Here is a 52,108-nt window from a genome sequence, read left to right as displayed (position 1 = left end):
CAACAATTTGTATCCGGTTTCATAACGATGCATCTCCACACTTCCTGCACGGCACTGCGTTATATTTACAATAACAAGTCCCCTGTCTACCCCTTCTTTCAATAGATTTAAAAACCATTCGTCACAAAGTAATGCAAATGTAATAAAAATGGTTCATCCGACAAATGTGTAATTCTTATCATAAAAAACTGCGCAGCCTCCTTTCGGAAACTGCGCAATACCTAATAGAATAAGAAACTCTTTTTCCCTTCTTCAGATTGTTTATACGATGTTCTATATATTCTTTAATCGTAACATACTTGTTACTTTTAAAATTGCCCTCTAATTTTTCTTTTAATTGGGGACACGTATAAATATTTATATCAGGAATATTCCTTAATTATTCTTGATACTCAGAAAGAACAAATGCTAATCGTTGATTTAAAATCTTGGCATCATTTCTACAAACAACCTTTCCATTATCAAATTGAAATAAGCCATCAATTTCATACTCAGTTCTAATATACCTTACTACTCTTTCATGAGTGATAGCTAAATAAATCGCATAATTTTTCTAACAGTCTGTCTTATTTTCAAGACCGCAAAATGAAGTGTTGCCATAATCTTTAAATTTTTGCAACAAACAAAACGACAAACAATATTGCTTGTACATAAGTAATTTGTCAGTTTTTTAAAGATTAAAAAAAGAAGTGAAGAGTAAAAGTCTGCAAACCATTTATTTACGACCTATTATGATTAGTGATTCCGGAGCGATTCGAACGCTCGACCCACGCCTTAGAAGGGCGTTGCTCTATCCAGCTGAGCTACGGAACCATCCTTATTTGCGGTGCAAAGGTATTATTATTATTTTAATATGCAAAATCTTCACATAGTTTTTTATTAGAAAGGATAGCCGACTGCGAAATGCCAAGCGAAATTATTTTTAAAATTAGGATTCGTTATTGCCCAACGTTTCGATCCTCTCTCCTGAGGATTATATGCTTTCATCCCCGTATCTAAACGAAGCAAAAAGAAATCGAAGTCCAATCGAAGTCCTAACCCATAAGAGACCGCAATTTCTTTATAAAAACGAGAGAAATCAAAATTACCATCCTTCTGATCTTTATAAGGACGAATTGTCCATATATTTCCCGCATCTACATAAGCTGCCATCTCGAATTTCCAAAACAGCTTAGTTCTATATTCCAAATTCAAGTCCAAACGAATGTCTCCAGCTTGTAATGCAAATGAAGTAGTATCTGTTAGCGCCATACTCCCTGGTCCCAACTCACGAACAGACCATCCACGGACACTATTTGCCCCGCCCGAAAAATAACGCCGTTCAAAAGGTAGCATTTTTGCATTCCCATATGGAAAAGCAATTCCTATTCCCACATGGAAGGCCAATTTATTTCTACTATCCAATGCAATCCCTTTACTAAAGTCTATATCTCCTTTCACAAACTGGGCATAATTAATACCAAATAGTTTATAACGTCCTTCCGAATCTTTATGTTCTCCGGTTATATGAGAAAGTGCATTCAACAGATTGCCGGCTAACTCAACAGACACGCGCAACGAATGTGTATTACGTTGACGGTTCTGAGGAGTAAAATTACTAAAGGAATAAGTATAGCCAGATCCTACAATAAATTGATCCGAATAATTATACAATGCCGTAGAAGCAGGAAGACTACTCTTAAAGTCTGCATCAATTTTCGGCAAATAGACATAATCTACATCCAACAACTTGAATGTATGACGGGCCTGGGAATTTGATCTGTCTTGCCAGATATAACTCCATCCTCCGGAAAGAATAGCCCGTTCGTACTCAGGACGTGTCTGCCTGTTATAACTTACTTTCAATTCTGTTGAAGCATGCAGTTTACGTCTGAAATTTTCTGAAAGGAAAGGAAAGACAAAACGGGGAAACAAAATAGAAGCTTCACCTCCTAACTCCCAATAATTAGCAAGTCCACTGCCTTTCTTTCCCGACAATGATTCATAGGCTCCACGAATTTTAGCAGAAAATGTTTCTGACCCCTTAAACAAATTCCTGTGCAGATAATTCAAACTCGAAGCAAAACCAAAATCTCCGGCAGAATTAGTACCTTCCAAATCCACTCCGAACCCTTGTGATTTTGTAGGAGACGTCAAAATAATACAATTCAATTTCATTGTATCCTGTTCCTCCAATTCGGTAAAACGTATGCTAACATTCTTCAATGCGCGTAATGCTGCAAACGAAGAATAAGTCTGGTCGACATTACGTTCACTGAATAATTGCCCCGGTGCTAAATAAACACTTTTACGTAAAACCGATGGACGGATTGAATGACCATTCTTCCCGTACAAAACATTAATTTCTCCAACTTTAACAGAGTCTGTCCGGGTAAATATAGATTCATTTTCCGATATCCCTATTGGATTATAATCTGTTACAACTGTTACATCTTTAATATAATATTGTTTATGGGGACTTTCTATCACAGAACCATCCGCCAGAACACGACGATATGGTTTTAACAGCATCTCCAGATCAACAGCATTCCGATTAAAAGTACTGTCCGCCACATAGGCCAGGTTATCCCGGTTAAAAGCATAATAACCACGACGTCTCAATAATGAAGTGATGCGTTGACGTTCCTTATCCAATTCGTCACGATCAAACAAAGCACTATCTTTTATTAATGACGTGTAACCTTCAGGAGCCGGACGAAATGCAGAAGCCAACTTTGGCCTGCGTGGTGCTTTCATATGAGCAATACTGTCTATTTTGGGGTCATCTAAGCGAGATGTATAATTCCGTATACGATAAGGTTCATTTGATTTAATATGATAAGTAACCTCTGCTTTTTTTCTTCTTGACGTATCAATTGTTGCAGCTACTTCCACATTAATGTATCCTTTGTTGACAAAAAACCGTTCTAACTGGGCAACAGATTGGTATACTAACGTAGTATCCATAATAACAGGAGCCTCTCCGATACGACGCAATTGCTTATTTATCCATTTCTTTTCATTACGGCCAGACCAATCGTATACATAAAGCTGCCATTTCATAAGGCCAAACACCTTAAAATTGGGTTGTTGCCTTAGATAAGCTTTCAAATCAACAGGCTTATAATTCTTATTATCCGACTCTATTCTGACTTTATCCAACAGATACTCACCATCATTCACATATTTCGTGGAGCTGCAAGACACTAGCAACATCACAAAACCAAGGAGAAATAATATATGTTGGGGTTTATTCATCATTCGACCATTTACGCCGCAAATGTACTTGAATTTAAATAATTTCGCGTACTTTTGCTTTGTAAAAAGAGTAAAGATGCTGAGCAAGAATAAAGTAAAATACATACATTCGTTAGAATTAAAGAAATTCAGGAATGAATACAACACATTCGTAACCGAAGGCAATAAACTCGTTGCAGACATGATGCCTTTTTTTGAATGTGAGTTACTGTTAGCTAAACCTTCATGGATGGCAACACAAGGAGATTTGCCAGCCGGAGAAATAATAGTTGCTGATGACGAAGATATACGAAAAGCCAGTTTCTTAAAAAGCCCACAGGATGTAATCGCCATATTTAAACGTCCGGTTTGGAATATTGAAGAAACGAATCCTGAAAAACAACTAATTCTCGCTTTAGATAACATACAAGATCCCGGAAATTTAGGCACAATCATTCGATTGGCCGATTGGTTCGGAATTGAACATATCGTATGTAGTACCGATACTGTTGATGTTTTCAGTCCTAAGGCAGTACAGGCAACTATGGGAGCACTTGCTCATGTAAAAATTCATTATACAGATTTAAAAAACTATTTAGCCAAACAACGAACTAAGTCTACATTCATATATGGGACCTTCCTTAATGGGACAAATATGTATTCAAAACAATTGTCCGAAACAGGAATTATTATCATGGGAAATGAAGGAAATGGCATTCGTCCTTCCATAGAAGCATTCATTAATGAAAAGTTATACATACCTAATTATCCGGAAGGCAGAGAAACTACCGAATCATTAAATGTAGCAATCGCTACCGCTGTTGTTTGTGCTGAGTTCCGTCGCCGTCAGGGGAGAACCGTTCAATAGCACTAATCGTACCGGCCTTTCTTTTTCCACTTGTAAAGAAACTTTGATCAAGTCTAAATAAGAGAAAATAGATTCCTTTCGGGAGAAATTTGAATTTTTCCCGAAAGGAATTGAAATTAGATCCGAATATATCTGTTTTTCTTGACTAGAGACCGGAACTAAAATACCATCATAAAATTCTGTTCCGGCAATTTCTTCCGTCAATGGATAAAGCCCCATATAAAGACCTTCATCCGTTAGTTCCAGATAATGCATCTTATAAACCTGATGACAATAAATATAGTGCGAAGCGATTCTACGCATACTATCTATTGGATTTACTTAACCAAATTGTTTTTCATCTCCGGCGCAATCATGACATAATTATATTTCATCAATGAAATGCTGTCCAGATAAACTTTATAATAACAAGAGTCTGTATTATTCATTCGGATATAGCCATAAACACGCTTTATCTTACTGGTAGGCAATGTTTTCAACACAGTTTCCGAATAGCCGTCATGGATTATTTTATTATTAACTGTTAATATGGTATCTCCCTGAACGGCACTTAAACGCACTTCCGGATAATTCTTTATGTTTTTGCCTAATCCCCATACATTCATTCCTAAAACAAACGTACTTCCTGAAAAATATCTTTCTTTCGGCTCCAAATCAAAGATAACCCCATTAAAGACAGCCTTCGGTTGCAATGTTAAGAAAGGACGACGTGGCCAGATATTAACAGAATCCTGGTTTGTTACAGGTGCAACATCCGACTGAATATCTCCCAAATCTGCAATCCTTTTATCCAGATTTCTTATTACACGGTCATAAACATCCATGTAAATATCCAGATTTTTCCCGTACCACACCAAAGAACTATCATATGTTGCCTGCGAAATATTATGTTTACGAAAAACGGATTGATATAATGCTTCCTTCTTTGCATCATCCTGATAGGTTGTATAATCAATGCCTATCATTGCTTCTGCCAGTTGCATATCAATCATGACCTTCTCCATCTCCTTTTCAGAAAGAATGCCATCGGGTACTTTACTACAAGCAATTAATAAAGTTGTAGTCAGCAACACAACACTATATCTATACAATAGATTCCGCATTTATTTTTTTTCGTCTTTTGACAAACTGGCAGACAATGTATGTCGGTAAAAAATTAATAACAAAAAGACCCCTACACATATCGCAGAGTCGGCAAGATTGAAAATAGGACGGAAAAATATAAATTCTTCACCGCCCCAAACAGGTACCCATTCCGGAAGAATTGTATTAATCAATGGGAAATAAAACATGTCGACCACCTTGCCGTGCAGCCATGAAGCATAACCTCCTCCTTCTGGCATAAACGAAGCAATCTGGCCAAAACTATGGTCAAATATAACGCCATAAAAAACAGAATCGATAATATTACCTACTGCTCCGGCAAATATCAAAGAGATACAGGCTATGTAACCAAATTTATACTTTTCTTTCACCAGCTTATACAAGTAATAGCCGATAAAACCAACAGCAATAATACGGAAAACCGACAAGAATAATTTGCCTATCACTTCAATTCCAAATGCCATTCCGGGATTCTCGGTAAAGTACAGATAAAACCAAGGGGTAATCTCTATACTTTCATGCAACTGCATATGTGTCTTAATCCAGATTTTCAGGGCTTGGTCAAGCAGAAGGAGCAGTATTATAATTAACACTGCTCCCCAACCTTTAGAATATTTCATCTACTTAGCACCTCCTTGTTTAGCTTCGATACTTAAAGTTGCATGGGGTACAGCACGAAGTCTTTCTTTAGGAATCAGTTTTCCTGTTTCACGACATATGCCATATGTCTTATTCTCTATACGAATCAAAGCAGCCTGTAAATTCTGTATGAATTTCATTTGGCGTTGTGCCAAACGGCCAGCCTCTTCTTTCGATAACGTCGCGGCTCCCTCTTCCAGCACTTTAAATGTAGGAGATGTATCAGCGACATCATTTCCGTCAGAATTCGTGACACCTGCTCTCAACAATTCGTAATCCCTTTTAGCAACATCCAGTTTGTCTAATATAATAGAACGGAACTCTTCCAGTTCTGCGTCCGAATATCTAGTTTTTTCTGCCATGGTTCAAAATTTTTAGGTTCGACAATAACTCTTTATATATATCAGGGGTAATTCAACCGTTACAGTCCAAATATACATACTTTATTAAATATATATGGTATCCGACTTCTCTTTTTCATTAAAAAATCACACCTTTTCTACTTTCACCGACAATTTAAAATCTTCAAAATCCAGTTCTGTAGCATCGCTAATCACATCTACGATTTCAACCGATACAGCAAGAACTTGATTTGCAATATATGTATTGTATTCTTCAACCGCAGCATCTATTTCATCGGTAGAAAGTATAGTTACATTCACTTTATCCGTAATATCAAAACCGTTGCTTTTACGAAGATTTTGAATACGGTTTACCAGTTCGCGAGCCAAACCTTCCTTCCGCAGACTTTCAGTAATCGTAATATCCAAAGCAACAGTCAGACGACCTTCATTTGCAACCAACCAACCAGGAATATCTTCTGAAATAATTTCCACGTCATCACGTTCAATCAAAGCTTCCTGCCCGTCTACCTTCAAAGTATATGTACCGGTATTTTCAAAAGCACTGATCTCCTCCTGGCTCATTGCTTGAATTGCAGCAGCCAGGCTCTTCATTATTTTACCATAACGCGGACCTAATTTTTTGAAATCCGGTTTGATCTTCTTTACCAGAATACCTGCAGCATTACCAACAAACTTCAGTTCTTTTACATTCACTTCGTTTAATATCAAATCTTTTACAGCTTCGATACTTTCCTGTTGATGCGCATCAATAACCGGAATCATAATTGTCTGCAGCGGCTGGCGTACTTTGATATTCACCTTACGACGCAAAGCCAACACCATTGATGATACACTTTGTGCCATCTGCATACGTTCTTCCAGATTCTTGTCAATCATTGCTTCGTTTGCAACCGGGAAAATAGACAAATGAACAGATTCTACACTTTCGCGTCCTGTTACAGCTATCAAATCATGGAACAACTGATCCGCATAGAACGGAGCTATTGGCGCCATCAACTTAGCTACAGTTTCCAGACAAGTATATAGTGTCTGATAAGCGGATAACTTATCGGCAGTCATTCCCCCACCCCAGAAACGGCGGCGGTTCAAACGTACATACCAGTTACTCAAATTATCATTAACAAAATCGGATATAGCACGTCCGGCACGCGTAGGTTCGTATGCTTCCAGATAATTGTCTACATCCTTTATTAGTGTATTCAATAATGAAAGAATCCAACGATCAATTTCGGGACGTTGGTTTATTGCAATATCCGGTTCCGAATAATCAAACCCATCCACATTTGCATACAAAGCAAAGAATGAATATGTATTATATAGCGTACCGAAAAACTTACGGCGAACTTCTTCTATGCCATCTATATCAAACTTAATATTATCCCAAGGAGAAGCATTGGTAATCATATACCAACGTAACGGATCAGAACCATATTGCTCTATAGTGGAGAATGGGTCTACCGCATTGCCTAATCGCTTAGACATTTTATTTCCGTTCTTATCCAAAACAAGACCGTTGGAAACAACAGCTTTATAAGCAACACTATCAAAAATCATTGTTGCCAATGCATGCAGGGTAAAGAACCATCCACGTGTTTGATCTACTCCCTCAGCGATAAAATCGGCAGGATAAATTGTCCGGCTGTCAAATGCGTCTTTATTTTCAAACGGATAATGAATCTGGGCATAAGGCATTGCACCCGAGTCAAACCAAACATCAATAAGGTCTGTCTCGCGCTTCATCGGTTTTCCACTATCCGAAACCAATATTATATCGTCTACATACGGACGGTGTAAGTCAATTTTATCATAATTATCCTTTGTATATACTTTAGCTTTAAAGTCTTTATATGGATTACTTTCCATCAAGCCGGCCTTTACCGCTTTTTCTATTTCGTTATACAATTCTTCAACCGAACCGATACACTTCTCTTCGCTTCCGTCTTCCGTACGCCAGATTGGCAAGGGAGTACCCCAGTAACGGCTACGGCTCAAATTCCAATCCTGTAAATTTTCCAACCATTTACCAAAACGGCCGGCACCAGTACTTTGAGGTTTCCAGTTGATTGTATTATTCAATTCAATCATTCTTTCACGGCAAGCAGTTGTCTTGATAAACCAGCTATCCAATGGGTAATATAACACAGGTTTATCCGTACGCCAGCAGTGCGGATAATTATGTACTTGCTTTTCAATACGGAACACACGATTCTGCACTTTCAGCATCATACATATTTCTATATCCAGCGTTTCATCTTTATCTGTCTTTGCCGGATCATAAGCGTTTTTCACGAACTTGCCCTGGAAAGGATCATAATCGGAAGCATTCATCTGATTCTGAACAAATACTGAGTCCAAATCTTCAAGTTTGTAATACTTACCGGTCATATCCACCATCGGACGTTTGTTGCCATCCTTGTCTACCATCATTAACGGAGGAACGCCATTCGCTTTAGCTACACGATCATCATCCGCACCAAATGTCGGAGCAATATGTACGATGCCCGTACCATCTTCTACTGTTACATAATCGCCGGTAATTACGCGAAAAGCACCTTCACCCGGATTTACCCACGGGATTAGCTGTTCATAATGCATACCTTCCAGTTCTGGTCCTTTCCATTCACCAACTACACTGAAAGGAACAAGCTTATCTCCAATTTTATAATCTGTCAATGCTATATCTGCAGCTTTCGGATTAAAATAAGCTGACAACAAATCCTTAGCCAAAACGGCCGTCATTGGCATTCCTGTATACGGATTAAAGGTCTGGACAGCTACATAAGTAATATTAGGGCCAACACAAAGAGCCGTGTTTGATGGCAATGTCCATGGAGTAGTTGTCCAAGCCAAAAAGAATGGATCACCAAACTGAGACATTTCCGGCTTCGGGTCCAGAATGCGGAACTGAGCAGTACAGGTAGTATCTTTCACATCACGATAACAACCGGGTTGATTCAATTCGTGTGTACTCAAACCTGTCCCTGCAGCCGGAGAGTAAGGCTGAATCGTATATCCTTTATATAATAAACCTTTCTTATATAATTCTTTCAACAGATACCACAATGTCTCAATATAACGATTATCGTAAGTAATATATGGATCATCCATATCAACCCAATACCCCATTTTTTGCGTCAGATCTTCCCACTCTTTGGTGAATTTCATCACATCCTTACGACATGCTGCATTATAATCTGCAACAGAAATCTTTTTGCCGATATCCTCTTTCGTTATACCCAAAGCTTTTTCGACGCCCAGTTCAACAGGCAAACCATGTGTATCCCATCCGGCTTTACGTTTTACCTGAAAGCCTTTCATCGTTTTATACCGGCAGAATATATCCTTAATCGAACGAGCAATCACATGATGAATACCGGGCATACCGTTTGCAGAAGGAGGACCTTCATAAAATACAAACGAAGGATGTCCTTCACGTGTTTCAAGACTCTTATGGAAAACATCTCCGTCTTTCCATTTCTTCAGCACCTCTTTATTTACGTTTGACAAGTCAAACTTCGAATATTCGGTAAATTTCTTACTCATATCGCGATATATTTATCTTGCTTCTAAAAAATTGCCGCAAAGTTAGTTATTTAATTCGATATTGACAACACAGAATGGCAGACGGTCATTTATCTTTCTACGGCCATAAGCAAAGCTATAACTTCCGAATAATTCTGATAACCGGAAGGTATATTATTACCCTTCAGAAACCAGTCGTAAAGAACATCCTGTGCATCGCCAATCAAAGGATTATAACGGGACCGCCAATAATCAAGTTTTTGATTATACAGATTCCGGACTTCAGGAGAAATTGTATCTTTCCATTGATTAAATTCCTCTTCGTTAAGTAAAAGATATGCATTATTCAAGACATACGTAAGCAAGGCAAAATAAGCGGAAAAACGGATTTCCGGCACCAAAGAGCGAGAGCAAACCATAAATCCGTACAAATTTGCTTCTGCTTCATTGGCTATTCCCAATACGTGAGCCATCTCATGTGCATACGTAAAAGGATATTGTACAGGCAATAAATCGGGATTCAAATTATACTCATTGAAAAACGGGCCCATATATCCTAATACACCGACACCGCTCATCAATGGGGGAATTAACATAGGTTTCGGACGAAGGCAGCCTGATGGTTTTATCATACCAAATCTGTCAGACAAAGTGTCGTATCCTTTTTTCACTTCGGCAGATACAAGCGCCGTATCAATCTTATCGTAAAAAAGAAAAGATGTATTTAAAGAATCCGTATAATCAGAAAGAAACGATTTAAAATCTTCGGCAACATAAGGTACATACTGAACTTGTGCACGCGTATAAAAATCCACACGAAAATAATTCAATCCCCAAGCCAGATAGAACCAAACGTACACCCATAACAAATACTCTATCATTCGGCCGATAGTAGACTTCCACGAATATTTCTTCTTATATGCGTAAACAGGAAACAAGAGAAGCCCAACTATACTTCCATAGATAAAACAATCTCCTACAGAGAAAGGAAACAAAGAAGAAAAGTGAGATAAGCCCCATGCTATCACAGGATAAACCTGTCGTGCGTATACTTCAGCCACTCCTGGAAAAATCATTGCACACCACACACCAATCAATCCTGTTGCCAGCAAAGAGCAACGAATGTATTTCCTAACGTTTTGTATAATCACCGAATGTTTACTTTGTTCAATTTAGCTGCCTATCTGAATCTGTTTAGTTGCCTATCCAAATCAAACAAGATAGGCAACTAAATTAATTCTTACGAGATATTTTTATTTAATAACTTCCTTACTTCTTTTTCAGAAAGGTTACGACGCCTTGCGTAATCTTTCATTTGTTCTTCACCAATAGAACCGATCATAAAATATTGAGAATCGGGATGTGCAAAATACAATCCGCTTACCGAGGCTGTCGGATACATAGCCCCATTTTCTGTCAGATGTACACAAATACGAGACATGTCCAACATTCCATCCAATGTATAATTAAGCAACTGATCAGGTAAAGAAGGATAGCCTATTGCCGGACGAATACCCTGGTATTTCACTCTAAACAAATCCGGTATTGAAAGTGATTCATCTGGAGCATATCCCCAGTATTCCTTACGTACTTTCTCGTGCAGATACTCGGCTGTAGCTTCAGCCAAACGGTCTGTTAATATCTGCAGAAGCATAGCACTATACATATCTCCTTCATCTTCAAACTTATCCTTCAGATAGTCAGCCCCTGCGCCTGCCGTCACCACAAATGCACCCAGGTAATCTGTACGTCCCTCCGACTTCGGAAGTATATAATCGGCCAAAGACTTATATACATCATCCCCTTTTTTCGCTTGCTGGCGCAATACAGGAATGACTGTATCGCCCATAACTAAATTATCGCCATCGCTATTAGCCGGGAAAAATCCATATATAGCTTTACAATATTCTGCTTTCATTTCAACCAAACGGTCTAGCAAACGAACTGCATCTTGATACAGTTGCATCGCTTCGGCAGCCTTTTCCCTATCTTCTTCCGTAAAGGAAGCCAACCAAGAAGCACGGCAAGCATCACAACCGTGAATTTGCGTAATTTCGGCAAAGCGTCCGTTTAATTTCCAGGCGCTAAAGAAAAAAGTCCAATGAATATACGGTATAATCTCTTCAACCGGGATATAGGGGATTACGTGAACTCCCGGATTTTCAGGAACGACCGGAGAATAATCTTTCCAATTAATCTTCTGGCCATTTGCACGTGCCTCTGTTAAAGACACTAACGTCTCTTTTTTATTTCCCATCGATGCTCGCAGACGCTCATATTCTTCATTCAACTCTGCAATATAGGCATCGTGTGTATTCGGATTTAATAATTTGGCAGCAATCAGAGGATTTTGAGAAGCATCCAGCACATGAATAACCGGATAATCATAATGTGGGGCAATTTTAACTGCTGTATGCAATTTGGATGTAGTTGCACCACCAACCATAATAGGAATTCTTAATCCGGCTTTTTGCATTTCATCAGTCACATGCACCATTTCCTCCAAAGAAGGAGTTATAAGTCCGGACAAACACACCAAGTCCGGTTGTTCTTCTATGGCTTTTTTCACAATCACTTCTGCCGGTACCATAACTCCTAAATCAATAACCTCATAATTGTTACAAGCCAGAACTATAGAAACAATATTCTTGCCTATATCATGCACATCCCCTTTTACTGTAGCAAATACGACTTTGCCTGCTTTAGCCGAACCGGCAGCCGTTTTTTCCGCTTCAATAGAAGGCTGCAAAATAGCAACCGCTTTTTTCATCGTACGAGCTGTTTTAACCACCTGTGGCAAAAACATTTTACCGGCACCAAACAAATCTCCGACTTTATTCATCCCTCCCATTAACGGACCGTCGATTATATCTACAGCACGGGGATATTGTTTTAAAGCCTCTTGCAAATCTTCTTCCAAATGGTCGCCAATACCTTTTATCAAAGCATATTCCAAACGCTCATGTAATGGTTTATCACGCCAAGCTTCATATTTTTCAACTTCCACGCTATCTTTTTCCTCATGCAAATTTTGAGCAAAAGTAATCAGTTCTTCAGCAGCCTCCGGACGGCGAGCCAAAATCACATCTTCCAATAAATCACGAAAAGCAGGTTCAATATCTTCATACAAGACGCTTGAAGAAGGATTAACAATACCCATATCCATTCCCTTACGGATAGCATGATATAAGAAAACCGCATGCATTGCTTCGCGCACATAATTATTTCCGCGGAAAGAAAAAGATAAATTACTAACCCCTCCGCTGACTTTTGCTCCCGGCAGGTTTGTCTTTATCCATTCAACGGCGCGGATAAAATCAAGACCATATCCGTTATGTTCTTCCATTCCGGTAGCAATAGCCAATACGTTCGGATCAAAAATAATTCCATTCGGATCAAAATCAATTTTCTCCCGCAACAAATGGTAGGCACGTCCGCATACTTCTATTTTACGTTCAAACGTATCGGCCTGTCCTTTTTCATCAAAAGCCATCACAACAACAGCTGCTCCTAACTGCTTAATACGGGCAGCATGTTTAAGAAAAACGTCCTCACCTTCTTTCAATGAAATAGAATTTACAATACTTTTACCTTGTACACACATCAAACCTTTTTCTATGACCTCCCATTTAGAAGAGTCTATCATGACAGGTACACGGGCAATATCCGGTTCGGAGGCTATCAGATTCAGAAATGTAACCATCTCTTTAACAGTATCCAACATTCCATCATCCATATTGATGTCTATCACTTGCGCACCGTCCTCCACCTGTTTACGAGCAATCGTCAGGGCTTCCTCGTAGTTACTTTCCTTAATCAGGCGAAGAAACTTACGCGATCCTGCAACATTACAACGTTCACCAACATTCACAAAGTTGTTTTCCGGCTTCACTTCAAGCAACTCCAGTCCAGACAACCACAAACAATCCGGTTTTGCTACCGGAATATGAGGTTTGGCACCTTTAATCAAATCTGGATATTTCGCAATATGGGCTGGCGTTGTTCCGCAACATCCACCCAGTATATTCACTAAACCATCTTCTATAAAAGGCTTAACATGCATAGCCATTTTTTCAGGAGTCTCATCATACAAACCAAAGCTGTTCGGTAATCCGGCATTTGGATATGCACTGATATAATAGGGAGCATTTTTTGCCAACTCTGCCAGATAAGGTTTCATATCAGCCGCACCAAACGAACAGTTCAACCCTACGCTTACAATATTTGTATGTTGTACTGATGCAAGAAACGCCATTAATGTCTGACCGGAGAATGTACGTCCTCCCTGCGCCGACAAGGTAAGAGATAGCATGATCGGCAAATCTTTACCCTTTTCTTTTAATACGGTCCCAGCTGCCTCTAAACCAGCTTTTACATTCAACGTATCGAATGTGGTTTCAAAAAGAATTATATCCACACCTCCATCAACCAGAGCCTCTACCTGTTCTTTATATGCTGTATATAAGTCCATATAAGTAACAGCACGATAGGCAGGATCGCTTACATCGGGACTCATTGATGCCGTTTTATTTGTAGGACCAACAGAGCCTGCTACAAAAACTTTACGATCCGTATTTTCCGCCATAAAAGTATCAGCCACTTCTCTGGCCAGTATTCCGGCAGCAAGATTAATATCACGTACATACTCCTGCATGCCATAATCTTCCATAGAAATGGCATTGGCATTAAATGTATTAGTTGCAAAAATATCCGCACCTGCATCCAGATACTGGCGATGAATCGATTGTATCACATCCGGGCGGGTAATACAAAGTAAATCATTATTGCCCTTCAGCTGTTTGGGAAAATCAGCAAAACGCTCGCCTCTGTAATCTTCCTCCTTCAATTTAAAACCTTGAACCATAGTACCCATACCACCGTCCAATATCAATATACGCTCTCTAAGAAGCTTTAAAAATGTTTCTTTATTCATATACGCTCTATTCTTCTTGTATAAATATAACTATATCCTTTGCGAACCCAAACAACCGTAATTGCAAAAAACAAACGCGTTCCCAAAATCCACAAAGCCGGTATGCCTATTGCAGCAAATATAATTGTGTCTTCCAATAAAGAGTGACAAACTGCCAGATGATAATTTAACAAATTTCCCTCACTATAAGTTAACTGTTTATTATCCATTTGTTCAACCATAATAGCACCACCATACGCAAGCCCGACAACGTTACCAACCAGCCAAAGGAAAGCCGAATTTTCCGACAACCCAAAAACTTTCATCATTGGAGATAAAGCCGTTGAAAGTCCTTTCATCAATCTAAATTCATCTAAAACATAGTGCAGAATCATCAAAACCGTTACAATAAACAAAATAGAAACAACCACCTTCATCGAGCTAGTAAACCAAAGGACAAGTACTTCCAATAAACTGTCACACACAGCCGCGCTCTCTGTTGTTCCAACATGTCCCCAACCATCGTGCGGCATTACTTGATTGAGAAAAAAAGCGATGATAAAACTCATAACGAGCCGTAAACCTGTCATTCCCCAAAAAGAAGAACCTGTTTTGGCCTGTACCGATGATTCTACCATTAAATTATGTGATGTAAGGCACATCAAAGCCAGAATTGTTGCTTCTCTTACACCTAAAGACATTGAACTGATTAATGCAATCGGAGCATATAAAGGACTAAAAATACTGGTAATAAATACAATTGCTGTTTCACCCGGTAATCCAACAAAGGAGAATGCAGGAGCCAATAAAGCAGATATTTTGGCTAACAGCCCGGAATATTGTAACAAACGAACCAACAAAGAAATAGGCAATATTATTTTAAGTAGCCATATACAAGTTTTGGCTGCTTTAGGCAACGCCTTCTTAACACATTGCCAAATGCGGTTCATTGTGTTATTTCGCATTCTTCAGATATTATCTCTTAAAAGCACGATCCATTTCGCGTCGGTCATCACGCTCCTTTATCGAATCACGCTTATCATATTCTTTCTTACCTTTAGCAATAGCTATAATAATCTTTGCCAATCCTTTTTCATTTATAAACAGTTTGGTAGGCACAATAGTAAATCCACTGGTACGTACGGCGTTATCAACTTTACGCAATTCTTTTTTGGTAAGCAAAAGCTTACGATCCCGGCGTGAGACGTGGTTATTATATGTACCATAAAAGTATTCGGCAATATACATATTCTTTACCCACAACTCTCCTTTATCAACAATACAGAATGTATCAACCAAACTTGCTTTACCTAACCGGATCGATTTTATTTCTGTACCAGTCAGCACAATACCGGCCGTAAACGTATCAAGCAACTCATAATCGAATGTTGCCCGTTTATTCTTTATCTGTATGTTGTTACTAATCTTTTCTTTCATTCCTGTATTCTTTTATCAATAACTCAATCCTGGCATCAAAAGTACCAGGATAAACTCTATAAGAAGTGGCGTAATTAATATGATAGCTGTTGTTATTGAAACAAATTTCAAACGGATATTCTCTTCTATCTGCATATATGGACCAGCACCTTCCCATACAATATATAGGGTATAAAGAATAAATATACGAAGAAAAAAGAATTCCGGCAAAAGCATCAATATAATATTCAATGCGAACATCAGAGATGAAGAATATCCTACAAAACGCTGGCACAATTTCATATCCTTTTCACGTTTAAATAGACCCTGCCAAAGCTCATTCAAAAAATAAGATGCCAAATAAAAACCACCAAAAGATGAAACTAATGTCTTTATTGAAGATTTTAGAGCTAATTCAATATCAAATTCTTTTCTTGTAAACAACACTCCTAAAAAAGCGGCAACTGTAACAAGCCCGATCAAAGGATAAACAAAACGGGATAAAAACTCATCATCTTTTTCATCTTTCTTTGCCAATAAATCCCAGGCCTTTGCCGGTTGTGTTATAATAACTATTACCCACTGAAATATCTCTTTGTACATCTTCTTTTCTATTTTAAAAAGCAAAAATATAAAAAATATAAAGGATTCGTCTTCACTATTGCCTTTTTATTCATTGATTGGCAAGACAACCATATCCGACGAAGTCCATATACAAGCCGTCGTATCGGAATTAAAACTACGTGGATAATTAAACTTGAATTTTAAACTATCCAACCCCGCATTCTTTTCTATTTCACCCGATTCCTTCACAAATTTCTCTAAATCTAAAGCAATTGGCAATGTATAGCGGGAACCTGTCATACCTGTCATATCTTCAGCCGTTGCCGTACGAAGATACAAGTTATAGACACGATTATTATTACGGTCAACAGTCGCTTCCTGTTTCGGATTATAGGTCAATTCAAAAAGAGTAGTTTGTCCATCCACATAATTACCATGTTCCGTAAAAAGAAAAAAACGATTTTTCAAATACATACTTCTCTGCAATGAAAAACTTATAAAACATTCATTATCCAATATACGGGTTGTATCTGTCAGGTTCGGAGATAAACCAAATACCGAAACCGGTTCATACTTTAATATTTCTGCCCTGTATTTTGAATACCCTGGCAAAGATTCTTTTGAAGCATGATCTATTGTATAATTCAACAAACAGCAATCTCCGGCTTTCAAAGCCATTGTATCCAGAGCCGGCGAATAAATAACATCACCTTCCCATAAACAAACGCCTAATTCCGGCTCTTCCTGAATAACACCTAATTGGCCTCCAAACGTCTGTTTATCTTCATCCTGGCCCATGCATGAAACCAGTAAAACCAGCAACGTAATCACACTATACCACTTACACATCTTCATCTTACACTACTATTTTCTCTGCAAAGGTAGTAAATAATAAGGAGAAATAGATAGTATTCCCTATAATCAGGTATATACAAACCACTTAAAACAAAAAAGTCCTGACCCGGAATTTATTTTACCGGGTCAGGACTTACTTTATCTTTTATACGAATTATTTTCCAGTCGTATTATCTGCAGGAACAGAGAGTTTCATCCATGTAGGATCTGTCGATGTCCAGGTAAACTTAGTAGGATCTTTTGCATCAATTTCTTTGATATAATTGATTTTAATATAATACTCTTTATTACCCAAATCCTTTTCCTTTGTGTTGAAACCATCTATCATTGTTTTAGCATCAAATGCGTTAACCACAACTGAGTTCAAAGACGGAGTCTGACCTTCTGTCTTAATTGTAGCTCTCAAGAAAACAGAATAGATTCTCTTTCCGTTTTCTTCAACAGCTGTCTGATTTCCATCATACGATAAGTACCAGTTTGATTCTTGCTTTGTTAAATGTGTAAAATCAGAGAACAAAAATAGCATTCCTTCTAAATATGCAGCACCATAACGAGTATCAATAGGACTCGTAACAGCTTGTTCCTTATCCAGAAGTTTAGTTGTATCTCCCATAATAGGGTTAGCATACCATCTGTCAACATTATCCGGTACAGCATTCATTGTTGCATAATAATACCCGTTGGAAGCAGCATTTGCATTTTCTGCAGCATCAAAATCAATCGTGAAAGAAGCCAATACACACTGACCTGGCAAATAACCGGCAGTTTCCAAACTAGGAGAATAAATAGCAGCACCTGCTGCTGTTTTGATTATAGTCTTATAATCCTTTGAAGTAGAGATAACACCAGGTATAGACGACAATGTCTGTTGGTTATTTGAATCACCAAGACAAGAGGTCAACAAAAGTAAGGCAGACGCCACTACCATTCCTAAAAATCCACGTTTCTTCATTTTAATTTCTGTTTTTAAGTATTTGTATATTTATGAATTATTATTCTATTCCATTTTAGAAACCTAACCGGAAACCTAACTGAAAATTCACATTAAACGGCTTTTCTGAATGAATCGTTTCAATGCTACTTCCATTATCGAAATAATATCCGGCACCAACTTCGGCAAATGCACTTACAAAACGAATCAACGGATAACTTACACCAGCACGGGCATTAACAGACCAAAGCCATTCTTTCATCCGCACGCGTTCCGATACAACGGATATTTCTTTATCATCAAAAAAGAATTTTGACCGTTGCTTTCCTGCAACATTAACCTCTGCCATAGCTCCGGCTGCTGCATAAACCTGAAAACGATTCCATTCTGCTATTTTATAAGCAACCGAAAGAGGTATTCCGATAAAATGCAATTTCTGTTTTACCTCACCATGATAAGAACCATTCGTTGTCCATTCAGAAGATAAAAAAGAATAATTAAGCCCTGTCTGCAACGAAAAACGGTTATTCAAATAACGACTCACCGATAACCCGAAAGAGACCGGTGTTTTATGGTGTACATCTGTTTTCGGCAATTCTTCATTAAAAAAAGGAGCATTCATCGAAAGCAATTGATCACTTGTCAACAATGCACTTTTCATCATATACTGGGGGACAGTATTATCTGCTCCAATCGAAAGGCCTCCTCCCCCCATACCGAATCCCCATTTACGGGAAGCCGTTGATTTTTTCTTTTTTATCACAGGTGTTGCATCTGCAATCAATACTTTATTCTGCGATTCTTTCTCTGCTAAAACCTGAATATCTTCTGTTTTTGCATCTTCAGTCAACAGCTGTTGTGCAAAATCTGCAGTAACTATACTATCGGTCTGCATTTTTTTAGCAGATAACATATTTACTTCCGGAACAACATTTGCGTGAGAACTAATCATAGTCCTTTTACCTTGGCTTTTTGCAGGAGGCCGTACAACTGACACATTCATCTTCTTTGTCTTATTTTCATCCTGTTTTACAGAAGTTTCCGACACTTCGGCAATCACCTTTTTATCTTCAATTATATGGTTCTCTACCTCCTTTGTATGTTCTATTATTTCCTTTGCTATCGGAAGATCGGACTGTTCGTGGTTAAATAAATAAACACTACCCGTAATCATCAACAAAGAAACAACTGCAGCAGCAGCCCAATAATATAAAGTTTTACGAAAAGGAACAGATACTTCCTTTGGCAAACGATCGGCTATAGCCTCCCAATCGCCTGGCATTGTATCCATTTCGAAATCCTCCAATTTCGAACGGAACAAATCATCAAATTTATCTCTTTCCTTACCTTTCATTTCAATACAACTCATTAATCTTACGTTGCAACAACTGCTTAGCCCGTGTAAACTGCGATCGCGATGTACTTTCTGTGATATTCAACATTTCACTAATTTCTTTATGCGAATAGCCTTCTATTGCAAACATGTTAAACACAGCACGAAAACCGGCAGGTAATTCCTGCACTAATGCCATCAACTCTGCTGCAGACAAATCTGAAACAACAGAGCTGTCCGGATTAATCAACTCTGCCGTATTATCCAAATCCGTAGCCTCACGCAGTACATCCGATTTACGCAAATATTCCAACGCACAATTGACAAAGATCTTCCGCATCCACCCTTCAAAGGAACCTATTCCCGTATATGAATCCACACTGGTAAATACTTTCACGAAACCATCTTGCAACAAATCACGAGCAGTCTCCCTGTCGCTCACATAACGCAGACAAACTCCCATCATTTTACGGGAATAAATATCATACAGCTCCTTTTGAGCCAATCTATTTCCCTTCCGACAACTTTCTATCAGTTGTTGTTCCTTCATTCAGCAGTGCTTGGATACCTTCCGTTTACGGCGGTGATACAATATAATGATGTTATTAATTTAATAAACGCTGCATTGCATAGAAAAAAAATTCAAAAAAAGGCGGACAAAATAGCCCGCCTTTTATATTACTACGGAATGCCATGCAAATATACAATGTTCCGATGAAAATCTTTGTTAATGAGCATCTTCTTAATTACTTTTTTTTGAAGGAGGAACCGGACAACCCGCTCCTTTATCCACAGCGACAGCCTCCATACCAATCTTCTTAAAAGCTGAAATTAATTTCACTTCCGACGTTTTACCGGCTTTGTACGTAATAATGGCCGTACGGGTGGCAAGATCACATTTTAAATCAGTTACGCCCTTTTCGAAAGCGATATTCTTCTCTATTTTTTTAATGCAATGATCACAATCCATCGCTGCTATATAAAAAGTAGATGTTTCTTTTTTGTTTTTTGAATCTTGAGAAAACGCCGGAGAAAAAGCAAATAACACACACAACAGTGTCAAAAGTAATTGTTTCATATCACTATAATTTAAAGTAAATAATTTATCATTAATCACGACTAATATTAAAACGGACACCAGCATATAGCTTCCTTCCATGTACAGGCCCCCAGACCATAGAACCGTCAAAGTTTTCTCCCCGGGGATTTTCTGCATCTATAATAGGATTCTTTTGTTTGTAATTAAACAAATTTTCGGCACCTATATAAATTGACCACCGACGAAAATACTTCGTAACCTGTGCATTCACAACTGTATATGCATTAAAATCAGGTTTCCATAATGGATTTACTTTATCTGGCATTGGCATACGCCCGCCCCCATTAAACTGTCCGGTTACGTCAAACTGCCACTTTTTCAAAGGAGTCTGGTATGAAGCTGTAAGTAGTCCTTTAAAATCACTTACCAAAGGCTTCTTTAGACGAGTTATTTTACCTTCAACATCTTTATAATCGGTTTTAGCATCCGTATAGCGATATGCGGCAGTTAAAGTAAATCCCCTGAAAAAAGGATAAGTCGCCTCAACCTGAAAACTATTGGAATATGACCGGCCGTCCAGATTATAGAAACTCACAGCATGCGGATCACTATCCATATCAACAACAACCTGTTTCAGAAAATCGGTATAATACCATTCTCCGTTCAATATCAGTTCCTTGCCAAACAAAGGTATATAAAAAGAAAGATTTAAACCCGTATTCCAAGCTTCTTCCTGATCCAAATGATCTGCAATATCTATTTTACGACTACTAGCAAGCAGGAAATTATTTTCGGCCAACACATTTGCCGTACGAAAGCCTTTCCCTGCAGAAGCACGAATATGGAACCAGACAAAAGGATTATATTTAATATGTATTCGGGGAGTAACAAAAAAATCATACAATGTACTATAATCAGCCCGCAGCCCGGCTAAAAGAATCAGTTTATCATTTAGATTGTATGTGTATTGAGCGTATGCCCCGGTCACCGTTTCCGAACGATCATAAAAAGAATGCTCCATTACATTATTGACTGGCTGTCCAAGATTTTCATCAAATCCGTCATAATTAAGGCTCAACCCTGCACTTAAACTATGCTTAGGTGTAAATTCCTTTTCATACAATAAGGAAGCATACACATTTTTCTGATATACATTGTAAGGCGTACAGTCATATCTGGATTTTTGCTCATGATACGAACCGGAAAGTATCAGAGCAACGCTTTCCACCTTTTCTTTATCAATAATATAGGCCTGTTTAGTAAACAATTCCGCACGGTTCGTATTCAGTTTAACCTGATATGGATCAACGAAATCATGGTGTTTGGTAGCCTGTCCGCCTGTCCGGTCTTCATGCAGGTAACGAACACCATACTGAGCAACATAGTTATCCAATTTATGAAACCACCGGTTCATCACATTAACTTGTTCCTTTAACGGCGTATCTAAAAATCCGTCGTCGTTGCCGTCATGCTGCATTTTATCATTTGAATAATGTACGAATAATCCGGTAGACAACTTATCATTAACATGCCAGGAAGCATCTGCATTTCCTTCATAGCGTCCGGCATCACTGACAAAAAGGTTTCCGGAGAAAATATCTGCTGTAGGAGGCTTTTTAAATTCCACATTGATCTGCCCGGCCAATGCTTCATAGCCATTCTTTACAGACGAAGTACCTTTCGATACCTGAATACTCTCCATCCAGGGGCCCGGAACATAATCCAAACCATAGAGAGACGCAGCTCCACGAAAATTCGGATAATTTTCTGTCAGCATCTGCACATACGTACCGGACAGTCCCAACAATTTAATCTGTCGCGCACCGGTTGCAGCATCAGCATAAGAAACATCTACAGAAGGGTTTGTTTCAAAACTTTCCGCCAAATTACAGCAAGCTGCACGGCAAAGTTCATCATAAGTAATTTTCTGAGTCTGTAAAACACTCACCCGGGAAGCAATAGTTCCCATTTTACGTTCACTTACAACCACCTCATCCAAGGCAACCTCTCCTTTCAGTACAACATGAAGCTCATCTTTCGAACCTTTCACCGGAACAACAGCAGTAGTATATCCTATATAACTTACCACCAGATTTTCCACTTTTCCTGCTTTCGGTAATACAAAACGGCCGTCCATGTCAGAGGTGGTACCTTGCTGCGTACCTTCCCAATACACATTAGCCCCTATAATGGGTTGGTTATTTTCGTCCAACACACGTCCTTTCACATCATTTTCCGCGGCAATGGCGCAAAAAGAAACCAGGAAAAACAATATTATAAAATAGATATGTTTCAACATAAAATTCTTTCAATTTAATTCATATAAGTACAATTACTACAATCGTCAAACGATCGTAATATGATTATTCATCCAAATAAAGTTGAACTTACAGAAATTAAATCAAAAGAATTGTGAGGATAGACAAATACAACCGTGGGCAATTAACAGGAGGTCCAATAGAAGTAACAGATAATAAATCTTTTATTTGAGGTTCGGGAAGTAAAGAAATATTCAGTGCCTTAGCAAACCACAAATCAAAAACAGCCGGTTGCAAATTAGGGAATAAAGATTGTACGGAAGTCCAGTCAAAATGCAATCTTTCCACTCCGCATTCAGTTGTGCACCTATCAACATAAAGCATTTGATTCGCTTTTTGCACAGAGTGATCATGATCATGAAATTCACAGCATTGGTTCTCTATTATGGCCTCTATGCCAGCAACACGGCAATGGTTACAACAATACGATATAATATTCACGCCGGCTCCACCATAGAACACAAGTCCGGCAAGCATAAGTATCAATAAAATTGCAACCTTTTGTTTCATATCGTACAAATATACAAGAATCTCTTAACAAGCACTAACACTTAATATTATTTAGGAAAATCTGAAAGATAGTAATAAGTCTCTTTAGAAGGAGCTCCTTCTATGTGATAACGGGTAGAAGCTGAAACACTAAATGTATAACCTCTTTCTACTGAAGAATCCACAGGCATATAAATTTCATTCGCATGCACATTCGTCATTAATATACATTTAGAAGCATCGGAATCAATAGAATCCGACAAAGAATAATATACCGTATAAGTCAGGTCTTGCTTTTCGGAAGCAGGCTTTTGCCATGAAAGTTTAAGCTCATTACCAGCCCGTTGCACGTAAACTTCTTCGGGAGAAGACGGAACAGTATTATTCAACCAGGTAAGCGGAGGTAATTGTGCCGGGTATTTATAATATACATTGACTAATTCATCATATAGTCCCTTACTGTTATCCAGTACATTTTCACAGCGGAAGAAAGCACAACCGGCCCCGCCATAATATCGGCTATAATCAATCTGGTCGGTAATATCGTTCACCGTCCAATCCGCTTCTTTCTTATCCATGCGATAAGCACCAAGTCCCGGCACCACCAGACGTCCATTACAATTCTCTACCCAATTATCCACAAAAGGGAAAAAATTATCATGCAAATAATACATCATAGGAACAATCATATCCTGTTTACCCCGCAACATCCACATTTTAGGGTCTTGAAACACACTTTCATAAGCTGTCCATCCCGCATCAGGGACACGGGGGATACGGTTATATTTACCTAAAGGGGAACTGCTTACCTGTACCCAAGGCTTTGCTTGTTTCACCCAATCATAAATCTCAACCACCATCCGGTTGATATTATTACGTCGCCAACTATCTAATGGCTCCTTTTTCCCATACATCTTATATACGTTTTTATCCGGGAAACGATTCGCCTGCTCCGGATAACGGATGTAATCGAAATGAATGCCGTCAACATCATAATTATTCACAATTTCTTTTACCAACGACAAGATATAATTGGTCGTACCCGGAACACCCGGATCAAGATACCATTCACCATTATGCAATTTACATAATTTAGGCTGGCGTTTAACCACCGACAAACGTCCTTGCTCTTTCACATTCTTGGCCGTGCCCAAAGGAAATGTCACAAACCAGGCATGGCATTCCATCCCCCGTTTGTGACATTCTTTTATTGCAAATGCCAACGGATCATATCCGGGCATTACTCCTTCTTTTCCGGAAAAGACTTTACTTGCCGGTTCTATGGCAGAGCGGTAAATAACGTTACCACGTAAACGAACCTGCAAAAAAACAGTATTGAAATTAGCATTTTGCAAACGATCCAGGATATTGCAAAGTTCTTGTTGCTGGGCTTTTATGCCTGCCTGCGTTGTAGCCGGTCGATGCGGCCAGTCCAAGCCATAAACAGTTGTAAGCCACACCGCACGTACTTCATGCTTAGGTAAATTCATCGCAAATGCACTTTGTATCCACAAAGCCCACAGCAATAACCAACAATATCTTTTCATTTACACACGTTCTATTTAGCGCGCGAATTTAATAATTTCTGCAAAACAACCGGCTCATCTGTTGTAATAAAATCAACTCCATTTGCAATCATCTCTTTCATTACAGCTTCTTCATCCACAGTCCATACGTTAATTGTCAAACCAAGCTTCTTTGCTTCAGGAATCCAATCAGGATGTTGTCTTAATACATTAAACTGATAGTCCAATCCCGCAAAACCCAAATCTTTCAATTCACGGGGAGATAATTCTCCGTTCAAATAGGCAACTTTTGCCTTCGGTGCCAAACGGATCAGTTCTTTACCGGCATCCAGGCTAAAAGTAATATATTCGGTCTTCTTGGCCAGTCCTTTTTTATTAATCATGTCAACAACAATACGTGCAGCTTCACGATTACGTTCCGGTGTGTCATGTACTTTCAATTCAAAAATCAACTTTGTATTTTTCAATGCCTTAGCTTTGTCCAGGTACTGTTCCAATGTAGGTAAAGTTTCACCATTACCCAACTTCAAATCTTTCAGTTGAGCATAAGGAGTCTTTTGAATGTTCAAACCCTGAATATCCATATCATGGTGAACAACGGGGACATTATCAGAAGTCAAATGAACATCAAACTCGGAACCATACGCTTTAATCTGGTCTGCCAATTCTAAAGAACGGATAGAATTCTGAGCAGAACCTTCTGTTTTCCAATACCCCCGATGTGCAATCACTTTCGTCTTATCCTTCGCAACAGCAGGCAGTGCCATCAAAGCACAGAGAAGGACAACAATAGTAGTTTTTAATTTCATGGTAAAATATAATATATAAGATTAAACAAAAAGGCAGGCACTAAAGCCTGCCCTGATAACTATTTTCCTATTTCAGACAGATACCGTTCGGCTTCTATAGCAGCTTTGCATCCGCTTCCTGCAGCTGTAATAGCCTGGCGATAAATCGGGTCTGCCACATCTCCTGCGGCAAAAACGCCCGGCACAGTAGTACGGGGTGTTCCCGGTATTGTCTTTATATAACCAATTTCGTCTGTTTCCAACCATTCTTTAAAAATATCAGAGTTTGGTTTATGGCCGATAGCCAAAAAGAAACCATCAATAGCAATATCAACCTTTTCTTCGTCGGGTTGTCCCATTTTCTTTATCAGATGAGCTCCCTCCACACCACTTTCGCCAAACAGTCCAATTGTATTATGCTCAAACAATACGATAATATTGGGAGTGTTAAACACACGTTCCTGCATTACTTTTGATGCACGCAGATAAGGTTTACGCACTATCAGATAAACTTGTTTTGCCAAACCCGACAGGTAGATAGCTTCTTCGCATGCCGTATCTCCCCCCCCTACAACAGCAACAATCTTTTTACGATAGAAAAAGCCGTCGCAAGTAGCACAAGCCGATACTCCCATACCTGCATATTTCTGTTCATCGGGAATACCCAGATATTTGGCCGTCGCACCTGTCGATATAATAACCGCTTCGGATTCAATCACTTTCTCTCCATCAATTGTGATCTTATATGGAGCAGATGATAAATCTGATGCAGTTGCAATGCCCATACGAATATCCGCACCGAAACGAACAGCCTGTTTTTTCAGGTCTTCCATCAATTCCGGCCCTGTTATACCATTAGGATAACCCGGGAAATTTTCAACTTCGGTTGTTGTTGTAAGCTGTCCACCCGGTTGAATACCCTCATAAAGCACAGGATTCAGGTTTGCACGAGAGGCATAGATTGCGGCCGTATATCCGGCAGGGCCCGAACCGATAATCAGGCAGCGAACTTTTTCATTTGTTGAGTTGTCCATAGTCTTTCTTATTTTGATAATTTACTTTTATAATCTACATCAGCGGAGATCTATCACTTCTGCGTCAGGAAAATCTGCATCTTTAAAAACAAAGTAAGAATCCGGTTGGTTTACTTCCGTCCTCAATTTACTGATCCGGATTGTCATGGTAACGCCATTTTTAGAATCCACACTAATGCCCACAGGCAGATACGTATTCTTTTCTATCTGAAGAGATACGCGCTGTATATCCCCCTTTTTTCGGGGAGTCAATTCTATATCATAAGCCGATTTTCCATTAGCTGCCGTGCTCTCACCTTTATACAAGGGAGTAAAACCTTTTTTATAAGAACCCAACAGTAATACCGGATTCGTCATTTGAAGTTCTTCCCCCGAAGGTGTTGTTACATTCACTTCATCATTCCGCTCCATATATGCCCATTGTGTTTTACCGTCAAACCATATTCTCATATCCGGGGTTTTCAACATAAATTTCTCTCCTTTCATATTAATAACACCGGAAAAACTTTCCGGTACATTCTGCTGGTCAGAACGGGTATGAGTTGTAAAAGCAGCCTCTATCCCATTCGATTTATCATAAGCCATAGCCGCCTTACCCAAAATATCGTCTGCATTCTGGGCATTACAAGTAAACCCTATTAATGCGGCCAGCAACAATAGCTGTAATATCAGATAAGCGCGGATAAATATACGCACCATTCTTTGTTTCTTTTCTATTTCCATCCTGTTACTTTAACGAATTCAACAATTGTTCCAGGTTATATTCATCCTGAATCAACACCTGACGCGCCTTGCTACCTTCAAAAGGCCCTACTATACCGGCTGCTTCAAGCTGGTCCATCAAACGTCCGGCACGGTTATAACCAATGGCAAACTTACGCTGGATAAGTGATGTAGAACCTTGTTGCTGAATAACAATCAAACGGGCAGCTTCATCAAAAAGCGGATCACGATCCGACAAATCGACTGCTCCCGGGACCTTCTCACCATCATTTTCGCCCACATATTCAGGCAGCTGGAAGGCTGTAGGGTAGCCCGGCTGTCCTCCGATAAAAGAGGCTATTTGTTCTACCTCAGGTGTATCAACAAAGGCACATTGCACACGTGTCATATCATTACCTTGCGAGAATAACAAGTCGCCCCGGCCAATCAACTGATTTGCACCCGGAGAATCAAGTATGGTGCGCGAATCGATCATCGACGAAACACGGAAAGCCACACGAGCCGGGAAGTTTGCTTTGATCGTACCCGTAATAATATTGGTTGACGGACGCTGCGTTGCAATAATCATGTGAATACCAACCGCACGCGCCTTCTGGGCAATACGGGCGATAGGCAATTCTATTTCTTTTCCGGCCGTCATAATCAAATCGCCGAACTCGTCTATAATAACCACGATATAAGGCATGAATTTATGGCCTTTTTCCGGATTCAAATGACGGCTTATAAACTTAGCGTTGTACTCCTTGATATTACGTGTATGCGCCTTCATCAACAGATCGTAGCGGTCATCCATTTCCTTACAAAGCGAGTTCAACGTCTGGATCACCTTCGTAAAATCCGTAATAATAGCCTTATCGGCATCCGGCAACTTGGCCAGATAATGACGTTCTATCTCCGAATAGATACTAAACTCTACCATCTTCGGGTCTACCAGTACGAACTTTAATTCCGACGGGTGTTTCTTATACAACAATGAGGTAATGATAGCATTCAATCCGACAGACTTACCTTGTCCTGTCGCACCGGCAACAAGTAAATGAGGCATTTTACATAGGTCGAACATGAATATCTCATTCGTAATAGTCTTACCTAATGCAACCGGCAGGTCGTACCTTGATTCCTGAAACTTACGGGAAGCAATAACCGATTGCATGGCAACCATCTGGGGATCTTTATTTGGCACTTCAATACCAATCGTGCCTTTACCCGGCATCGGAGCAATAATACGAATACCTAAAGCAGAAAGGCTAAGTGCGATATCATCTTCCAGATTACGGATTTTGGATATACGTACACCTGTATCGGGTATTACTTCATACAATGTAATTGTCGGTCCAACCGTTGCTTTAATAGAGGCAATGCTGATACCAAAACTTTCCAGTGTTTGCTTGATGCGCTTTTGATTAGCCGTTTGCTCTTCCATATCCACCTGCTGGTCTCCCTGATCGTATTTTTTCAGCAGATCGATCGTAGGATAGCGGTAATGGGATAAATCCAGTTTCGGATCATATTCACCTAAAGCAGAGCCATCGTATACCTCATCATCTCCCGAAGGTACTTCTACGGTAAATGCCCCATCTCCGCTATCATCCGAATCCGTATCGTCTATTTCTGTGTTATTATTTTTTGAAACAGGAATATATTCTTCTTCATCACGCGGGACAGTCACTTCGAAGGCATCATTCACAGTCGTCGTAGTAGTCGGAGCATACGTACTTTTTACAGACATACGGGCTGCATCGGCTTCTGCCAATTCTTTCGCGGTATCAAATACCTCATCATCCATTTCCGGCTTTTCATCGGGTTGTTCGGAAAAAGAAAGGATATCCTTTCCTTCATCTTCTTCATCGCTTTCTGCCTGTTCCTCTTTATCAAAACGCTTCTTCAGCCAATGGAATGACAAGAACCTCTGTAAAAGAGGTATCGTACGTTTGCTGGTAAAAATGGCGATTATCAGAAAAAAACCGACCAGAAACAGGATAGTTCCCGGAATACCGATATTATTAATCATCATTTCGGAAAGATAATACCCATGTTGCCCTCCCAAATAGATGAAGGTATCTTCGTATCCTTTTATAAAGATAAAGGCAAAAAACAGCGATCCCCAAAGCAACCAGGCCGAACAGAACAGAAACCGTTTCAAAAGAGAGATACGGTTCAGATTCATCAGCTTCGCACCCACAGAACCCAAAAAGAATAATATCATAAAAGATGATATGCCGAACCAGCGGTTCATCAGCAAATCGGAAAGATAAGCACCTCTGGCTCCTGTCCAGTTCTCTACCGAACCATGATTGGTTACCAGGTCGGATAAAGGTATATTTTCTATTTTGCTTTGATCTGCCCCTCCCGTAAAGAAAAAAGAAATAAGAGCCAGTCCTATATATATAGTAACTATAGAAATAATCAACCCGGATATAAAACGCGTACGTTCATTCTTAAAAAAGGACCTTACAGAACCGAGTTTGCTCTCTTCGTTACTACTTTGTTTCGCCGAAGTCGTTTTTTTTGCCATATATATTGCTTCCCTTTTATAAATACGGACAATAGCGATATGCCCTTTCCCGTTTTAACAATTTGCAAATGTACATAGAATTATCGAGTATTTTTTCACTTATCACTCCGAAAAACTCACGCAAGCAGGTACAGAACCTTATTATGATGTCCTACTTTTTGCAGGAGCCCTTCTTCTACAAAAGATGTCAGATCCGCTTGTGCCCGATAACGCGAACAGTTCATCAAGCCGGCATATATACGGGGTGTAACACATTTATTTCGTTCCAGATAATCCTGCAATTTGCTTTTTGCATCGACAGAAACGTCATCTTTTACCTGGGGTTTGATATGTTCCAGTTTTATATCTTTCATTTTCTCTTTCAACTTTGTAGAACAACGGAAGTTTATACCGTCTACACATACGCTGACCTTTCCGTTCTCTTTCTGCTTACTCCGGAGAGAAGGCGAAAAATATCCCAGTTCTTCAAGCTCCACATGATAGCCTCCGCTCAAAGCATAATCCAATACCCAGGAAAGAGAATCGAGAACAGCCTTTACATCGGCCGACGTTACCGACGAACGTTCCGATATCAACCGGCAGATTTCATCCAGTTTATAGGTGCCATGACACAAGGCACGTGCATGCGTTAATGTTTCTCCTTTACGACCATTTGGTTTCGGAGTACGATGGGCGGTAAATTTTATTGCCATTATTTTTTATATTTATACGTTTACTTTTTGTTATTTATAATGCTGTTCTGCCCCATGAACGGCAGTAACAGGGCAAACGCATTAGGATTTTTTCTTTCTTTCCTGTGTTTTTTGTACTTTTTTCTACCTTTGCTTTGTATCTCTAACTTATATTCTTTATGACTCCTTCTTCTGATTACTCTTTATTATTATCTTTTGCTCGTGATGTTGAAGACTTCCGTACAGGTAATCGTCTATACTACCCTTCCTGTAGCATTATTTTCATGGCTTTTGTTGGTATCCTTTGTGGAGGTAAAGACTGGGATGATATCGTTGAAATCGCTGAATCTAGTGAAGATTTGCTCTCTGAGTACTTAGGTTCTTGTTTTGTTGGTGTGCCTTCCCATGATACTTTTAGTCGCTTTTTCTCTTTGGTTAATCCCTCGAGTTTGGAACAGTCTTTTCGCAAGACTATGTCAGCCCTTCAATCTCAATTACGCGGCGATTTGGATCATTCTCAGGCTAGTAAAGATAAAGAAATAGTAGCCTTTGATGGCAAATATGCTGCCTCTGTAACCGATGTTTCTGGTTTGAATGTAGTTACTGCTTATGCTACCGGAACCGGATTGTGTTTAGGACAGGAGGTGGCAGATAAAAAGATAAACGAGCCCGAGCAACTTCGCAAATTAGTTACAGACCTTTATTTGGCAAGTACTATTATTACTGCGGACGCTCTACATTGTCAAAAAGAGTCTATCAAAGCTATTACAGCAGCTAAAGCTGATTATCTGATTATTGTGAAAGCCAATCAAGAGAAATTATATGAAGGTATATTAGAAGGGATTCGAGTAGAAAACAACCGTGATAAAGCTAAATGGATAGATCATGCCGAAGAAATAACCCGAGGACATGGGAGAGAAGAAGTCCGTATTTGTCATTCCTGTTCTCATTAGGGATGGATACCTGAGTGTGGAAAAGAATGGGAAGGAATCAAAAGCTTTGGTACAATTACTTCCCAAAGAACGATACTGTCTACAGGAGAAACGACCACAGAAACAAGATGTTTCATATCTTCCTTGGAGAAAGATGCACCCATGCAATTGAATATCATACGAAATCACTGGAAAATAGAGAACAATTTGCATTGGCAACTAGATGTATCTTTTAATGAAGATGAGACCAAAATGAAAAAGAACCAAGTGTTAAACCTGGCTATATTAAGAAAAATGGCAATGCCGGTACTGAAAGCCTTTACATACAAAAAAGGAGCATCCTTGAAAAAGAAAATGTTAGCAGCAGCATTAAAGCCCAATATAAAGAAAGAGATAATGAAAAAGGCAATGGTACTATATCAAAAATCCTAATGCGTTTGCCCTGACGGCAGTAATGAAAATATAAGTTGATAATTGTCAACCATACTTTCATTCAAGTACAAATATACGAACGGTTTGCCTAAAAGTATCACAATATTTGCTATTTTTGCAAACTGTTATCGTAGGAAACTATAGAAACAAAAATGGAAAAAGAGAAAGAAAATAATCCTATATACGAACGGAATACGCTGGAATTTGTCACTGTAGCACTAGAATTTTGTTCCTTCGTTGAAACCGCCGGACAACGTGATTTGTATGAATTTGTAGACAAATCGGTAAAGATGTTGCCCTTATTATACCTGAAAGCATCCCTTTTACCGGATGTCGAAGCAGACGACGAGGCAGAACTGGAATTTTCTGTTACCGAAGATATGTACGAATCCGTACGCAACCAAATAGCCAACTTGCTTGGAGACAAAGATACTTATCTGGAAACTTTCCATCCGGATATGCAATATAGCGATGCTCCGATAGCAGCTTTCATTTCCGAAAATCTAGCCGATGTATACCAGGACACCGGAAATTTCATCTCGCTTTTCCGCCAGGGGAACGAAGAAGTCATGCAAAACGCAATTGCCTTATGCCGTACAAATTTTCGTGAATATTGGGGGCAACAGCTATTGAATGCCTTGAAAGCACTCCATGCTGTACGCTATGATGACGAAGAAAATCTGGAAAAGAACAACAACGAATGATACAACAATACACACATACAATAAAAAAAGAAGATATAGCCACCCTTCCTATAGAAGAATTTAAAGGCAGGATTTTTATAATAGATACGGAAAAGGACGCCGATAAAGCCGTTGAATATTTGTCAAAATGCCCGAAAGTCGGATTCGATACCGAGACACGTCCCAGCTTTAAGAAAGGGCAACATTATAAAATATCACTGATGCAGATATCAACCGAAGACACATGTTTTCTATTCCGGCTAAACCGGATTGATATACCTAAATCGCTGGTCGATTTTATACAGAACAACAATGTGATGAAAATAGGCCTTTCCCTCAGGGATGATTTTGCCGCCCTGCATAAACGTACAAATGCAGAGCCGGTAAACTTTCTGGATTTGCAGAAATACGTAGTAAAATTCGGCATAGAAGATGCCAGCCTGCAAAAAATATATGCCATTTTATTCAAGAAAAAGATATCTAAAGGGCAACGGCTGACTAATTGGGAAGCAGATGTTCTTACTGAATCGCAAAAAAAATATGCATCATTAGATGCATGGGCATGTCTCCAAATATATAACTTATTGAATCAAGCATAGATGAATTATTGTAAAGTTTTTCTGAAGCCAAAGAAAGAAGAATCGCTGTTGCGCTTCCACCCGTGGGTATTTTCAGGTGCAATCCAGTCTATAGAAGGAAAGCCCGAAGAAGGTGATCTGGTAGAAGTTTACGGACAAAACCAGCGCTTTTTGGCAGTCGGTCATTACCAGATAGGAAGTATAGCCGTGCGTATTTTATCATTTAAGCCTGCTACAGTCAATACAGATTTCTGGACAGAACGCATCCGCATTGCATATACTCTCCGTAAGTCGTTAAGATTAGCCGGTACGGAAAACAACAACACATACCGTTTGATTCATGGCGAAGGAGATAATCTGCCTGGATTGGTAATAGACATGTATGCACATACGGCTGTTATGCAAGCCCATTCGGTTGGTATGCACTATGCACGCCATCAAATTGCAGAAGCATTAAAAACTGTGCTTGGAGACACTCTACAAAATATCTATTATAAATCGGAAGCCACCCTGCCATTTAAAGCGAACCTGGATAGCGAAGACGGGTATTTATATGGTGGAGAAGTAGAAGATATTGCACTGGAGAACGGATTAAAGTTCTGTGTTGACTGGCAAAAAGGACAGAAAACAGGATTTTTTGTAGACCAGCGCGAAAACCGTTCTTTGCTGGAACATTATTCCAAAGACCGTTCCGTATTAAATATGTTCTGCTATACAGGAGGCTTTTCTTTCTATGCCATGCGCGGAGGAGCTAAAGTAGTTCACTCGGTAGATAGTTCGGCTAAAGCCATTAGTCTGACAAAGAAAAATGTAGAGCTGAATTTTCCCGGAGACACAAGACATGATGCATATGCGGAAGATGCTTTCAAATACCTTGAAAAGATGGGAAGCAACTATGACTTGATTATCCTTGACCCTCCCGCCTTTGCCAAACACAAAAATGTATTACGAAACGCTTTACAAGGCTATCGCAAGCTAAATGCCATCGCATTCGAGAAGATCAAGCCCGGAGGTATCCTGTTTACCTTCTCATGCTCACAGGTAGTAAGCAAAGAGAACTTCCGGCTAGCAGTATTCAGTGCTGCTGCTCAATCAGGACGAAGCGTACGCATTTTACATCAGCTTACCCAACCCGCCGACCATCCGGTTAATATATATCACCCGGAAGGCGAATATCTGAAAGGGTTGGTTTTGTATGTAGAATAAAACTTAATATCCCGGGTTCTGAGTCAGGTTCGTATTCATTGCCCGGACTTTATCCGGTATGGGGAAAACGGTTGTATAACCGTTTGCTTCATTCGGTAATTGAGGACGATCGCTATATGGACGGGTAAACAATCCAAAACGCACTAAATCCTGACGTCGCCAACCTTCCCATGCAAACTCTAACTGCCGTTCAGCCAAAATATTTTCCAAGGTAGCTTTGCGCTCAGGCATTCCCACTCGTGAACGGATCATATTCAATTCTTCATCCCCGGTTTCGCCATTGCGGACTTTCGCTTCACACTTCATCAGCAAGACATCGGCATAACGATACAAAACAATATCGTTATCCATTAATTTTCCGTCCTTTGTAGCGGTTTTATCTATCTCATATTTCTTCATGCGCGCTCCGGCTGTCTGTTCCGAGGGCTGGCCTGAAAGATCCAGTTTAACTTCCCAAGGCAGATACTCCAGAGTTTTGCCATTATCCAGATAAATTGTATTGCCATCCAAATCCGACATTATACCGGCATAGTAACAAATATCAAAACGGTTATCGACAGAATCCGTATCATATCCAAATGTACGCAAAGCTTCTATTGTCGCACTTGAACCGTTTTCACCGCTAAGGCCATACGCTTTAGCATGATTATAATGACGGGAGCGAAACAGATATTGCATCTGATTTGTGTACAAATTCTTATCCATTGGTATGGTAAAAATATTCTCCCCTGACGATTCATTAAACACAGAAAAATTGGCAGTGTAATCGGAAGATAACTCATAACCGCAAGATGTAATAGAATCGCAATAAGCTTCTACCGTTTGCCATGCATTCAAGCGCCTTCCTGTTACACTAAAAAAGATATTCCTACCATTCGGACGCACACCATCTGTCCAGTCATTATCTGTAAAGACTTCTGCATTTAAAGCCAACTTTGCTAAAAGGAAAAAAGCAACCGGTTTTGTAATCCTGCCATAATAATCGCCAAGCTGATTACTCCGCTCACTGCTTAGTAATGGCAAAGACAATTGCAATTCGCTAACTATAAAATCAAATATCTCTTTCCGGTCGCTTTGCAGAACATCTTTCATTGGGGTGGAAGAAGATAAAATTAAAGGTACACGGCCAAATAAGTCAACCAGATAATAATAATACATGGCACGAATAGAACGTACTTCCGCTTCATAGGTTCGCAAGTAGTTATAATCATGTAGTTTCTGCATCCTCTGAATCACTTCCAAAGATTTATTACTTAAAACGATCACTTTATATAAATACTCCCACGTAGCACGGATTGCATCACTATTTGTGCCCCACTTATGCAGAAAAAGCCCTTGCCAAAAGCCGCCGTCGTACCAATCTCCTCCCCGGGTTGGCAATATGGCCTCATCCGTGGTAAATGTGTTCAGGTCATAGACTCCACGGTATGTGCCTTGTAAGCCCTGGCTCTCGCTATAACCGCCAATATAATTATATAATGTAGCTACTGTATTCAAGTAAACACTGGATGCATCGCTGAAGGCTTCTTCTTCCGGAACTTGGTCACGCGGATTTTCTTTTAGAAAATCTTTACATGAAAGAAGCCACAAACAACTCGCTACACAGAATAAGAAAGCAATCTTTTTCATACCGGTAAACTTTTAGAAGTTAAAACTTAATCCCATTGTATAAGAACGGGATACGGGATAGGTACGCTTATCATCCAACCCTAACGTATTACTTACAATGGAGCTGTTTATCATTGGCGTCAAACCGGAATAACCGGTAATAGTTGCCAAATTATTTACAGAAACGGATACACGCAGGTTACGAATATATTTCTTTAAACTTCCCAGAGGTACATTCCAACCTACATTTATATAATCGAAGTTGATATAATCACCCTTTTCCAGCCAATAATCCGTAGCTGTCTGATCCCGGATATTCCGTGAAGGCGCATTCTTCAAAATATTATAATCGGGAAAAATATCCACATTCATATACGTAAGGTAGGTTCCGTTATAAATTTTATGACCGAATGCACCATTAATTTGTAGTGATAAATCGAACTGTTTATAACGAAAACTAATATTAGAACCTAAAAGAGTCTTTGGCATTGCCTGGCCGGCGACATAACGATCTCCGCCATCTTCCAGACTTACCCCATTACCATCCAAGTCGGCAACTTCATAATTATAGCCTCCATTTTCATTCCGAACCAATCCTGTACACTTAGGCAAATAGAAAACACCTAATGGCTGGCCAACAATCTGATATACTATATGATTATATCCGCCATGAAAACCTGCACCATTCAAATCCGAAATACTAGTATACTTGGACGCGGACATATATTCGCCCTTATAAACACCGCTCAATGAAAGTAATTTATTCCGTTGAAAAGTAACATTTACATTAATATTCAACTCCATATCTTTAGTTCTAAGCGGCGTAACGCCAATACCTAATTCCGTTCCGCTATTTCGCATTGAACCGAGGTTGGCCAACATTTTATTATAGGCAAACGGTGGTACACTGACATCATACAGGTACAACATATCATCCGTTTTGGAATTATAATAATCCACAGAAACAATAAACCGATTTTCGAATAAGCCTGCATCTAAACCGGCATTAAAAGTACGTTTCACCTCCCATTTCAAATCGGGATTGGCATTCCGGATTGTTCCCATAGTAACCGTAGGCGTTCCATCTACAGAAACTACTCCATTTGGTTTCATTAATTGCAATGAGTTATATGAATCGATAGCACCTTGATTCCCGGACAAACCATAACCGGCACGAACTTTCAAGTTATTTATAAATGACATATTTTTCAAAAAACCTTCTTCACTTACCACCCAGGCAACAGAGGCTGAAGGGAAAAAGCCCCATTTATTATTCTCACCCACCTTTGAAGAAGCATCAGCACGTGCATTGACTGTTGCAATATACCGGTTAGCATAAGCATAATTTGCACGTACCAGAAAAGAGACTAAATGAGGTTCTTCATAATAAGAGCCTGTTCCTTCCCATAAACGGGTAGCACCAGCCTGAAGATTATCATAACCAAAACGATCTGTACTGAAATTTGTAACGGTTGTATAGAAACCGGTCATAATATCTTTTTGAGCTTCCGCCAAACCTAATAAGTTCAGATGGTGTTCGCCTATATCTTTCTTATATGACAGCATCAGGCTACCCAATAAAGATTCGGTTTTCCTTTCTCCCCTATATGCCTGCCCATGCGCCCAAACCGAAGTTGGCAGATATTGTGAGTTGTCTATTACATTATATGTATAAGAACCAAAAGCCGTAAAAACAAATTCATTACTCAGATTAAAAGCAAGTTTCAAATGCGTATTAATGTGCGCATTTGCTTCATGGTCTTTAACCTCCATCCAGGCCAATGGATTTGTTATCTGACTGGCATTGGTTACTCCATCCCATTTACCGGTATTTTCATTCTTATGATTCGGATAAGTAGGGTTAAATGTAGCGGCAGAATAAAACATTTTTTGAACGTCATTCAAATAATGATTCTTTAATAAGGAGCCGAAAATCCCTAAATCGAATGTCAACCGGTTCTTAAATGCTTGTTGCGTAATATTTACCTTTGCCGTAAAGTTATGTGTGTTAATATCACGAATCACTTTTTCCCGTTCGACGAAACCCAACGACGCACGATATTGCGAACTTTCCGTTCCCCCGCCAAAAGCAATATGATGATTTTGTATTGATCCTAGTCGCGTGATTTCCTCCTGGAAATCTGTATTATACCCTAAATCCACCATGTTTATCTGATGTTCCTTTGCATATTGCCGGAAGCCGTCTGCCGAAAGCATATCTAATGTTTTATAGGCAACTTCAACACCAAAGCTGCCATCATAACTTACACTAAAAGCTCCTTGTTTGCCCTTTTTTGTTGTTACTTCTATAACACCTGATGCACCACGTGCACCATACTGGGCTGTTTCTGAAGCATCCTTCAAGATCGTGAAATCTTCTATATCAGCCGGATAGATAGAACTCAACAAATTCAGATCGGCAAACACTCCGTCTATAATAACTAAAGGATCATTACCACCGGTTAAAGATGTTGTACCACGGACCCGTACTGCCGCTAATGCTGCCGGGCTATTTCCCCCCATAGGTATACTTACACCGGAAACCCTTCCGCGAAGAGCATCCAATGGTGTAGAAAGCAATCCTTCATTCATATTCTTTTTGTTGACGTGATCCACCGAACCAGATATGGTACGATGATTTCCGGTTGCATATCCAATTGTAACCAATTCATCCATATGATTCGTATCTGCCAGAAAAGGTTTGATCGTATCTTGTCGAAAAGGTACATCCTGGGCAACACTGAAAGAAATTGTAATTATTATTCCTCCAAATAAGAATACAATTCTTTGAAAAAATTTAAGAGACACATGCTTCATAAACAGATAGATTTAAGATTCATTGCCTATATAAAATAAAACTTCAGGGAAGCTATTTTTGTTCGCTTCCAATACACAATATTTTCCGTCAAGCTTTAATTATCGGTATCTCTTTACTATGTCAAAAGGTATATATTGCACCTTACCATGTTTAGTTATATTTAATAATGTGCGGCAGAAAATATATACGGAAATATTTCTTTATTCCGCAATACGTTGTACCTTTGTCTGCGTTAAATGCAATGGAAGTATTATTATAAGTAAAACATATAAAACGTATTATTATGTCTAAAGTAACAGTTGTTGGCGCCGGTAATGTAGGTGCTACTTGTGCAAATGTTCTTGCCTTTAATGAAGTGGCAGACGAAGTTGTAATGCTTGATGTTAAGGAAGGCGTATCCGAAGGTAAAGCAATGGATATGATGCAGACAGCTCAACTGCTGGGTTTCGATTCTACAGTTGTAGGTTGCACAAACGATTACGAAAAAACAGCAAACTCCGACGTTGTTGTTATCACTTCAGGTATTCCTCGTAAACCGGGTATGACTCGCGAAGAACTGATCGGTGTTAACGCTGGTATCGTTAAGAGCGTTGCACAAAACATCCTGAAATATTCTCCAAATGCTATCTTGGTTGTTATCTCTAACCCGATGGATACAATGACTTATTTGTCATTGAAATCTTTAGGTGTTGCTAAAAACCGCATCATTGGTATGGGTGGTGCTCTGGATAGCTCACGTTTCAAATATTTCCTGTCTCAGGCTTTAGGCTGCAATGCCAACGAAGTAGAAGGTATGGTTATTGGTGGTCATGGCGATACAACTATGATTCCATTAGCTCGTCTGGCTACATACAAAGGTATTCCTGTTAGCAAATTATTGAGCGCTGAAAAATTACAGGAAGTAGTTTCTTCTACTATGGTAGGTGGTGCTACATTAACTAAATTATTAGGTACTTCTGCATGGTATGCACCAGGTGCAGCAGGAGCTTTTGTAGTAGAATCAATCCTTCACAACCAAAAGAAAATGATTCCTTCTTGCGTTGCTTTGGATGGCGAATATGGACAAAGCGATATTTGTATCGGTGTTCCGGCAATCATTGGTCGCAACGGTGTTGAAAAGATCGTTGAACTTGACCTGACTGCAGACGAAAAAGCATTGTTCGAAAAGAGCGCTGCTGCTGTTCGCGCAACAAACGCTGCTTTAAAAGAAGTTGGTGCATTATAATCGGTTAACAAACTCGTTGATTATATAGCCAAAGAGGGTCACTTCAAATTTGAAGTGACCCTCTTTTTTATGGTTATCTATGTAAGCTCATTCCTAAATAAACACCTATAAAATAAGGTATCAACCAAATACACCATACAACAATACTAAATCGATTGAAATGTTCTTTTGCTTTTCTTGAACCTTTAAAATAAGTCCAGATAGCCCATATAACATGAATAAACATCAGAAAGATAGCAATCAGCCCGGTTATAGTATGTAAATTATCATGGAGATGAGTAAGTTCTGCGATATGCTCCATTAAACTTGTACCTATCGTATCAGCAAAAAGACCAGCAATAAAGAAGCCAACATGCCATGCTTTCAATTTCTTTTGAAGACGTTCTCCCCATACACCTATTGTATAAAAAACCAAGGCCGACGTTATAACACATATAGCAGCTATTAAAAAATGAATATCTACCTGGTTGAATGCCATAATTCTTTTATTTTTTGAAATAAACAATATGACAAACGAATAAGTTCAGGTCTTTTATAATTAAAAGTCCCGTCTTAACACATACAAAAGAGCTAACTTTTGAAATGTTAAGACGGGACTTTCAGATGCAAAAGACAGCTCTTTTTCAAGCCCTATCCTCGCCAATAAAGTTCGGCAACTTAATTATTTTGCTTCATTACTTTATAATTCCCAGTTGGGAAGCATTTACAAAATCTATAATATGCTGTATCTCGCTACTCATAGGAACCTGATTTTTTATCATCAGCAAAGCATCATAAATACTGCTGTTGCCTTGATAAATAATCCGGTAAGCATGTCCTATATGTTTAATAACCTTTTCATCAAAACCTTCATGCGCCAGAATAAAGGAGTTTACACCATAGTAAGTAGTTGGTTCCTTTGCCGCTACGATATAGGGAGGAATATCTTTGCGGAAACGACAGCCGGTTTGAACCATCGACCAAGTACCAACGCGACATCCCTGACTTACTAACACACTACCTCCGAAGATTACATAATCTTCCATAATACAATTACCGGAAATCTTACTGCCATATCCAAATACACTATGATTACCAATTTGCACGTCATGTGAGATATGCACTCCTTCATGTAAAAAGTTGCCATTGCCAATCACTGTACGTCCTGCAGAAGTCGTAGCACGATTGATAACTACATTTTCACGAATGATATTATCATCTCCAATAACTACTACGGAATCGTCTCCTTTATAATCAAAATCCTGAGGTTCGGCAGCAATAACAGCTCCCTGAAATATACGATTTCTTTTACCTAAACGTGCACCACTCATGATACTGGCGTGAGGCATGATCTCACAATCATCCCCTATTTCAACATTTTTGTCGATATAGGCAAACGGATGAACCGTTACATTCGCACCTAATTTTGCACTCGGGTTTATATAAGCTAACGGACTTATCATAATACTTGCATTTAAAGTTATTATTCTCTTCCTCCACCTAACGCCTGATACAGGTTAACAACAGCCTGCATTCGTTGAAAGGTATCAGAAACTTCATTCAATTGAGCACTCAACAAAGATTGCTGAGCAGTAAGTGTCTCCAAATATGAAGCTTCTCCTGAGTGGAATAAGGCTTGAGTATACTCTACCGCTTTTGTTAATTCAACAACCTGCGCCTTATGTTCCGTAATTTTCTTCGATGAAGCATCATATAAATACAACGCATTGCTCACTTCACGACCTGCATTCAGAATACTCTGCTGGAAGTTCATTTTCGCTATTTCTTCTTCAGCTTTCGATACTTTCAAATTAGCAATCAGTTTACCACGGTTAAAAATCGGTTGCGCCAGCTGACCTACGGCCTGAAGAACAAAGAAACCCGGATTGATAATTGCAGAACCGGCAGCATTGGTCCATCCTGCTGTTCCTGTAAGTGTTACCGAAGGATAAAAAGCTGAGCGTGCCTGATTTGTTGAATAGTAAGCACCTGCTAACGCCATTTCTGCTGTTTTAACGTCTGGACGATTAGAAAGCAACTGCAAAGGAACACCTGCGGCTAGTTTATCCGGCATTATCTGACTTTCTAGCGTGCCTCGGTCAATTGTTTGCGGTGCTTCTGCCAAAATAACAGACAAAGCATTTTCCGTTTCTCTGATCTGACGGCGAAGATCTGCTAATGAAGCCTCGACCTGATGACTGTTTGCTTTAGCCTGTGAAACGGCAGCTTCAGTAGTCATACCGGCCACTTTCATAGCTTCCATTGCACGGACATTTTCTTTCCATATCTCAGAGGTTGACTCGCTAATTGCTAACTGGCGATCCAACATTAACAATGTATAGTAGCTATTGGCTATATTAGCAATCAAAGAAGAACGAACAGCCTGCTGATAAGCTTCACTCTGTAACAACGAAGCTTTAGCACTTCGGCTCGAATTTAGCAATTTGCCAAACAAATCGACTTCCCAGCTGGCAACAGCCGGCAACTGATATGTTTTTGATGTTGCACCGTCAGCATGGTTTATTGTCCCCTGTGGAGCCAAGTTTAGCGAAGGAAGATAAGACAAACGTGCTGATGTCAACAAAGCACGTGCTTCATCTACCCGAAGCTGGGCACTCTGAAAATCCACATTATTCTCAAGTCCCTTAATAATTAAACTCTGCAATTTCTCATCGCGGAAAATATCCTGCCAAGGCAGGTCACCAATATTTTTCTCGCTATCACCGTTTAATGTATCAGTAGCAGAGGCCGGATCCCGATATATTCCCGAAGTATCTATATCTTTAGGACGATCGTATGCTTTGTAGATATGGCAACTACTTAATAAAGCAGTTGCACACACCATATATATAATCTGTTTCTTCATTGTTTCTCTCTTATTTTGATTTAGCGTACTGTTCTATTTCCGTACTCATATCACTATTATCCAAATCCTCCCACTCAATCGGTTTAAATTTCTCTTGCAAATATTGGAATACTACGAATAAAGCAGGAACAATAAATATCTGGAAAATCATACCGACAAACATACCACCAATTGCAGCCGTACCCAAAGTACGGTTACCATGGGCACCTACACCAAAGGCAAACATCATAGGTAACAAACCTACAACCATAGCCAAAGAGGTCATCAGGATTGGACGCAAACGAGCTGCCGCACCCAATACGGCTGCCCAAGTAATGCTCATACCCATACGACGGCGGTCAAGCGCAAACTCTACAATCAAAATAGCATTCTTTGCCAACAGACCAATCAACATGATCAAAGCAATCTGCATATAAATATTGTTAGACATTGTTCCGATTATCATCTTCAGAGCCGGGATATTTCCTAATGCCGCCCACCCTTGTACAAACAGGAAGCTACCTAATAAACCGAAAGGCACAGAAAGCAACACAGCAAATGGCAAAATATAACTTTCATACTGAGCACTCAGCAACAAATAAACAAACACGAAACACAACAAGAATACCAAACCAGTCGTACTACCACTTGTACTGGCTTCCTCACGTGCCATACCTCCAAGCTCATAGCCATATCCTGCAGGAAGTACCGATTTGGAAACTTCTTCTATTGCCTTCAATGCCTGGCCACTTGTAAACCCATCGGCCGGAGCAACCATTACCTTTATTGAAGTATACAAGTTAAAACGGCTGATAATATCCGGTCCATATACTTTCTTGATGGAAATAAACTGGGAAACTGGAGCCATCTGACCACCGCTTTTCACTTTAACATTCTTCAAGGATTCCATATTTGTACGTAATGAAGGATCAGCTTGAACCATTACACGGTACATCTTACCGAAACGGTTGAAGTTAGATGCATACAGCCCTCCATAATATCCCTGTAAAACAGAGAGAATATCACTTGGACTTATTCCGGCTTTCTTACAAGCTGCAGCATCAATATCAACCTCGTACTGCGGAAAGTTCGGATTAAAAGTCGTTTGAGCAGACTTAATTTCCGGACGGGCAGTTAAAGCTGCTGTATATTGCTTAGTAAGATCAAAGAACTTATCTAGTTTACCGCCCGTTTTATCCTGCATATTCAACTCTATATCACTGGAAGCCGAATATCCCGGAATCATAGGCGGGGTAAAGAATAATACCTGAGCATCCTTTATAACCTTCTGAGCACGCATGAACAAACTTCCGTAAACAATTTCCGAGCTTTGTGTCATTGAGCGTTCATCCCAATCTTTCAATTTGATAATGAATGAACCATAAGAAGGTCCCTGACCGGCAATAAAGCTAAAGCCTGTAATTGCAGTACGTGATTTCACTGCCGGATCCGAAGCTACCAGACTGTCAACTTTATTCATTACTTCCAATGTACGCTCCTGAGATGTTCCCGGAGGTAAAGTGACAACACCCATAATCGTACCCATATCTTCATTCGGCACCATACCGGTAGGTGTCACATTCATTAAAACCACAAGCAAAACAATAGATGCACCAACTATTCCAAAAGAAAGCCACTTTTTCTGTATAAAGAAAATAACCCGTTTCTTATAACTATTCAGCATAGAATCATAAGCTGCATTAAATGACTTATGAAAACGGGAAACAAAAGTAGACTTCTTATCTTCATTCTCTTCATGAGGTTTCAGGAACATCGCACATAATGCAGGACTTAATGTTAAAGCATTCAAAGCAGAGAATGCAATTGCAATCGCCATAGTCAATCCGAACTGACGATAGAAAGTACCCGCCGTACCTCCCATAAAACTAACAGGAATAAATACAGACATCATAACTAATGTAATAGAAACGATGGCTCCTCCTAATTCGTTCATGGCATCAATCGACGCCAACTTAGATGATTTATATCCTTGATCCAGTTTTGCATGGACCCCTTCGACGACCACAATCGCGTCATCGACCACAATTGCAATAGCAAGTACCATAGCACAAAGGGTCAGCAAGTTCAAACTAAACCCAATCATCGACAACATAAAGAATGTACCAACCAAAGCAACTGGAATAGCAATTGCCGGAATCAAAGTAGAACGTAAATCCTGCAAGAAAATATACACCACAATAAACACCAGAATAAATGCTTCTAACAAAGTCTTGATTACCTCATGAATAGAAGCAAATAAGAAATCGTTGGCATTCATAGAAACATCAACTTTCATTCCGGGAGGCATTGTTTCTTCACTCTTTTTCAGCAACTCCTCAATATTGTTAATAGTTTCCGTTGCATTCGTACCCGGCATTTGATATACAATACAGGTTACGGCAGCATGGCCGTTTACCTTATTAACAAACTCATATGTCAAACGTCCCAGTTCAATATCTGCAATATCCTTCAACCGGAGTACTTCTCCATTAGGCAACGCTTTTACCACAATATCTTCAAATTGATCAGCCTCCTGCAAACGACCTTTATAACGGATCGTATATTGGTGGGATTGTTTACCTTGTTCGCCAAACGAACCAGGAGCTGCTTCAATATTTTGTTCAGACAAAGCAGTCGTAACATCATTTGGGATCAACTGATACTGAGCCATAACATCCGGTTTCAACCAGATACGCATAGAATAATCAGTACCTAAAACGTGAGCATCTCCTACACCAGGAACACGCTGAACTTCAGGGACCAAATTAATCTTCGCATAGTTCTCTAAAAATTTGGCATCATAACGGTCTTCTGAATCATACACTGAGAATACAATCAACATAGAATTCTGACGTTTTTGAGTCGTAACACCAATTCTTGTTACTTCAGCCGGCAGCAAACCCTGAGCCATAGAAACACGGTTCTGTACATTGACAGCCGCCATATCCGGATCTGTTCCCTGCTTAAAATAAACAGAAATATCAGCAGAACCATTATTAGCCGCATTAGATGTCATGTACATCATATTTTCAACACCATTGATTTGGTCTTCCAACGGTGCTATCACACTATTTAACACAGTCTGTGCATTAGCCCCCGTATAAGTCGCTCTCACAGATACAGTAGGAGGTGCAATATCCGGATATTGGGTAATTGGCAATGAAATCAAGCCTAATATACCCAAAATAACAATCAGGATGGAGATCACCGTAGAGAGTACCGGGCGATTTATAAATCTATCTAATTTCATATTTTTTGTTTTTACTCAGGTAAATACAATATTTACCTTATTCTATAAACGATTAATTAAAAGCAGTTTTCAAATTACCTTCATGCTGATCTTTCAAAGCCTGCTCATACTTAGCCTTTTGTTGTTCAGGAGTAATCGGTTCAATAGCCTGGCCATCTTTCAGTTTCTGTACTCCTTCTATCACTATTTTATCGCCCGATTTCAAACCGTTTGTCACCAAATAACTTTTTCCGTCATCTAAACTTGAGATTTGGACTTCTGTATTTTTCACCGTATTATCCGGTTGCAGCACAAATACAAATTTCTTATCCTGAATTTCAACGGTAGAAGATTGAGGTATCATAATAATTCCGTCCATAACATAAGGAAAAACAATATTTCCTGACCCCCCACTTCTTAAAATATTCTTACCATTAGGAAAAATTGCACGCATGCTAACAGAACCTGTAGATTGGTCGATAACCCCACTCACAGCATCAATTTTTCCCTCTTCCGTATACATTGAGCCATCAGACAATTGCAGTTTTACAGCAGGCATTTTTGCCAATTGCTCCTTTAATGTTCCACCAGCTTTTGTCAAACCCAACAATTCTTTTTCTGTCATCGAAAAATATACATAAATATCTCCTATTTCAGAAACAGTGGTCAATGGTTGGGAAATGGAAGCACTAACCAAACTACCTACACGATATGGAAATGTTCCTACAACCCCATTTGAAGGACTTGTTACCGTACAGAACGATAAATTCTGGTTAGCGCTGACAAGAGAAGCTTCAGCCTGAGCCAAATTCGCTTTTGCAGACAACAGTTGGTTAACTGCCGTTTGATATTCAAAATCACTGATAATTTTCTTATCAAATAGTGTTTTTTTATTTTCTTCCGTTAAAGCCAATGTGTTTACATTAGCCTTTGCCATTTCAACAGCAGCCTTAGCTTGTCTAACAGAAGCAGCATACTGCGTAGGATCAATCTGGAACAATGCTTGTCCTTTACGAACTGTAGCACCTTCATCAACACATAATTTCACTATAAAACCTGAAACCTGAGGGCGCACCTCTATATCCTGAGTACCTTTAATTGTTGCGGGATAAGACGTTGTTTGATCACTGGTCGTTGAAGTTACGGCTAGGACAGCAAACTCATTATCTCCCATTTTCGCACCACTCTGACTGTTTCCACAGGCAGTTAAAAAAGAAATCCCCACAGCAAACAGAGCTATTTGCTTTAACGGGTTAACTGTAATTCTCAGCATTCGTTTATCCATATTTCTATTTTGTATTTCAATTGATCAACTTGCCTTAATCATATTACTTCATAATTTATCGGTTCTGGTTATATACTATACATCTATTTTTCAGAAAAACGTACAAATGTAGAATCTTTTATTGTACTTTTATTGTTTATACATTCTTTTATTCTTAAAAATAGCTTTATTTTATATTTAGATATCAGCCATATATCACATTTTGACAAATCGAAAATCTATTCGTTCAAATTGATATACGAAATAAAATATAAAATTGCTTTATTCAATAANGCTTTATTCAATAATATATTTTAAATTTGCATTTAAACAGATAAAAACTAGATAATCTATGGAAGCAAAATTTATGATTTCCGAAGTATTCAGTACTTCATGGAAATACACCAAATCCCAGATTTGGGTATTAGTTGGATTACTTATTGGCATGTTTATATTATCATTTACGTTAGGCATATTTGCATTGCCAAGCAGCGGATCAATAACAGGACAAATTGTTGTAAATTTAATCAGCATTATTATTTCTCTGATTTTTTCAATGGGATATATTAAAAACTTATTCCAGACTTTGGATGGTATCGAACCGCAGTTTTCTGCATATGGACAACAGGCCCGTAAAATATTCACTTACTTCATAGCCAGCATTATTGTTGGTATTGCTGTATTTATCGGATGTCTCGTATTTCTTATTCCTGGTATTTATTTAGCTTTGCGTCTGCAATTTTTTGCAGCATTCATCGTTGAAGAAGATGCAAGTTTTATGGATTCGATAAAACGAAGTTGGGAAATAACCCAGGGACAAGTAGGACAATTATTTATGTTAATGTTGGCAATGCTCGGTATTATGATCGTCGGAATATTGTTGTTTGGTATCGGGATTCTTTTCGCAATGCCATTGATATATATGATGTATTGTTATACGTTCCGCAAATTAAATACACTAACAGGAACCACTACGGAGTCATAAAAACATAGAAACCACTAAAATTACAAACATATGAGATTATCACACTTTAAATTAAAAGGACATGGCAAATTTATTTTGTATTAAAGACAAAGTCATTATTATTACAGGAGGAGCCGGTATCCTGGGACGAGGTATAGCCGGACATTTAGCAGAAGAAGGTGCTAAAATTATTATTTTGGATCGTGCTGCAGAAGTAGGCGAACAAATTGTTGCAGAAATCAAAGCAAAAGGAGGAGAAGCATCTTTCCTCCTGACAGATGTACTGAAAAAAGAGGTATTGGAACAAAACAAAAAAGACATCCTTTCCAAATACGGACGCATCGATGTTTTGCTCAATGCAGCAGGAGGTAATATGGCAGGAGCTACTATTGCACCAGACAAAACCATTTTCGATCTGGATATAGAAGCTTTCAGAAAAGTTATTGATTTAAACCTGTTCGGTACCGTACTTCCGACAATGGTTTTTGCAGAAGTTATGGCAAAACAGAAAGAAGGAGCTATTGTAAATTTCTCTTCCGAATCTGCTTTACGCCCATTAACTCGTGTAGTTGGATACGGAGCTGCTAAAGCTGCAATCACGAACCTGACTAAATACATGGCAGGTGAATTAGCTTCAAAATTTGGTGAAGGAATACGTGTAAACGCCATAGCTCCAGGTTTTTTTCTAACAGAACAAAACAGAACGTTGATGACAAATCCGGATGGCTCTTACACTTCGCGTGCCGAGTCGGTAGTTGCTCATACGCCTTTCCGTCGCCTAGGTAAACCTGAAGAACTTTATGGAACAATTCAGTATCTTATCAGCGAAGCTTCTAAATTTGTAACCGGAACTGTTGCTATTGTCGACGGAGGTTTTGATGCCTTCTCCATATAAACCACAAATACGATCATAAACCACGAAAAGAATAAAAAAGAGTAAATTCAAACCACTAAAAAAAGAAATTCATGTATTTATGTAATCAAACTTGGCGCTGGTACGGACCTCAGGATCCGGTCAGCCTCCGGGACATTCGTCAGGCGGGTGCTTCCGGAATTGTCAACGCACTCCATCATATCCCAAACGGAGAAATATGGACAATTGAAGAAATAGAAAAACGGAAAGCTATCATTGAAGAAGCAGGGTTAAAATGGGATGTTGTGGAAAGTGTTCCTGTACACGAACATATCAAAACGCAAACAGGGAACTTTCAGCATTACATAGAAAATTACAAACAAAGCGTCAAAAATTTAGGTGCATGTGGTATTAAAGTAGTGACATACAACTTTATGCCCGTCCTTGACTGGACGCGTACGGACTTGGCTTATACAATGCCAGATGGATCAAAAGCTCTTCGTTTTGAACGGGCAGCATTCATGGCTTTCGACTTGTTTATTCTTAAACGTCCCGAAGCAGAACAAGAATATACCTCCGAAGAAATAGAAATAGCCAGGATACGATATGAGTCCATGAGTGAGGACGAACGTCATCTTCTTACCCGTAACATGATTGCCGGGTTACCCGGATCAGAAGAAAGTTTCACTATCGAGCAATTCCGCGAAGAATTATCCCGTTATAAAAATGTGACTGCAGAAAAACTCCGTTCCAATTTAATCTATTTCCTGAAAGAAATTGCACCGGTAGCCGATGAAGCAAACGTAAGTCTGGTAATCCATCCAGACGATCCTCCTTTTTCTATTTTAGGGTTACCTAGAATTTTAAGCACTGAAGATGATTTTCAAAAACTCATTGAAGCCGTCCCTAATCCAAGCAATGGACTATGTTTATGCACCGGGTCATTTGGCGTACGAAGTGACAATGATTTGGCAGGCATGATAGAACGATATGCCGAACGGATCAATTTCGTTCATTTCCGTAGTACTAAACGTGACCCGGAAGGTAATTTCTATGAAGCGAATCATCTGGAAGGAGATGTAGATATGTATAAGGTGATGAAAGCGTTACTTACCATCCAGCAACGCCGCCAATGCAGTATAGCAATGAGGCCGGATCATGGTCATCAAATGATTGATGACTTAAAAAAGAAAACAAATCCTGGCTACTCTTGCATTGGACGCTTACGCGGACTGGCCGAGTTACGTGGACTAGAAATGGGGATTGCATGTTCGCTTTTCTCTTCCAAGTAATACTATCCGGATTTCTTCCGAAAGAATTTAAAATTTCTCTCGGAAGAAATTCTGATTCTTTTTCTCTCCATACTTTTAAGGCCATAATTATTCCAAATAAGTTATAAAATAGTTAGCAGAGGCCTATTCTCTGCCGGCTTTTTATTACTTTTGTTTTATTAACAAAGTTGTAAATGGCAAAAATACTATATAAACTCGCATTAGCATTACTGATTGCAACAGCAACTTATGGTGCAACACCAAACAAAAAAAAAACAAAAAAAAGAAATACCCGTATCGGTTAACTTTCCCGAACAGAATATCCCTTTACCTATAAAAGATTTCAGTATTGTTCTGCCTCCGGCTCCTGAAATACTTAAAATACATCCACCTCAAAGAAAAGTTTCAGAAACATTTTCTCTCCGGGAGAAAAGCTATATAGCCATAAAAGATCCCCAATTATTCAAAAACAGCAATACTGAAATCATCGATCTTAGTATCATTCCTGAAGGTGCATACGCATTTCCTCTTCCAAATGGAAAAGTGATATCGCCATATGGAGGTCGGCGGAAAGGCCATTCAGGTACAGATATAAAAACCTGCCCTAATGACACTATTGTTGCAGCATTCGACGGAGTCGTACGTATGGCAAAATCATTTGCAGCTTATGGAAATGTAATTGTCATCCGGCACTTTAACGGGTTGGAAACAGTTTATAGTCACAACTCAAAAAATCTTGTTCAGTCCGGAGACTATGTAAAAGCAGGTGATCCCATCGGATTAACCGGTCGTACAGGCAGAGCCACAACAGAACATCTGCATTTTGAAACCCGTATCAACGGAGAGCATTTTAATCCGAACATTATTTTTGATATGGAGCAAAGAACCCTAAAACGAAAAAATATTATTTGCATGAAAAGAGGGAATACTGTCAATGTTAAAACCTCAGATGTTTTGCCACATCAACTGGCAAAAGCCTATAAAAAGACCACAAAATAAGAAAGGAACAGAAAGGAGTAACGCATTGATTATACAAAAAATACAGCAAGCAAGCATGAAAATAAATACTATAAAAAGAACAAGGAAGAACCGTTTTTAGTCCTTATTTTTATAACGTGGGGACCAATCTATCTCATACATTAAATATATAAGAACTAAATTCAGAATCATCTTATAAAAATCACCTAGACTATAATTGGCAAAACCACCAGTACAGTTTTTCAGAACGAAAAGTAAAAAAAATAGTTTGACGTTTAAGTAGTCATTAAATGATACTTAAACGTCAAACTTCTACTTGTTAACAATAACCTGACTACTTTTTCCCAAAATAGATCGGCCAGTTCGTCAACAACATTTCTTAGCCGACAAATCATTTTTGCTTATGGTTGTAAAA

At 39.1% G+C, this 52,108-nt stretch carries 40 protein-coding genes, 1 tRNA gene and 2 pseudogenes; 11 read left to right on the top strand and 32 right to left on the bottom strand.

All coding sequences use genetic code 11. From position 1 onward, the window contains the following. The 3 genes and pseudogenes from CTY47_RS16285 to tamL form a co-directional block, all read right to left on the bottom strand. Positions 1 to 120 (bottom strand): annotated as a pseudogene (locus CTY47_RS16285) (L-asparaginase 1); the annotation flags it as partial. Between the two features lie 619 nt (positions 121 to 739). Continuing rightward, positions 740 to 813, bottom strand: a tRNA-Arg gene (locus CTY47_RS16280). 66 nt (positions 814 to 879) lie between these two features. Beyond that, positions 880 to 3,240, bottom strand: coding sequence for a translocation and assembly module lipoprotein TamL (tamL, locus tag CTY47_RS16275; protein ID WP_099465841.1), 2,361 nt, complete (start codon positions 3,238 to 3,240; stop codon positions 880 to 882). 73 nt (positions 3,241 to 3,313) lie between these two features. Between tamL and CTY47_RS16270 the strand changes: the two genes are divergently transcribed. Next, entirely contained in the window at positions 3,314 to 4,084 is a 771-nt protein-coding gene (locus CTY47_RS16270) for an RNA methyltransferase (protein WP_099465840.1), read from the top strand. A gap of 317 nt (positions 4,085 to 4,401) precedes the next feature. Here the strand turns inward: CTY47_RS16270 and CTY47_RS16265 are convergent, their stop codons facing one another. From CTY47_RS16265 to CTY47_RS16160, 22 genes are all read right to left on the bottom strand, one after another. Continuing rightward, positions 4,402 to 5,187 (bottom strand): DUF4296 domain-containing protein, encoded by a 786-nt coding sequence (locus tag CTY47_RS16265; RefSeq protein WP_099465839.1) that lies wholly within the window; start codon positions 5,185 to 5,187, stop codon positions 4,402 to 4,404. Beyond that, the gene (locus CTY47_RS16260; RefSeq protein ID WP_099465838.1) at positions 5,188 to 5,808 is read right to left on the bottom strand and encodes a lipoprotein signal peptidase; all 621 of its coding nucleotides are present in this window, start codon (positions 5,806 to 5,808) and stop codon (positions 5,188 to 5,190) included. It lies immediately after the preceding gene. Beyond that, the gene (locus CTY47_RS16255; protein WP_099465837.1) at positions 5,809 to 6,189 is read right to left on the bottom strand and encodes a TraR/DksA family transcriptional regulator; all 381 of its coding nucleotides are present in this window, start codon (positions 6,187 to 6,189) and stop codon (positions 5,809 to 5,811) included. Positions 6,190 to 6,315: 126 nt separating this feature from the next. Further along, on the bottom strand, positions 6,316 to 9,735 hold the full coding sequence (gene ileS, locus CTY47_RS16250) for an isoleucine--tRNA ligase (RefSeq protein ID WP_099465836.1): 3,420 nt from the start codon (positions 9,733 to 9,735) through the stop codon (positions 6,316 to 6,318). Positions 9,736 to 9,824: 89 nt separating this feature from the next. Then, positions 9,825 to 10,790, bottom strand: a complete 966-nt coding sequence (locus CTY47_RS16245) for a DUF3810 domain-containing protein (protein ID WP_099465835.1) — start codon at positions 10,788 to 10,790, stop codon at positions 9,825 to 9,827. Positions 10,791 to 10,954: 164 nt separating this feature from the next. Continuing rightward, the gene (metH, locus tag CTY47_RS16240) at positions 10,955 to 14,647 is read right to left on the bottom strand and encodes a methionine synthase (protein ID WP_099465834.1); all 3,693 of its coding nucleotides are present in this window, start codon (positions 14,645 to 14,647) and stop codon (positions 10,955 to 10,957) included. Beyond that, entirely contained in the window at positions 14,644 to 15,576 is a 933-nt protein-coding gene (locus CTY47_RS16235) for a nucleoside recognition domain-containing protein (protein WP_233202221.1), read from the bottom strand. The genes metH and CTY47_RS16235 overlap by 4 nt, the downstream gene beginning before the upstream one ends. 25 nt (positions 15,577 to 15,601) lie before the next feature. Then, a complete protein-coding gene (smpB, locus tag CTY47_RS16230) occupies positions 15,602 to 16,063 on the bottom strand; it encodes an SsrA-binding protein SmpB (protein WP_099465832.1) in 462 nt (153 codons plus the stop codon). A 15-nt stretch (positions 16,064 to 16,078) separates the two neighbouring features. Then, positions 16,079 to 16,645, bottom strand: coding sequence for a YIP1 family protein (locus tag CTY47_RS16225; RefSeq protein WP_099465831.1), 567 nt, complete (start codon positions 16,643 to 16,645; stop codon positions 16,079 to 16,081). Between the two features lie 66 nt (positions 16,646 to 16,711). Next, a complete protein-coding gene (locus CTY47_RS16220) occupies positions 16,712 to 17,461 on the bottom strand; it encodes a BFO_2992 family lipoprotein (RefSeq protein WP_099465830.1) in 750 nt (249 codons plus the stop codon). 154 nt (positions 17,462 to 17,615) lie between these two features. Further along, entirely contained in the window at positions 17,616 to 18,413 is a 798-nt protein-coding gene (locus CTY47_RS16215; RefSeq protein WP_099465829.1) for a BFO_2992 family lipoprotein, read from the bottom strand. Between the two features lie 55 nt (positions 18,414 to 18,468). Continuing rightward, positions 18,469 to 19,746, bottom strand: a complete 1,278-nt coding sequence (locus CTY47_RS16210) for a porin family protein (protein WP_099465843.1) — start codon at positions 19,744 to 19,746, stop codon at positions 18,469 to 18,471. Position 19,747: 1 nt separating this feature from the next. Continuing rightward, positions 19,748 to 20,275, bottom strand: coding sequence for an RNA polymerase sigma factor (locus tag CTY47_RS16205; protein WP_099465828.1), 528 nt, complete (start codon positions 20,273 to 20,275; stop codon positions 19,748 to 19,750). A gap of 192 nt (positions 20,276 to 20,467) precedes the next feature. Then, positions 20,468 to 20,803 (bottom strand): cation transporter, encoded by a 336-nt coding sequence (locus CTY47_RS16200; RefSeq protein ID WP_099465842.1) that lies wholly within the window; start codon positions 20,801 to 20,803, stop codon positions 20,468 to 20,470. A gap of 31 nt (positions 20,804 to 20,834) precedes the next feature. Continuing rightward, on the bottom strand, positions 20,835 to 23,063 hold the full coding sequence (locus CTY47_RS16195) for a TonB-dependent receptor (protein WP_099465827.1): 2,229 nt from the start codon (positions 23,061 to 23,063) through the stop codon (positions 20,835 to 20,837). A 97-nt stretch (positions 23,064 to 23,160) separates the two neighbouring features. After that, complete coding sequence (locus CTY47_RS16190; protein ID WP_099465826.1) at positions 23,161 to 23,592, bottom strand: hypothetical protein; 432 nt, start codon at positions 23,590 to 23,592, stop codon at positions 23,161 to 23,163. Between the two features lie 47 nt (positions 23,593 to 23,639). Next, positions 23,640 to 25,118 (bottom strand): glycoside hydrolase family 10 protein, encoded by a 1,479-nt coding sequence (locus CTY47_RS16185; protein WP_099465825.1) that lies wholly within the window; start codon positions 25,116 to 25,118, stop codon positions 23,640 to 23,642. Positions 25,119 to 25,129: 11 nt separating this feature from the next. Further along, positions 25,130 to 25,906: a glycerophosphodiester phosphodiesterase family protein gene (locus CTY47_RS16180; RefSeq protein ID WP_099465824.1), complete on the bottom strand. Its 777-nt coding sequence runs from the start codon at positions 25,904 to 25,906 to the stop codon at positions 25,130 to 25,132. 59 nt (positions 25,907 to 25,965) lie between these two features. Then, positions 25,966 to 26,919 carry a thioredoxin-disulfide reductase gene (gene trxB / locus CTY47_RS16175; protein WP_099465823.1) on the bottom strand — a complete coding sequence of 318 codons (954 nt, stop codon included), beginning with the start codon at positions 26,917 to 26,919 and terminating at the stop codon, positions 25,966 to 25,968. Positions 26,920 to 26,958: 39 nt separating this feature from the next. Beyond that, a complete protein-coding gene (locus tag CTY47_RS16170) occupies positions 26,959 to 27,618 on the bottom strand; it encodes a LolA family protein (RefSeq protein WP_233202220.1) in 660 nt (219 codons plus the stop codon). 28 nt (positions 27,619 to 27,646) lie between these two features. After that, entirely contained in the window at positions 27,647 to 30,157 is a 2,511-nt protein-coding gene (locus tag CTY47_RS16165; protein WP_099465821.1) for an FtsK/SpoIIIE family DNA translocase, read from the bottom strand. 116 nt (positions 30,158 to 30,273) lie between these two features. Continuing rightward, positions 30,274 to 30,849: an HU family DNA-binding protein gene (locus CTY47_RS16160; RefSeq protein WP_099465820.1), complete on the bottom strand. Its 576-nt coding sequence runs from the start codon at positions 30,847 to 30,849 to the stop codon at positions 30,274 to 30,276. Positions 30,850 to 31,007: 158 nt separating this feature from the next. On the opposite strand from CTY47_RS16160, the pseudogene CTY47_RS16155 reads away from it, so the two are divergent. The 5 genes and pseudogenes from CTY47_RS16155 to CTY47_RS16135 all read left to right on the top strand — a co-directional run. After that, positions 31,008 to 32,012: pseudogene (locus CTY47_RS16155) on the top strand (ISAs1 family transposase); the annotation flags it as partial. Further along, positions 32,013 to 32,192, top strand: a complete 180-nt coding sequence (locus CTY47_RS17495) for a hypothetical protein (protein ID WP_233202118.1) — start codon at positions 32,013 to 32,015, stop codon at positions 32,190 to 32,192. 152 nt (positions 32,193 to 32,344) lie between these two features. Continuing rightward, the gene (locus CTY47_RS16145; RefSeq protein ID WP_099465819.1) at positions 32,345 to 32,896 is read left to right on the top strand and encodes a DUF5063 domain-containing protein; all 552 of its coding nucleotides are present in this window, start codon (positions 32,345 to 32,347) and stop codon (positions 32,894 to 32,896) included. Further along, positions 32,893 to 33,474, top strand: a complete 582-nt coding sequence (locus CTY47_RS16140) for a 3'-5' exonuclease (RefSeq protein WP_099465818.1) — start codon at positions 32,893 to 32,895, stop codon at positions 33,472 to 33,474. The genes CTY47_RS16145 and CTY47_RS16140 overlap by 4 nt, the downstream gene beginning before the upstream one ends. Then, positions 33,475 to 34,659, top strand: coding sequence for a class I SAM-dependent rRNA methyltransferase (locus CTY47_RS16135; protein ID WP_099465817.1), 1,185 nt, complete (start codon positions 33,475 to 33,477; stop codon positions 34,657 to 34,659). A 3-nt stretch (positions 34,660 to 34,662) separates the two neighbouring features. Here CTY47_RS16135 and CTY47_RS16130 read toward each other — a convergent pair whose 3' ends face one another. Together CTY47_RS16130 and CTY47_RS16125 are read right to left on the bottom strand one after the other, a co-directional pair. Continuing rightward, positions 34,663 to 36,288, bottom strand: a complete 1,626-nt coding sequence (locus CTY47_RS16130; protein WP_099465816.1) for a RagB/SusD family nutrient uptake outer membrane protein — start codon at positions 36,286 to 36,288, stop codon at positions 34,663 to 34,665. 12 nt (positions 36,289 to 36,300) lie between these two features. Further along, the gene (locus CTY47_RS16125; protein WP_099465815.1) at positions 36,301 to 39,084 is read right to left on the bottom strand and encodes a SusC/RagA family TonB-linked outer membrane protein; all 2,784 of its coding nucleotides are present in this window, start codon (positions 39,082 to 39,084) and stop codon (positions 36,301 to 36,303) included. Between the two features lie 284 nt (positions 39,085 to 39,368). On the opposite strand from CTY47_RS16125, the gene mdh reads away from it, so the two are divergent. After that, complete coding sequence (gene mdh, locus CTY47_RS16120) at positions 39,369 to 40,310, top strand: malate dehydrogenase (RefSeq protein ID WP_099465814.1); 942 nt, start codon at positions 39,369 to 39,371, stop codon at positions 40,308 to 40,310. A gap of 73 nt (positions 40,311 to 40,383) precedes the next feature. Here mdh and CTY47_RS16115 read toward each other — a convergent pair whose 3' ends face one another. The 5 genes from CTY47_RS16115 to CTY47_RS16095 form a co-directional block, all read right to left on the bottom strand. Continuing rightward, positions 40,384 to 40,788 (bottom strand): HsmA family protein, encoded by a 405-nt coding sequence (locus tag CTY47_RS16115; protein WP_099465813.1) that lies wholly within the window; start codon positions 40,786 to 40,788, stop codon positions 40,384 to 40,386. Between the two features lie 196 nt (positions 40,789 to 40,984). Next, positions 40,985 to 41,752, bottom strand: coding sequence for an acyl-ACP--UDP-N-acetylglucosamine O-acyltransferase (gene lpxA / locus CTY47_RS16110; protein WP_099465812.1), 768 nt, complete (start codon positions 41,750 to 41,752; stop codon positions 40,985 to 40,987). Positions 41,753 to 41,772: 20 nt separating this feature from the next. Then, positions 41,773 to 43,155: a TolC family protein gene (locus CTY47_RS16105; RefSeq protein ID WP_099465811.1), complete on the bottom strand. Its 1,383-nt coding sequence runs from the start codon at positions 43,153 to 43,155 to the stop codon at positions 41,773 to 41,775. Between the two features lie 10 nt (positions 43,156 to 43,165). After that, positions 43,166 to 46,384 (bottom strand): efflux RND transporter permease subunit, encoded by a 3,219-nt coding sequence (locus CTY47_RS16100; RefSeq protein WP_099465810.1) that lies wholly within the window; start codon positions 46,382 to 46,384, stop codon positions 43,166 to 43,168. 52 nt (positions 46,385 to 46,436) lie between these two features. Continuing rightward, complete coding sequence (locus CTY47_RS16095) at positions 46,437 to 47,648, bottom strand: efflux RND transporter periplasmic adaptor subunit (protein ID WP_099465809.1); 1,212 nt, start codon at positions 47,646 to 47,648, stop codon at positions 46,437 to 46,439. Positions 47,649 to 47,979: 331 nt separating this feature from the next. On the opposite strand from CTY47_RS16095, the gene CTY47_RS16090 reads away from it, so the two are divergent. The 4 genes from CTY47_RS16090 to CTY47_RS16075 all read left to right on the top strand — a co-directional run bounded on the left by CTY47_RS16090 (position 47,980) and on the right by CTY47_RS16075 (position 51,714). Further along, on the top strand, positions 47,980 to 48,612 hold the full coding sequence (locus tag CTY47_RS16090; RefSeq protein ID WP_099465808.1) for a glycerophosphoryl diester phosphodiesterase membrane domain-containing protein: 633 nt from the start codon (positions 47,980 to 47,982) through the stop codon (positions 48,610 to 48,612). Positions 48,613 to 48,673: 61 nt separating this feature from the next. Further along, positions 48,674 to 49,486: an SDR family oxidoreductase gene (locus CTY47_RS16085; protein WP_099465807.1), complete on the top strand. Its 813-nt coding sequence runs from the start codon at positions 48,674 to 48,676 to the stop codon at positions 49,484 to 49,486. Positions 49,487 to 49,557: 71 nt separating this feature from the next. Beyond that, positions 49,558 to 50,736 carry a mannonate dehydratase gene (uxuA, locus tag CTY47_RS16080; RefSeq protein ID WP_099465806.1) on the top strand — a complete coding sequence of 393 codons (1,179 nt, stop codon included), beginning with the start codon at positions 49,558 to 49,560 and terminating at the stop codon, positions 50,734 to 50,736. A 228-nt stretch (positions 50,737 to 50,964) separates the two neighbouring features. Then, a complete protein-coding gene (locus CTY47_RS16075) occupies positions 50,965 to 51,714 on the top strand; it encodes a M23 family metallopeptidase (RefSeq protein WP_099465805.1) in 750 nt (249 codons plus the stop codon). Positions 51,715 to 52,108: the final 394 nt, after the last annotated feature.

Source organism: Parabacteroides provencensis (assembly GCF_900232875.1).
GTDB lineage: Bacteria > Bacteroidota > Bacteroidia > Bacteroidales > Tannerellaceae > Parabacteroides > Parabacteroides chinchillae.
The sequence above is the reverse complement of the archived record's forward strand: the minus strand, read 5'-3'. Positions and strand labels throughout refer to the sequence as shown.

Excerpts from the sequence above, each read along its gene's own strand:
- CTY47_RS16180 (WP_099465824.1), bottom strand. The coding sequence starts at position 25,906 with ATGAAATTAAAAACTACTATTGTTGTCCTTCTCTGTGCTTTGATGGCA.
- CTY47_RS16205 (WP_099465828.1), bottom strand. The coding sequence starts at position 20,275 with ATGAAGGAACAACAACTGATAGAAAGTTGTCGGAAGGGAAATAGATTG.
- CTY47_RS16200 (WP_099465842.1), bottom strand. The coding sequence starts at position 20,803 with ATGAAACAATTACTTTTGACACTGTTGTGTGTGTTATTTGCTTTTTCT.
- CTY47_RS16075 (WP_099465805.1), top strand. The coding sequence starts at position 50,965 with ATGGTGCAACACCAAACAAAAAAAAAACAAAAAAAAGAAATACCCGTA.
- CTY47_RS16195 (WP_099465827.1), bottom strand. The coding sequence starts at position 23,063 with ATGTTGAAACATATCTATTTTATAATATTGTTTTTCCTGGTTTCTTTT.
- CTY47_RS16165 (WP_099465821.1), bottom strand. The coding sequence starts at position 30,157 with ATGGCAAAAAAAACGACTTCGGCGAAACAAAGTAGTAACGAAGAGAGC.
- uxuA (WP_099465806.1), top strand. The coding sequence starts at position 49,558 with ATGTATTTATGTAATCAAACTTGGCGCTGGTACGGACCTCAGGATCCG.
- CTY47_RS16095 (WP_099465809.1), bottom strand. The coding sequence starts at position 47,648 with ATGGATAAACGAATGCTGAGAATTACAGTTAACCCGTTAAAGCAAATA.
- CTY47_RS16225 (WP_099465831.1), bottom strand. The coding sequence starts at position 16,645 with ATGTACAAAGAGATATTTCAGTGGGTAATAGTTATTATAACACAACCG.
- CTY47_RS16210 (WP_099465843.1), bottom strand. The coding sequence starts at position 19,746 with ATGAAAGGTAAGGAAAGAGATAAATTTGATGATTTGTTCCGTTCGAAA.
- CTY47_RS16100 (WP_099465810.1), bottom strand. The coding sequence starts at position 46,384 with ATGAAATTAGATAGATTTATAAATCGCCCGGTACTCTCTACGGTGATC.
- tamL (WP_099465841.1), bottom strand. The coding sequence starts at position 3,240 with ATGATGAATAAACCCCAACATATATTATTTCTCCTTGGTTTTGTGATG.
- CTY47_RS16105 (WP_099465811.1), bottom strand. The coding sequence starts at position 43,155 with ATGAAGAAACAGATTATATATATGGTGTGTGCAACTGCTTTATTAAGT.
- smpB (WP_099465832.1), bottom strand. The coding sequence starts at position 16,063 with ATGAAAGAAAAGATTAGTAACAACATACAGATAAAGAATAAACGGGCA.
- CTY47_RS16265 (WP_099465839.1), bottom strand. The coding sequence starts at position 5,187 with ATGCGGAATCTATTGTATAGATATAGTGTTGTGTTGCTGACTACAACT.
- CTY47_RS16260 (WP_099465838.1), bottom strand. The coding sequence starts at position 5,808 with ATGAAATATTCTAAAGGTTGGGGAGCAGTGTTAATTATAATACTGCTC.
- CTY47_RS16235 (WP_233202221.1), bottom strand. The coding sequence starts at position 15,576 with ATGAACCGCATTTGGCAATGTGTTAAGAAGGCGTTGCCTAAAGCAGCC.
- CTY47_RS16160 (WP_099465820.1), bottom strand. The coding sequence starts at position 30,849 with ATGGCAATAAAATTTACCGCCCATCGTACTCCGAAACCAAATGGTCGT.
- CTY47_RS16085 (WP_099465807.1), top strand. The coding sequence starts at position 48,674 with ATGGCAAATTTATTTTGTATTAAAGACAAAGTCATTATTATTACAGGA.
- CTY47_RS16170 (WP_233202220.1), bottom strand. The coding sequence starts at position 27,618 with ATGGTGCGTATATTTATCCGCGCTTATCTGATATTACAGCTATTGTTG.
- CTY47_RS16135 (WP_099465817.1), top strand. The coding sequence starts at position 33,475 with ATGAATTATTGTAAAGTTTTTCTGAAGCCAAAGAAAGAAGAATCGCTG.
- CTY47_RS16090 (WP_099465808.1), top strand. The coding sequence starts at position 47,980 with ATGGAAGCAAAATTTATGATTTCCGAAGTATTCAGTACTTCATGGAAA.
- CTY47_RS16220 (WP_099465830.1), bottom strand. The coding sequence starts at position 17,461 with ATGAAGATGTGTAAGTGGTATAGTGTGATTACGTTGCTGGTTTTACTG.
- CTY47_RS16185 (WP_099465825.1), bottom strand. The coding sequence starts at position 25,118 with ATGAAAAGATATTGTTGGTTATTGCTGTGGGCTTTGTGGATACAAAGT.
- CTY47_RS16255 (WP_099465837.1), bottom strand. The coding sequence starts at position 6,189 with ATGGCAGAAAAAACTAGATATTCGGACGCAGAACTGGAAGAGTTCCGT.
- CTY47_RS16130 (WP_099465816.1), bottom strand. The coding sequence starts at position 36,288 with ATGAAAAAGATTGCTTTCTTATTCTGTGTAGCGAGTTGTTTGTGGCTT.
- CTY47_RS16270 (WP_099465840.1), top strand. The coding sequence starts at position 3,314 with ATGCTGAGCAAGAATAAAGTAAAATACATACATTCGTTAGAATTAAAG.
- CTY47_RS16190 (WP_099465826.1), bottom strand. The coding sequence starts at position 23,592 with ATGAAACAAAAGGTTGCAATTTTATTGATACTTATGCTTGCCGGACTT.
- CTY47_RS17495 (WP_233202118.1), top strand. The coding sequence starts at position 32,013 with ATGAAAAAGAACCAAGTGTTAAACCTGGCTATATTAAGAAAAATGGCA.
- metH (WP_099465834.1), bottom strand. The coding sequence starts at position 14,647 with ATGAATAAAGAAACATTTTTAAAGCTTCTTAGAGAGCGTATATTGATA.
- trxB (WP_099465823.1), bottom strand. The coding sequence starts at position 26,919 with ATGGACAACTCAACAAATGAAAAAGTTCGCTGCCTGATTATCGGTTCG.
- lpxA (WP_099465812.1), bottom strand. The coding sequence starts at position 41,752 with ATGATAAGTCCGTTAGCTTATATAAACCCGAGTGCAAAATTAGGTGCG.
- mdh (WP_099465814.1), top strand. The coding sequence starts at position 39,369 with ATGTCTAAAGTAACAGTTGTTGGCGCCGGTAATGTAGGTGCTACTTGT.
- CTY47_RS16140 (WP_099465818.1), top strand. The coding sequence starts at position 32,893 with ATGATACAACAATACACACATACAATAAAAAAAGAAGATATAGCCACC.
- ileS (WP_099465836.1), bottom strand. The coding sequence starts at position 9,735 with ATGAGTAAGAAATTTACCGAATATTCGAAGTTTGACTTGTCAAACGTA.
- CTY47_RS16115 (WP_099465813.1), bottom strand. The coding sequence starts at position 40,788 with ATGGCATTCAACCAGGTAGATATTCATTTTTTAATAGCTGCTATATGT.
- CTY47_RS16125 (WP_099465815.1), bottom strand. The coding sequence starts at position 39,084 with ATGAAGCATGTGTCTCTTAAATTTTTTCAAAGAATTGTATTCTTATTT.
- CTY47_RS16215 (WP_099465829.1), bottom strand. The coding sequence starts at position 18,413 with ATGAAGAAACGTGGATTTTTAGGAATGGTAGTGGCGTCTGCCTTACTT.
- CTY47_RS16245 (WP_099465835.1), bottom strand. The coding sequence starts at position 10,790 with ATGATTTTTCCAGGAGTGGCTGAAGTATACGCACGACAGGTTTATCCT.
- CTY47_RS16145 (WP_099465819.1), top strand. The coding sequence starts at position 32,345 with ATGGAAAAAGAGAAAGAAAATAATCCTATATACGAACGGAATACGCTG.